The sequence below is a fragment of the Primorskyibacter flagellatus genome, from assembly GCF_048268605.1.
Classification (GTDB): domain Bacteria; phylum Pseudomonadota; class Alphaproteobacteria; order Rhodobacterales; family Rhodobacteraceae; genus Primorskyibacter; species Primorskyibacter flagellatus.
Genome location: NZ_JBLWVF010000022.1, coordinates 1 through 53,359, shown reverse-complemented (window position 1 = coordinate 53,359; position 53,359 = coordinate 1). Strand labels below are relative to the sequence as shown.

Below are 53,359 nucleotides of genomic sequence, written 5' to 3'. Positions count from 1 at the left end.
TCCTCGCCTCCGTCAAGCGGTTCTGCCAAAGAACACAGCAAACCCTATGTGGCGAACTTTAGATTCGGGTGACTAGGGTGGCACGTCATTTGGATTTGATGGTCGGATCCTTTTCGTCAGCTTCTCTTATCAATCGCGCATCTTCACGCATTTCCAGCCAGATCGCGTTCAGAACCGCGAACATCGCGGCCAGTGGAAGTCCCAAAAGCCAGGCGAAATACCACATTTAACTGTCCTTTTTCTAGTAGCTGTGATCAGAGACGTCGGCCTCGGTCACCTTGCCCCATAGTACTTTGTAGACCCAGGCCGTGTAGGCCATGATGATCGGCAAGAAGATCGCGCCCGCCACCAGCATCACGAAAAGCGTCAGATGGGATGACGACGCGTCCCAGACGGTCAGCGAACTGTCGGGGCGGACGGTCGAGGGCAAGATGAATGGAAACATCGTCAGCCCGACCGAAGAGATGATGCCGGTGATAGCCAGCTTCGACCACAGCAGGGTGGAGACTTCGCGCCCCGCCCGCAGGCCAAGCACAGCCAGCGCGATCCCGACAAAGCCCATCAGCGGCGCGATGGCGATCCACGGCCGGTCGGAATAGGCCGACAGCCAACTGCCGCCATGAATGACAGTGCTGTAAAGCGGGTTGGACGGGCCGTCGCGCACGACCTCTCCTTGAATGGCGAAACCGTCAATGCCGACAGCCAGCCACAGACCTGCCAGCGCATAGGTAGCGGCGGCGATCATGCCCGCATAGGTGCCGATGGCGCGTGCGCGTGCGCGTGCGGCCAGCGGACCTTCGGCCTTCAGCGACAGCCAGGCGGCACCATGCATCACCAGCATGGACAGCGACACCACGCCTGCCAGCAGCGCGAAGGGGCGTAGAAGCCCCAGAAACTTCATCGCGAAATTTCCCTCATACATCGGCATCAGGTCATCGGTCAGATAGAAGGGAACGCCCAGAAGCACATTGCCCACCGCCACGCCGAACAGCAGCGCGGGCACGGAACTGCCGACGAACAGCGCCCGGTCCCAACCGGCCCGCCATGCCGTGCTTTCGCGTTTGGAGCGGTATTTGAACGCCACGGGCCGCAGGATCAGTGCGGCCAGCAGCGCGAACATCGCCAGATAGAAGCCCGAGAAACTGGCCGCGTAAAGCGGAGGCCATGCCGCGAAGATCGCGCCGCCACCAAGGATGAACCAAACCTGGTTGCCCTCCCAGACCGGGCCGACCGTATTGATTACGATGCGGCGTTCGACATCCGTTTTGGCAACGAAGGGCAGCAACGTGCCCACACCCATGTCGAACCCGTCGGTCAGGGCAAAAGCGATCAGCAACACACCCATTAGGGCCCACCAAATCACGCGCAACGTCTCAAGCTCTATCAGATCGGAAAGGATCATATCCGTTACTCCGCAGGTGTTGCGCCGGGGTGGCGCGCGTTGCTTAAGGGGGCGGACCCGGGTTCAGCGGCATCCGATGCGAACGGGTCTTTGCCATCATGGGTGCGCAGCCGGTGTTCGTGACGGATGGTCCAGGCATCGGTTTCCTCGACATCCTCGAACGGACCCTTGCGGATGTATTTCAGCATCAGCGCCATCTCGATGACGAAAAGGACGGAGTAGAAAGCGGTAAACCCGGCCAGCGTGATCAGCAGATCCATCACGCTGAGATGCGAGGCCGACAGCGCCGTTGGCAGCACGCCGTCCACCGTCCACGGCTGCCGCCCGTATTCGGAGACGAACCAGCCCAGCTCTGCCGCGATCCAGGGGGCAGGGATGATGGCCACCGCCCCGCGAAGCGCCCAGCGGGGAAACTGCATGGCGCGAAAACTGGCGCGATAGAAGAAATACAGCATTACCGCGATGAAGGTGAAACCCAGCCCCACCATGATGCGGAACGCCCAGAAGACCGGTGCGACGCCCGGCACAGTGTCGTCGGAAGCCTGTGCGATCTGCTGCTCGGTGGCGTCCCGTGGATCGTCCACATACCGCTTCAGCAAGAGCGCGAAACCCAGATTGTCGGAATGCGCCTCGAACTTGGCGCGAATGTCAGCGGGGGTTTCATCACGTTCTGTCCGGATTGTCATCAGGGCGTCATAGGCGATCAGGCCGGACCGGATATTGACCTCTGCTTCTTCGACCAACTGATTGATGCCGGGGATTTCTTCGGTCAGCGACCGTGTCCCGATAAGTCCCATGACCCACGGGATTTCGACAGCGTAATGCGTCTCGCGCGCTTCGCGGTTCGGAAAGCCTATGGCTGTGAAAGGGGCGGGGGCGGGATGGGTGTCCCACATCGCCTCGATCGCGGCCAGCTTCATCTTTTGAGTATGGCTGGCAGAATAGCCGGACTCGTCGCCCAGCACGACCACCGACAGCGCAGAGGCCAGCCCGAAGGCAGAGGCCACGGCGATGGAGCGCCGCGCAAGCTCGATATGGCGGCCCTTCAGCAGATACCACGCCGACACGCCCAGCATGAAGACCGAAGCCGTGACATAGCCAGCGGATACGGTGTGGACGAATTTGGCTTGCGCCACGGTGTTGAAGATCACATCGAAAAAGTTTGTCATCTCCATGCGCATGGTTTCGGGGTTGAACTCTGCGCCCACCGGGTTTTGCATCCAGCCATTGGCGATCAGAATCCACAGCGCCGAGAAGTTGGACCCGATGGCGACCAGCCAGGCTACGGCAAGATGCGCAAGTTTGCTCAGCTTGTCCCAGCCAAAGAAGAACAGCCCGACAAAGGTTGCCTCCAGGAAGAAGGCCATCATCCCTTCCAGCGCCAGCGGCGCGCCGAAAATGTCACCGACATAATGGCTGTAATAGCTCCAGTTCATGCCGAACTGGAATTCCATCGTGATGCCCGTCGCGACGCCAAGCGCAAAGTTGATGCCGAAAAGCAGGCCCCAGAACTTTGTCATCTGCCGCCAGATCGGCCGGTTCGTCATCACATAGACGGTTTCCATGATCGCCACGAGGATCGACAGGCCCAGCGTCAGCGGCACGAAGAGGAAGTGATACATCGCCGTCAGCGCAAATTGCAGGCGTGACAGCTCGACGACATCAAGCTCCATGGTTCAGTGTTCCTTTCATAGCCGCCACGATGGTTATAGTGGGCGGAACGTTGCCGGGGTACAGGAAAACCTGCGCCGCAGACTCAGCTTTAGCACGAGACCTAACACCCGCGTGCCAAGAGGCAAATTGATGTGGATCAAAAATATTCATTTTTCGGCATGTGTTGGCTGTAAAGTAATCAGATAATCGGCCATTTCCTGTTCTGCCCGCCGGTGAGAGGCGATCAGGATGGCCGTGTCGGGCAGGGAGTGTTTCAGGTTGGCCAGAACCTGCCGTGCAAGCGGCCCCTCAAGCCCTTCGGTCGGCTCGTCCAGCAGCAAAACGGAGGGGCGGCGCAGAACCGCGCGGGCAAGGGCCAGCCGCCGCGCCTCGCCACCCGACAGGCCAGCTCCGCTTTCGCCAAGCGTGGCGTCCAGCCCGCCAATGCGTTGGACCACGCCGTGCAGTTCGACTGTGGTTAACGCCTCCCATGCGGCGCTGTCGTTCAGATCATCGCAGGCAATGGCAAGATTTTCGCGGATCGAGCCGCCGACGGGCCGCGCGCGTTGCGGCACCAGCGTCAGATGCTCGCGCAATTGCTTATCTGGCCAATCCGATATGGACGTGCCGAGCAGCGTGACCCTACCCGATAGCGGCGCACTCACTGCGGCGATGGCATCCAGTAGCGTACTTTTGCCCAGCCCGCTGTGTCCCGTCAGCGCGGCTGTTTCGCCAGGGCGCAGGGTCAGCGACAGCGCCGCCATAAGCGGGGTTCGGCGGCCGGGTGCGGCCACGGTGACACGATCAAGGACAAGCGCCGGCTGATGGTCTGGCGACACCTCGGGCAGGGGCAGGGCTGCGGGCTTTGGCGTTTCAGGTGGCAATATGCGACCGGCGGCATCGTGCATCCGCCCCAGTTCTGCCAGACCGCGACGCAGCGGCAGCAGGGTTTCGGCAAGGCCAAGTGCTGCGAAAAATCCGATAGCCGCTGCGGCGGGGCTTAGCGTGCTCAGCCCGACAGCAATATCTCCGATAAGAAGCGCTGCGGCGGCGGTCAGGGTGACAATGAGGTTCAGGGCCAACCCGGCGCGTTCGTCGATCACATTGAGGCGGCTCTCGGCATTTTGTTCCGCGCGCTCGGTGAGGTTCAGTTCATCCCGTCGCCGCGGTAGCAAGCCTTGCTGGATGGTCTCGCGCTGGCCCCGAAACAGACCGATCACTTGACGGCGCAGGGTCTGGCGGCTGCGTTCGGCGGTTTTGGAGGGCACAAGCGCGGCGCGCGCAGTCAGCCACAGGACAAGCCCGCCGCCCAAAAGGTAGCCGCCGGCAATCGACAGCGCCACGCTTGGCACGGTCAACCACCAGAGCATCGCAAAGGCCGCGATATGGGTCAGAAACCCGGCAAGAAGCGGCAAGATCAGGCGCAGCACCAGCCCGTCAAGCGCATCGACATCTGCCGTGATCCGCGTCAGCTCGGCCGCGCTGCGCAGGCGTCGCAGTTGGTCAATTGGCCAATGCCGCAACCGGTCGAGCAGTGCCAGACGCAGCTTTGCCAAGGCGTGAAGCGTGGTGTCATGGGTCAGCAACCGCTCGGCATAGCGTGCGCTGGCGCGCCCCAAAGCGAGAAACCGGACCCCGGCGCTGGGGCGGAAGACGTCAAAGGCAATGCCGATCCCCGCCAGCCCGGCAGCTCCCGTTGCCGTGATGAACCAGCCCGACAGGCCCAGCAAGGCCGCCCCCATGACCAGCACCGTCAGTGCCGCCGCAGCGCCGCGCCACATCGCCCAGGGGGACGCCTGCCAAAGCAGGCTTGCAACGCGCCAAAGCCGCCTCATGCTTGTACCTCCGGCAATCCTACGGTGCGGTCCATCGCATCAATCAGAAGCGGGTCATGCGATGCGACGATGACGGTCTTGCCGCTGTCCTGTGCGCGGCGCAGCGCGTCGATGATCAGACCAGCCGTGACCGCGTCAAGATCCGCCGTGGGCTCATCGGCCAGGATAACGTCCGCCCCGCTGAAGAAGGCGCGCGCCAGAAGCAACCGCCGCGCCTCGCCACCTGAAACGCCCGCGCCAAGTTCGCCCAACCGGGTATCAAGCCCGTGGGGCAGGGCGGCGACGATGTCGCTTGCATGGGCGATCCTCAATGCGGGGCCGAGGTCAGCTTTGGTGCCGTGCGGGTCGAGAAATTCGCTCAGGGTGGTGTCGGGAATATGGATGTGCTGCGGCATCAGCGTCAGTCGCGCGCGCCACGCATCGGCGTTTTCGGCATTCAGAAGCTGCCCCATCACGGTGATGCGTCCGCAAGACAGGGGCAGTAGTCCGGCCAGCGCCGTCAGCGACGTCGATTTCCCCGACCCGCTGGTACCTGTGAGGGCCACGCTTTCGCCCGGGCCAATACTGAAATCGGGCAGATTGATGCCAGCAAACGTCTCGGCTTGGTTAACGGATATCGATATTGGGCCGAAAAGGGGCGCGACTTTTGCACCTCTGCCGAGGATCGGCAGAACGGGCGCGACGTCCAGTCCGGCAAGCTCTTCAGCCACGGCCTCTGCCCCGGCCTTGTCATGCCAGGCGGGTGCCAGATCACGAAGGGGTTGGAAGAAGTCGGGCGCAAGAAGCAGAAGAAACACACCCTGAGAAATGCTCAAAGGTGCTCCCCATATGCCAAATGTGATTTCGCCCAGAAGCGAGAACCCCACATAAAGCGCAACCATCGCCACGCCGATGGCCGAAAACAGCTCCAGCACGGTCGAGGACAGAAAGGCGATGCGCAGAACCGCCATGGTCTTTTCACGCAATGCGTCGACGCGGGTGACAAACAATGCGCGCGATCTGTCGAACCCCCCAAGCAACAGGATGTCCGGCAAGGCGGCAATCCGATCCACGAGAAGGCGGTTCACGGCCCCAATCTCGACCATCTGGCGGGCGCTGGCATCGCGGGCGGCCAAGCCTATCAACGCCATGAAAACGGGAATAAGAGGACCTGTTACCAAAAGCACAATCGCGACCGCCCAGGATTGGGTCAGCGCAATCAGGACAAACGCCACGGGCACCACCCGCACTCGGATCATCGCCAACCGGAATCGTGTGAAATAGGGGGCCAGAAGCGGGATTTTGTCACAGACAAGCGCGGCGACTTCTGCCGAGGACAGGGCTGCGTCAATCCTTACCGTCTGCGTATCAAGCAACTTGCGTCGTGTGTGTTGCACCACCTGCTGTCCAAGATCGAAGACAAGTCGTCCCGCGCCATATGACAGCAAGGCGCGCAGAACACCGGTTGCGGCAAAGAGGATGACAAGGGCGATCCCATGGTCATCATCCTCCAGCCAGCCGGCGATCACTGCGGCAACCGCATAAGCCTGAACCACCCACAGCAAATCGGCACAGATGCGCAGGATCGCGGAGATCCGCAACCTGTCGGCTTGAGGTTTTGTCAGGGTCAGCACATCTCGCATCGGCTTGCCTTGCCATCGTATCTATCCGGCAAGCCTATAGCCCAAGCCAGAGGCAGATTTGTTGTGTCATATTGACCGAGAGCGGATGGTCAAAACGTCATCGCTACGACGATCACTGTGCCGGAGGAAGGCATCAACACCAGGTAGCGAGGCGCGAGACAACCGGCAAATGCCTGTCGTCCGAAGAAACTCCGCACGGTACAATGTCCAACAAGCGGTGTAGACGGCGGTGACAGTGTCTGTTTTCTGGGGCGTGGAAACAATGGAGTGCTGTAATGGATGATGAACAACGGATTGGGGTTGCGTTGATCGGCGCGGGCATGATCGCCAAGACCCATGTTGCCGCGCTTTCGGCAGCGGGCGACCGGGTTCGGTTGGTGGCCGTTGTCTCTACCCGACCGGAACGGGCCGAGCATCTGGCTGACCAGTACGACGGTGCGGCACCACTGTTCACCTCGGACCTGTCGAAAGTGACGGATGATCCGGCGATCCGGATTGTTATCGTCGCGACGCCGCCCAGCGTGCGGATCCAGTTGATTGAAACGCTCGCCAAGGCAGGCAAGCATATTCTGTTGGAGAAGCCGGTCGCGCGGACGCTGGACGAGGCTGTGCAGGTTGTCGAGATTTGCGAAAGCGCGGGTGTCACGCTGGGCGTCCTGTTCCAGCATCGCGTGCGCTCGCCATCCAAGGCGGCAGCGCAGCGCATTGCAAGCGGCGCGTTCGGCAAGCTTGGGCATGTCGAGATCGCCGCGCCGCTGTGGAGGGACCAGTCCTACTACGAAGAGCTTGGGCGTGGCACCTACGCGCGCGACGGCGGCGGAGTATTGTTGACGCAAGCGATCCACACGATCGACCTTGCGCTCAGCCTGACCGGACCTGTGGCGTCAGTGCAGGCGATGACCGCAACGACGCCTCTGCACCGGATGGAAGCCGAGGACTTCGCCGTGGCGGGCCTGCGCTTTGCGTCCGGGGCGATCGGCTCGCTTGTTGCGAGCACCGCCAGTTTTCCACAGCGAAAAGAGATGATTGCACTTCATTTCGAACATGCGTCGTTGCGTCTTGGCACGGATATGCTGGAGGTTCTCTGGCGTGATGGTCGTATTGACGACGAACCCGTTGCAATCGGCAGCGCGGGTGACACTGGTCCGATTGTGAACAACCACGAATGGCATCAGGGCATGATCGAGGATTTTGTCAACGCGGTACAGGAAAACCGGCCGCCCGTGGTCACCGGGCGCGCGGCGCTGGCGTGTCACCGGCTGATCGACGCCATCGAAAGGTCGTCGCGTGACGGGTGTCCGGTCGACATTCGGCAGTAATGGCCTCCGGCGATGGGCCGCGACAAATCCGGGCAACGCGGCGCGGATCCCGACGATAGCATCAAAGCCAGGCCGCAGGGTCGGTGGGGGAGGCTCTTTGGCCGGCAAATTGTTGCGGCCAATACGGTCGCCAACCGGTATATTACGCACCGGTACCATCCGCAGAATTCAACCCATCATCGCGCGAGAGGTTGATGGCTCAACTTTAAGAAAAACCCGTCGAATCGACGCAGTTCTTGATTTTTGATCGGGACTGCGCCAACAATCTCCTATTATTCTTTTGTTTTTATCTGGGGTGGGGAAAGTTGTTTCGTTCAATTGTCTTGGCGTCTCAAATCATCGTCCTGCTGAACGTCGCCCTGCCGGCTGTCGGTCAGGGAACGGAACCGGCCGCGACGGAAAATGTAAACCAGCTTTCTCAGAAAGCGTCAGCGTTCAGAAAGATCATCGCGACGCTTGAAAGCGAGTCCGCCGGGATCGAGGCCGCACTGGAGGAGAAAAAGGCCGTGCTCAGCGATCTGGAAAGCCAGATCGAAACATCGCGGGCGCAAGTTGGCGAGGTTCAGGAAACGCTCGTCGCCGCGCAGTCAGAAGTGGACGTCCTCACGACCAGCCTTGCCGAGAAACAGTCGGAATTGGTGGAGCTTGAGGCCGACGCGCAAGCTCGTGCAGGCGCAGCCGCCGAGCAGCTGCAAGCGATGCAGGCCGACATCGCCAAGGCTGAAGAGACCAAAGCCGCGCTTGAAGCCAGGAATGCTGAGCTGACCGCGCAGGCCGACGCGCTTGATGGCGAGATCGCGACCGCAACATCCAACCTGGAGACGGAAAAAGCCAATGCCCTGGCGGCACAAGAGCGCGCTGCGACGCTGCAGGAGCAACAGAAAACCGCCGAAGCCGAACTTGCCAAGGCAAGCGCACAGGCTGACAAACTTGCAGACAACATTCAGATGGCCGAAGCACAGCTGAGCGATCTTCAGGCCGAAATTGATGCCGCTGAAAGCACCAAGGCGACCGCGCTGCAAGAGTTGCAGGATGCGCAGACAGCGCGTGAGAACGCCCTTGTCGAGGTTGAAACCGTTCAGGCCGACGCTGAAACAGCACGGACCGAGACAGCAACGGCGATTGCCGAAAGGGACGAGCGCAGAAAAGAGCTGGAGGCCGTCAACGCGCAGCTTGCAGAGGTGCAAAACGACGTTGCCAAGGCCGAAGAGCGCGCAGGGCAGTTGGCGCAGGAAATCAAGACCGCCGAAGCCGCCAGTCAGCAGAGCAAGGACCAACTGGATGCCACCGCGCAAGAGCGCTACGCCCAGTTGGAGGCAGAGGCTGAAGACCGTGCGGCCCGGATTGAGGACGCCGCGCAAGAGCGGATGGCGCAGGTCGAAGCCGACGCGCAGGCCCGCGAAGCTGAAGTGCAGGCCAAAATCGCAGAGCTTGAGGAAGAAGCGCAAGCGAACAGGGTGCGGCTGGAGGCGGAAGCACAGGATCTGGCGGCTCAGGTGGACACCGCCGAGCAGCGTCTGGCACAGGTTCAGGAAGAAACGCAGGCGCGGACCGCGCAGATGGAAACCTCTGCACAGGAACGGATTGCCCAGATGGAAGCCGATGCGCAGGAGCGTGCGGCACAGTTGGAAGCGGAGGCGCAGACCCGTCTGGCCGAGATTGAACAGACCGTTTCGACACGGCAAGCGGAACTGGATGCCGAAGCGCGGCAAGCTGAAGATGCCCTGTCTTCCTTGAATGCAGAGGTTGCGTCGGGCGAGGAACGCCTGGCCGCTTTGCAATCGGAGTTGGTCGAAGCGCGCGACATGCTCGCCGCGCAGCGTGCGGCACTTGAAAGCGCAGAAGAAGCGCCCGCAAGCACGCCTGCTGCGGCGCAGCCCATGGCAGCATCTCGCGGCAATCCCCGGCCCTTCGGACTGGTGGCAAGCACTGTGTCGAACGCCCCCGGTCTGGAAGCGGCAACACAACAACAAACCCAGCAGTTGTCCACCTTGTTGAGCGAGGGCGCATGTGCCCATGAAGCACTTGCCAGCGTCTTCGGGACCGTGAACCGCCAGACGCTGCTGTTCCTGCTTCAGGATCTGGGACGTTGTTGATGATTAGCATGAAACGAGAAAAGGGGATGGCGATGGACATCTTGCACAGATGCCTGCTGCATGTTTTTGCGACGAGCCTTGTTCTGGTATTGGGGGTCTCTTCTGCGCAGGCTCAGGAATTCGAGAAGAATATTCTTACCGGATCGCCAACGGGGACATATATTCAGTTCGGAAACGATATTGCCAATCTGATGGCCGAGTGTGACCAGACGCTGCATGTCGTGGAAAGCGCCGGCTCGCTTGAAAATTTCCTTGGTGTGCGCAAACGGCGGGCGACGCAATTCGGGATCGTGCAAAGCGATGTGCTCGAATATCTCAAGACCTATTCGGCGAATGATCCGGCAATTGCCCGCGCGATTGCCGGGGTGCGGATTTCCTTTCCGCTCTACAATGAAGAAGTGCATTTGCTGGCGTCCAAGGGTATCGCAAGCCCGGCGGATCTGAACGGCAAGCGCGTGGCCGTCGGCGTTGAGGACAGCGGCACCTTCCTGACCGCTTCGTTGATACTGGATCTTCTGGGCATCACGCCAGCAGAGGTGCATACCATCGGCCCGGCCGAAGCCTTGGAACAGCTTCTGGCAGATGACCTTGACGGCTTTTTCTATGTCGCGGGCGCGCCGACCAAACTGTTTCAGGATACAAGGATCGACGCGGAACGTTTTCACCTCGTGCCGTTCGAAGACCCGCTTCTGCAGGCTGTTTATGTCCCGACACAGATCCCGGCATCGACCTACGCGTTTCAGACCGATCCTGTTCCGGTCGTGGCGGTAAAGGCTGTTCTGATGACCTATGAATACGAACCGCGCCGCAATTCGTATCATGCTGCAAGCTGCAAGGCCGTGTCCGATGTCTCCAATCTGATCTTCACCAGATTTGGCGATTTGCAGCAGAACGGGCATCCGAAATGGAAGCAAGTCGATCTGACGGATATTCCGCCGGGCTGGGACGTGTCCGAATGCGCGAATGCGGGGCTCGCGGCAAACTATCCGCTAAGCTGCTCCTCTGGTGGGATGGAGGCGGTTCCGGATAGCGAAGCGAATAGCGCCTACCGTCAGCGCATCTGTTCTGTCATCGGCTGCTAGTCAGACACATTCCGCAACCCATGTTCAGCCCCCCTGTCACGGGGGGCTTAGTCGTTCTGGAATGGGATGGCTTGCCAGTCAAAGGACGCACCTGATCCTGTCGTCACACGCCAGAACGCAGCCTGTTCCGGCAGCTTCACGCTAAGTGCGGTCAATGGCGAGGCTGCAAGGCCGATGAGTGTTTTATCTTGATCGGCCAATTCGACTGAAAACAGGTCGGCATTGCCCTCCCAGATAAATTCAGCAGTCCCGTCCGTCACGAAAACTGTCAGTGGCCGAACGCTTTGCTGCCCGGCCGCGATGCTGCCCGGCGCGATCTCTGTCTGGAACACCGTGTCGGCGTCATCGGCAACCGCGTACCAGCGTTGTGCAATCTCCGAGGCAAGCGCCACACCATCACCGGTATCAAACAACTGACCGAGATATTCGGCGGCGCGCGGATGTCCCCGCAACGCCGCACGCGTATAATTGATCGCGCTGTCCCTGGGGCTGGCGCTGTCCAGCCCGGCGCGGAAATAACGCAGCCGCTCTTCGTCATTCGTCGTCAGGCGCACAGGTTCAAGCCGCGCGGGTTTCGGTGGCTCTGTCTTTGACAGGCCATCCGGCCCGAGCGGCTGGATCGTGGACCTGGACACCGCTTGCGTGGCATCGACCCTGCCAATTGGTGGTCTTTTTGGTTCGAACACGGCGGCCAGATCGGATGCCGGATCGGGTGTATCTGCGCCTCCTGCGTCGGGTCTGCTTTGCAGTGCATCCTTCCCAGGAACCTTGTCCGGGGTCTGTGCTGTGCGGTTTGTGACGTCCTCACGCTGCACATCGTGGCTGACCGTTGCCGAAGGTGTTGCCTCAAGGTTTTGTAATTGCCGCGCAAGTTCAGCCTCTAACGCCTGCTGTTCTGCCTTGGCCGCAGCGATGGCTTGTTTCAGGATTTTCAGCTCCTGTGCCGCCGGCTGAGTACCCGTGTCGGGTGCAGGCGCAATAGCTGTTTGAGCGGGCGCTGAAATGGGCTCTTTGGTGGTGGTGGGCACCGGTAACCGCGTCGCATTGCCGGCCTGCTGGATCGATCCGGTCGGTGGCTCTTGTATCGGATCATTTATCAGGTTCAGAACAAGAACGAAGGGAACGGCGCAGGCCGCCGCAGCCAATCCACCCAGAACCAGCCGTGTCTTGCGGCGACGGGGCAGGGGCGATGGATCGGAGTTTTCAGACAGCTTTTCGGCTTCAGGGACGGGCGATATTTCTACCACCTGACCGTGCGGCGTCTTGGGGTCAGAGGGCGAAGTGCTTTCTGACGGCCGTTCGCTTGTTCCCGGTGCGGTTGCCGCAATCTTTTTCGGCAGCTTTGGTAGTGCGGCTGGCTGACGAGGCGCAACCTTCGAACCATCGCGCGCAATTGACGAGGGCGGTGACGACAGCGGTTTGATATCCCGTGACGGGTGCGAATGATCCGAGGTGATCCGGGCACCGCCAGGTGGGCTCCACTCCTCTTGCACTTCACGGATAAAGGCCGCGTCAATTGTTCTGCGGCCCTGCTTCGCCGCACAGAAAAGCGCCAGATCACACAGCTTGTTTATCAATCGTGGCGTGCCTCGCGAATATGCATATATCTCGTCTAGCGCATCGCCTTCGAACAGACGATTGCCTGCATAGCCAGCCAATGCAAGCCGCCCCTCGACATAGGCGGCAATTTCGTCCTCAGGCAGTTGTTGCACCTGAATCCGATCGTCGATCATGTCGGCAAGGGGCTTCATCGACGCCCGTGCGACAAGCTTCCGAAGTTCGGGTTGTCCGGCAAGAATGATCGAACAGCGCAAGTCTGCTCGTGGCTCGTCCCATGCAATATGAGCCAACAAGAGTGCTGCATCGTCAGCCAGGGTTTGGGCCTCGTCGATAATCAGCAGCGGCGGCATTTGTTCCGCAGCCGTTCTGGCCATCTCGGCTATCGCAAATGCCGCCAATTCTTCGGTCGAGCGGTCCGCGAATGGTTTTCCCAGGCTCAACAGGATTTGTTGAGGGACTTCTCTGGCTGAGTTCAGGCGGCTTGAAATCAGGATAACGCGACGCCCTTTCTCGATCTCGGTCGCCTTCATAAGTGCCTGAAGGATGGTGCTTTTTCCACAACCCACCTCACCGGTGAACAGGGTCATGTTCGCGCCGGTCAGGACGTTCCGCACTAGTTTTTGGTAGACAGTTTTATGCTGCGTTGTCCAAACCAGAAAATCCGGATCCGGCACAATCGCGAATGGGCGACTCTGAAGATTGAAAGAATCTATATACATAGCTGTTAATGTTAATCCCCCATAAATTATGAACTATCGCGGCGAATATTGCGAGTCTCATAACACTTGGGGTTGTGAGGGGGCTGGGTCGTCATGTTGCGTGGTCGCTTGTCTGCCCGAATAGGTGACGGTCGCTACCAATTTCGCGACCTAAGGTCTTTCGTCAGTTGCAACGCATCATCAGAGAATTTCGGTCCGTTGGTGGACCTCGCAACAAGTTGCCGGAGGACGTGCCGACGCTTGGCGTGTCATCCGCGATGTTGTCCGATAAGTACTTGAAAGATTGATTGATTAAACATGTTCACTGTCATAACAATATATTTGAGCACCTATTGATTTCCGGAGGGGTTTCGTGGCGGCCGATGAAACGACGGCATCAGGTGCAGGCACCGATTCAGACCGTGCTCCCCATCAGCGTCCGGCGTCCTGCCAGTGACGTCTGAAAAATCCGGAGAGGGAGCGTAATGGCTTTATCGAGTGACACTGACGAGGACATCTCGGTCCAGCCGTCTGACAGGTTGTTGCGTCAGTTCGTCGGCTACAACATAAAACGGGCCTATATGCAATTACAGGGCGACTTGACCCAAACATTGGCACCTTTTGGTCTGCGGATCGGCACGTTCTCGGCGCTTGCAGTGGTGCTGGGCAGCGAAGGCATTTCTCAGACACAGCTCTCGGAAGTGCTGAATATCAAGCGGTCAGGTGTCGTGGTGTTGGTCGACGAACTGGAGAACCTGGGCGCAATTGACCGCAAGCCCGTCGAAACCGATCGCCGCGCCTACGCGTTGCAGGTGACAGCACAGGGTTGGCATCTTTGGCAAAATGCGGAGCGTGCCGTGCAATCGCATGAGGATGCGCTGTTTGACAAGCTCGCAGTCGAGGACATCCGCACGCTTCGGGAATTGCTTGTGCGTGCGACGCGCAGCGCGACACGGAAACGGCAGGAAACGGACGAATGAAAGACCCGGTCACAGGTCTGAGGCTGGTGCCCCATTCTGTCGAAATGCGGCGCGAAAAGTCTCATCTTTTTCTAACCTCGAATGTGCCGCTGGACGCCGTTGTCGACCGTACATCCGATTGGCTTCATCACTGGGCAAGTGCTGCGCCCGACCGCGTGTTTCTGTCCGAGCGGGCAGGCGATGACTGGCGCGAGATCACCTATGCGCAGGCGCTGCGGCAGGTGCGGGCGGTTGCGGCGTCGCTGCTGGCGCGCGGGCTGACGCAGGACACGCCCATCGTCATCTTGTCAGGCAATTCCGTCGATCACGCGCTGCTGTCTTTCGGGGCGCAGCATGTCAATGTTCCGACCGTGCCACTGGCCGAGCAATATTCGTTGACCCCCGAGGCACATGGACGGCTGACCTATGTTCTGGACAAGGTCAAACCGTCGATGGCGTTCACAGACGATGCCGGGCGCTATGCCTCTGCCCTGAGGCTTCCGCAGTTCGACGGGGTAGAGGTTGTCGCCTCGAACCCCGCTGGCGCGCCTCGGGACGTGACAGCCTTTGCTGATCTGCTGAATGGCGATGCAACTGTCGATCTGGACGCCCGCCATGCCACGGTGGGGCCGGATACCGTGGCCAAGATCCTTTTCACCTCGGGGTCATCTTCGGATCCCAAAGGTGTGCTGACCACGCAGAAGATGATGTGTACCAACCAGGCGCAGATGGCCTCTGTCCTGCCGTTCCTCAAGGATCGTCCGCCGCGGATCTGCGACTGGCTGCCGTGGAATCACGTCTTTGGTGGATCGCATAACGTCAACATGATGCTCGCCCATGGCGGCACATTGGTGATCGACAGCGGCAAGCCGACCAAAAACCTTTTTGCCGATACCGTGCGCAACATCATCGAAAAACCCGGAACATTGTCCTTCAACGTGCCCGTGGGGTTTTCCTTGCTGGTGCAGGAAATGAAGACCAACGCCGCGCTTCGCGAGGCATATTTCCGCGATCTCGATCTGATCTTCTATGCCGGTGCTTCGCTTCCGCAAGAAGTCTGGACCGGGCTTGAGGACATGGCGCGCGAGGTGCGCGGCAAGCTGCCCCTGATGATTTCCAGCTGGGGCATGACTGAAACCGCGCCCGCCACGATCATGCTGCATGAACATATCGGACGGTCCGGGGTGATCGGCGTGCCGCTGCCGGGGACCGAGATCAAGCTGACTCCCGACGCTGAAATGCGCTGCGAGCTGCGCGTCAAGGGCCCCAACATCATGGCGGGATATTACGGCGATCCTGACAAGACGGCGCAGGCTTTTGATGACGAGGGATTCCTGATCACCGGTGATGCCGTCCGCTTTGTCGATGTCGACGATCCGGATCGCGGGCTGACCTTTGACGGGCGCGTGTCCGAAGATTTCAAATTGCTGACCGGGACATGGGTTCAGGCGGGCAAACTGCGGATCGACGCGCTGGAAGGGCTGCGCGGGTTGGCGCAGGATGTGGTGATCTGCGGCCATGACCGCGACGCAATTGGTATGTTCATCATCCCGTATCCCGATCAACTGCGCGGCGATAACACATCGCAGGGCGCGGTGATCGATCCCACGCTGCAAGCCAGGATCGAAGAGCGCCTGCGCGAGATGGCCCACGCCGCCACAGGCTCTGCCAGGCGCATCAGCCGTGCCATCGTACTGGCCGAACCGCCCTCGCTGAAAGACGGCGAGATCACCGACAAGGGCTCGCTCAACGTGCGCAAGGTCATCACGCGCCGCGCCGATCTGCTTGAGCGGCTTTACGACAACGAAGACCCGGCGCTGATCCGCGTCTGAAGGAGGCAACCATGGTCGATTTTTCCAAGGTCCGCGCGATTGATATCCACACCCATGCAGAAGAACCCTGCGGCTGCCATACCGATGACGGTTATGATGAATTGCAGCGCACCATGGCAGGGTATTTCGGTGCCCCGTGGGAACATCCCCCGACCATTCCCGAAACCGCCGCGCATTACCGCGAACAGAACATCGCGGCGGTGATCTTTCCCGTCGATTCCGAGCGTGAGACCGGCTACCGGCGCTATTCCAACGACGAGGTTCTGGAACTGGTCAAACAGAATGACGACATCCTGATCCCCTTTGCGTCCATCGACCCGTGGAAGGGCAAGATGGCGGTGCGCGAAGCACGGCGACTGGTGGAGGACCATGGCGTCAGGGGCTTCAAGTTTCATCCGACCTTGCAGGGGTTCTATCCCAATGATCGGATGGCCTATCCGTTTTATGAAGTGCTGGCAGAGCATAACTGCGTGGCACTGTTTCACACCGGGCAGACGGGCGTTGGGTCGGGGATGCGTGGCGGCAACGGGATGCGGCTGAAATACTCCAACCCGATCTATCTGGATGATGTGGCAGTGGACTTTCCCGATATGAACATCATCGCCGCCCATCCCAGCTTTCCCTGGCAGGAAGAGGCGCTGGCGGTCGCCCAGCACAAGCCCAATGTCTATATCGACCTGTCGGGCTGGTCGCCGAAATACTTCCCGCCGATCCTTGTGCGCTATGCCAACAGCCTGCTGAAAAAGAAGATGCTGTTCGGATCTGACTGGCCGATGATCTCGCCCGAGAAATGGCTGAACGCCTTCGACAAGGCGGATTTCAAGGACGAGGTGCGCCCGCTGATCCTGAAGGAAAACGCCATGCGGCTTCTGGGCGTTTCCGAGTGACCCCGTTGCCCCTTTTCGGGTGGCATTTGGTTTTCCATGCGCGATGTTGCCGTGGCCGGAAACGTGTCGCGCTGGATTGATGACATGCCGGTCGGTAATTTGACCGTGCGGGGCGACGCCGGTCGCCGCCCTACACGTTCACCCCGCGTCGCCCGTCAGGCGATTACATCGACGACCACCCGCCCCTTGACCTGACCTTTCAGGATGTCTTTGCCCAGACCCGGCAGGTCCGAAAGCGTGGCGGTTTGTACCATCGCCTCCAGCTTGTCCATCGGCAGATCCTTGGCGATCCGGCCCCACGCGCGGACGCGGTTCTGATATGGCTGCATCACGCTGTCGATGCCCAGCAGGTTGACGCCGCGCAGGATGAAGGGCGTGATCAGCGCGCCCTCGATCGCGGCCCCGCCGGCAAGGCCGATCGCGGCAACGGAAGCGCCATATTTCATCTGCTTCAGCACCCGGCCCAGCATGGCTCCGGCGACGGCATCCACACACCCGCCCCAAAGCTCTGCCTCCAGCGGTTTGCGCGTCTCCTCGGTCAGCTCTTCCCGCGCAACGATCTGGGTGGCACCAAGGCTCTTGAGGTAATCCTCCTGCTCGGGACGCCCGGTAACGGCGGCGACCTCGTGACCCAAATTGGCAAGGATCGCGGTCGCGACCGACCCCACACCGCCCGCGGCCCCGGTGACAAGCAGCGGACCATCCTTCAGCCCCTGATCCTCCAGAGCCATCACTGCCAGCATCGCGGTCAGACCTGCGGTGCCCACGGCCATCGCCTGACGGGTCGTCAGCCCCTCGGGCAGGGGCACCAGCATATCGGCGCTCACACGCGCCTTTTCGGCATAGCCGCCCCAGCGGTTTTCGCCGACGCGCCAGCCCGTCAGGACAACCTTGTCGCCGGGCTTGTAGCGGTCGTCCTCCGATGTCTCGACCGTCCCGGCAAAGTCGATGCCGGGCACATGGGGATAGGTACGCACCAGCCCGCCACCGGGACCAATGCACAGCCCGTCCTTGTAGTTGACGGTGGAATACTCGACCGCAACGGTGACATTGCCCTCGGGCAATTGATCTTCGCTGATGTCCTGAACCGAGGCAGAGGTCTTGCCCTCGTCATTCTTCTCAACAAGCAGAGCCTTGAACATGGTGTCCTTTCCTGAAAGCCAGTTATCTTGTGAATGGGTCCGGTGCGCAGGCCATCGGGCGCCCCGGCCGTTTATGTGGTCTTGCTGCGTGCGACTGCTGTCGCTGGTTCAGCGCGGCCCGTGCCAGTCGATCTGGCAGATCTCGGCCGAGCGTCCGTCGAAATCCCAGACCCGGCCATAGGCCCGCAGCTTGCCTTTTTGCGCAGAGGCCACGGTGATATCGGGGCCCATCCAGTATTGCGTATTGGTGATGACCAGATCCTTGTCCTCATCCTTGCCGCCGACCGGCGTCACCACGCCCTGAATTTTGCGACCGACGGTGATATGACGTGTCTTGCCCTCGGTCTCGTAGGTGACAGGCTGACGCTCATGGCCCAAAATCTCGCTGACCAGGATCTTGAACAAGCCGGTCGTGCCGCGCGAGGCACCGCTGAAGATCGAGACAAGCGCGTCATATTGCGCGTCTGTCGCACGGTCGTCGATGAACAACGCGACCTTCCAGTTGCCGCGCGACATCATGCCGGGGATCTCGATCATCAGACCGACATTCAGGCCCGCGAGGTCGGTTTCGCCGTGTTGACCCTGATCAATGCGGACGCCGCCCCAGGTCTGGCAATGCCCCTCTGTCGGGGGATGTTTGCCAAGGCTGACAACGCAAGGGCAGAACACCGTGCAGTTGCAGTTCAGGATCAGCTCTCCCTTGAGCGTCCAGTCGGGAATGGTGGTGGCGTCCAATGCCATTGCGGGGCTCCTCGGTTTCAGAAAAGTGGTATCGCAAGCCCGGCGGCGATCAGGGCGACGCCAAGCGGTTTGGTCAAATAGCGGCCAAGGTCGGGCAGTTTCTCCAGCGTCATCAGAACCATGGCCAGACCCATGAAGGCCAGATTCATGGTGCCGCCGACAAATCCAAGCAGCATCAGCGCCCAGCAGCAGCCGACGCAATCCAGCCCCAATCGCAATCCGTTGCGATACGGGCCTTCGTCCCAATATTGCATGAAGAATGTCAGCGGTGCGCGACAGCGCGACAGGCAGGCGTCTTTCATTGCGCTGAATTGATAGAGGCCCGCGCCGATCAGCAGAACCATCGTCAGCGGTACGGAAAGGCTTTGCCCGAACCCGCCGATCAACCCCAGATCGTAGAGGCTGACCTGTGCCATCGCGGCGATCACGGAAAACCCGATCCATGCTGTGAGATAACCGCTCAACAGCTTGCCCAGACCCGTCGGGGTGATGCGGCCCAGATCTTCATAGGTGGCAAAGGCGGGCAGGGCGGTGGGTGCCATCATCGCGGCGCTCATCAGCGCCCACATCGCGAATGCGGATGCAAAGCCGGACGCGCCGAACCCGCCGCTGCACAGCAATTCGACAAAGGACGCGCCGTAGGTCGCCTCAAGGCTTCGCAAATCTGACGGGATGGCCATGCGGAACAGCACCGCCCAGCACAGTATCGTAGCGCCAAAAAAGGCAAGCCAGTGCGCGCCGCGTAGTGATCTGATACGCAATGCGAGCATGGCCCCTCCTTCCTGTCCTGCATCTGACGATCAAGCTTGAAAACAAAATGCCTGACATTTAAATGTAAGACAAATGAAAAGAGACAAGCGAAATCAACCACCAGACCTGCCCGCGCAGATTGCCAAGGCAATTCGCGATTCCATTCTGGCCGGAGATTTGATGGCCGATGACCGTCTGCCGTCAGAGTCGGATCTGGCCGAGACATTCGCAGTGTCGCGCCCGACAGTGCGCGAGGCGTTGAAACGGCTTGCGGCGCAATCGCTTATTCGCACCGAACGCGGGGCATTTGGCGGGGCTTTCGTCCGACGCCTGTCCTACAAGGAAGCGCAAGCGTTGCACGCGACGGCCTCGACCCTGCTGTTGTCGATCAACGAGGTGGATTTCGACATCGCCTGCGAAGCGCGCTTCGCGATGGAAAAATCCTGCACGGCACTGGCTGCGCTTCGCCGGACAGGCGATGATCTGGCGGCGATGCGGGCAGAGATTCACCGCCAGAGCCAGCCCGACCTCAGCGACGAGGCGTTCTGTGCGTCGGATGTTGCCCTGCACCGCGCGCTGGTGGATGCGGCGGCCAATCCGATCCTGTCCTATCAGCTTGCCGGTGCGGTCGAGGCGATGCAGCCCTTGATGAACATGATCACCTTCAGCGCCCGGTCGCGGTCTCAGATCGTTCGGCTGCATACAAGGCTGACGGATGCGGTAGAGGCCCGCGACGCAATTGGCGCTGATACCGTGCTGTCAGAGCTTGAGAGCTACACGCTGGAGTTGGGCAAGCGGTTCATTGCGTCACGCGCGGCCTCGGGTTAGCACCGGGCGCGGCCAGAACGGTTTCCCGCCTAGTCAACTGACGGTTCTGCTGAAAATGCGAGTCGGAACGCTTCCAGTGCGGTGTCAGGGTCACCTGCGGCAAAGGCTTCCATCCCGACCGGGCCATGATACCCCAACCCGATCAGCGCTCGTGCAACCACGGCATAGTTGATCTCTCCGGTGCCCGGCTCACAACGGCCCGGATTGTCAGCGACCTGTATCTCGCCGATCCATGGCAGGCATTTTTCACACCAGCGGATCAGATTCCCTTCGCCGATCTGCGTGTGGTAGAGGTCAAGATTGATCCGCAATTGCGGTCGATCCACCGCAGAGACCAGCGCCAGTACGTCCGCCGTGCTGGCGAACGGGCAACCGGGGTGATCCAGCGCGTTGAGGTTTTCCAGTGTGAAAACGACGTCTTCTTTCTCTGCCAGATCGCATAGACGGTGCAGCGTATCCCTGGCCTTCAGCCACATCGCGCCACTGACAGTTTCCTGTTGCCGGATCGGGATGCCGCCATCGCCCAACCCCGTGCCATGCAGGTTCAGCCGGTCCACGCCCAGACGTTTGCCGACCTGCGCGGCCTCGCGCGCAGAGGCCAGCAGCATGGTGGTGCCTTCCTCATCGGCCAGCCGACCTTCAAGATAGCCGTTCATAATGGTGAAGTTTGCACCTGTCCTTTCCAGCGCGTCCAGATCCCAGGCGGGCCAGTTCCAAAGGCCGACGCCAAAGCCCATCTCGGTCAGGCGCGCCGCGCGCCAATCCATTGGCCTGTCCTGCCAGAGCATCTCGGCGCAGGCCGCAAGCTGGAACGGTTGGCGCATCCGTTGGTCTTTCATCACGCGTCGCGCTCCATGATCCATGCGACCGGTGGGGCCGGAACAAAGCGCCATTTGCGCAAGGGGCCTGCCATGACGTTGAGGTAGTACATCTCGAACCCGTAGGGTGCGCCGCAGGGGTGGTGGCCGCGCGGCACCAGCACCACATCGCCATCCGCCACGGCCATGGTTTCGTTCAATTGCAGGTCGTCGGTGTAGACCCGCTGGATGCCGAACCCGTCAGCGGGGTTCAGGCGGTGGTAATAGGTCTCTTCGAGATAGGTGATGCGCGGAAAATCGTCTTCGTCATGCCGGTGGCTGGGGTAGGAGGACCAGTGGCCTGCGGGGGTGAACACCTCTGTCACCAGCAGGCTGTCGCAGTAATCCTCGTTTTCCATGGCGATATTGTTGATGTGGCGCGTGTTCGTGCCCTTGCCGCGTTCGGTCAGGGTGATACCCTCCGGGCCGATGCGCCGCGCCGCGTGGCCGCCTTTGCCGGGGGCCGCGCAGACGGCGATCACGCAATCGGTTGTGGCCTCGGCCCGCCAGTCGGTTCCATTGGGCAGATAGAGGCAATGCGGCGGGGATTTCTCGAACACGTTCATGCGCTCGCCCAATTCGCCCCAATCCTGATCCGCGCCAGTGATCCTTGCCTTGCCCTCGACCATGACAAGGATCACCTCATTGTCGCCGGTCGCCTCTGCGGCGGTATCCCCCGGTTTCAGCCGGTACAGCGAGAAGCCGACATAGCGCCAGCCCGCGCTTTCGGGGGTGATCGCATGCACCTTGCCGCGCGTGCCGAAGGGTTTTCGTTGCAGGTCCGCCATGGGGGGCTCCTTCAGGTTCTGGTGTCGATGGTCAGGCCGGATTTGCCACAAATCTCGACGATATGGTCGTAGCCCAGCTTGGAATACTCGCAGGGATTGGCCTTGGCCGGATCCTGTTCGGCCTCCACCACGATCCAGCCCGCATAGTCCATCCTTGCCAGCGCGTCGGTGACGGCCTGAAAGTCGACGCAGCCTTGCGGATCGCCCGGTACGGTGAAGGCACCCGCAATCACACCGTCCAGAAAGCTGCGGTTTTCGGCGCGAATTCTGGCTGTCACGTCCGGGCGGACATCCTTGAAATGAACATGCCGCACGCGGTGCCCCCATTTGTCCAGCGTCGCCATCACATCGGCCCCGCCAAAGTGCAAATGTCCGGTGTCGAACAACAGCGTCACCTCGTCCGCGCTGCCTTCCATCAGCCAGTCGATGTCGTCCTGATCCTCGATCATCGAGCCCATATGGTGATGATAGGCCAGCACCAAGTCTTGGTCCGCCATCCACTTGGCAACGTCGGACAGCTTGGCGGCATAACCCGTGATCTCATCGCGCGACAGTTTGGGCCTGTCATTGACAGGCGTGTTTATCTGGCCCTGCACGGTGTTGGAACATTCCGCATAGACAAGGCAGGGCGCGTCGAGGGCCACGAATTGCGAAACCTGCTGGCACACCGCCTCTGTTTCCTCGGCCACGGTGGAGACCATCAGATTGCCCGAACACCAGCCCCCGCAAAGCGCGATGTCACTGGCGGCGAGGTAATGGCGCAGCCCGTCGGTATCCTGCGGCATCCGGCGGCCCCGTTCCACACCGGTATAGCCGATCTGGCGCGCCTCTTGCAGCGCCTGTTCCATCGTGAAACCCGCCGTCAGATCCGGAAGGTCGTCGTTCTGCCACGCGATGGGAGAGATCCCGATCCGGACGCTCATTGGGTTTTTCTTTTCTCAAGGGCCGCCTCATAGGCCGCGCGTTTTTCATTGACCTCCGGGCGGGTGCTGACCTCTGGCACGGCAACCTCCCACCATGTGCCGCCATTGGGGGTGGACGGGTAGGGGTCCGTGTCGATGACAATGACATAAGGCCCGCTGATGTCGCCGCGTTTGGCCAGCGCATCTTCCAGTTCGGCAATCGAGGCGACCTTGACCGAGGTCGCGCCCATCGCGCGGGAATGCGCCGCAAAGTCGATGGCCGAAGGCGTCTCGTGGATCGTGTGATCCAGCAGGTTGTTGAACTCTGCCCCGCCGGTGCCCATCTGCAGCCGGTTGATGCAGCCATACCCGCGATTGTCCGTCACCACGACGGTAAACCTGATCCCCATCATCGCGGCGGTGGCCATTTCGGAATTGGCCATCATGTACGTGCCGTCACCGGTAAAGCAGATCACGTCACGGTCGGGCTGGGCCATCTTGATGCCCATCGCACCCGCGATCTCGTACCCCATGCAGCTAAAGCCGTATTCCATGTGATAGGCACCGGGGCGGGGGGCTTTCCACAGCTTGTGCAATTCGCCGGGCATCGTGCCGGCCGCGCACATGGCAACGGTGTTGTCATTGGCGGCGCGTTGCACCGCACCGATGACCTGCATATCCGTGGGCAGCGCGTTGCCGTCGGTCGGCGCATCGGTCAGGGCATCGACGGCTGCAAACCAATCCGCCTTCAGGTCGGGGGCAAGCGCGTCGGCCTTATAGGCACCAAGCGCGGATGTCAGTTCTTCCAACCCGACCAAAGCGTCGGATTGCACCGGCATGGCACCGTGCTTTTCAGCGTCATAGGCGGCGGTATTCAGGCTGATCAGCACGCGGGCGGGGTTGGCGAACAGCCCCCAAGATCCAGTGGTGAAGTCCTGAAACCGCGTGCCCACGCCCAGTACCAGATCGGCACTCTCGCAGATCTTGTTGGCCGGGTCGCCACCTGTCACCCCGATGGGTCCAAGGTTCAGCGGATGGTCCCAGGCCAGTGCGGATTTCCCGGCCTGCGTTTCGGCCACGGGGATGTCATGCGCCTCGGCAAAGGCTTGCAGCGCTTCGGTTGCACCAGAGTAATGTACGCCTCCGCCTGCAACGATTACCGGGTTTTTCGCGGCCTTGATGGCGGCCACCGCGCGGTCCAACTCGCCCATGTCGGGGCGAATGCGGCGCTGATACCAGATCTTTGGCTCGAAGAAGCTGATCGGGTAGTCATAAGCCTCTGCCTGTACGTCCTGACAAAAGGCCAGCGTCACCGGGCCGCAATCTGCCGGATCGGTCATGGTGCGGAAGGCGCGGGGCAGGGCGGTTAGCAGATGTTCGGGCCGCGAGATCCGGTCGAAATAGCGGCTGACGGGTTTGAACGTGTCAGTGGCCGTGACCGTGCCATCGCCGAAGCTTTCGATCTGTTGCAGCACCGGATCGGGGCCGCGATGCGCAAACACGTCACCGGGGATCAACAGGACAGGAATGCGGTTCACATGCGCCAGTGCGGCAGCCGTAACCATGTTGGTGCCGCCCGGCCCGATAGAGGTGGTCACGGCCATCGCCCGCCTGCGGCCCGACTGCTTGGCATAGGCGATCGCCGCATGCGCCATGGTCTGTTCGTTATGGCCGCGCCAGGTAGGGATCTGGTCGCGCGCGCCGTGCAGTGCCTCGCCGATGCCCGCGACGTTGCCATGACCGAAGATCGCCCAGATACCGGCGATGAACGGCTCGCCCGTCTCGGTCATCTGTGCGGTCAGATAGCGCACCATCGCCTGCGCAGCGGTCAGTCTGATTGTCTTGCTCATCGTCGTTATCCTTTTGCTGCGATGCGCGCCGCATCCCAGATCTCGCAAAGCCGGGCGTAGCGCCGGGCCATTTCCTCTACCGCGTCGCTGTCCGGCATTTCGCCCGCCATCCAACTGCGCGCGACTGAGCCAAAGATCGTCCGGCCCACCGCGAAGCCTTTGACCAGATCATACCGCGCGGCCAGTTTGAAGCTTGCCGCCAACTCCTCTTCGGGCGCGTCAAGGCCCAGCACGACAATCCCGCGCGTGTGTGGGTCGTTGCGGGTGATGGCCTCGACCGTCTTTGTCCAGGCGGCTTCGGTCTTGAGCGGCTCCAGCTTCCACCAGTCGGGATAGACGCCAAGGTCGTAGAAGCGCTGGATCAGCGTCGCGGTCGTGTCATCGTCAATCGGTGCCACTTTCGAAGGGATCACTTCGAGCAGGAATTCCAGATGATTGCGGCGGCAGGCATGGAACAGGCGCAGGATTGTCGCCTCTTGATCGGCCCAGATTGCCGCATCATCATCGGGGTGGCAGAAGCACAGCACCTTGACCACCTGATCGCGCGGCCATTCGCCAAGCCCGCCCAGATCGGGGCCAAGCTCTGCCTCCAGCGTCAGGGGGCGCGAGCCGGGCCATTCGGTGGGCCGTCCGACCCAAAGCCCGGAGCCGCTGGCCGCGTGCAACGCATCGCGGCCGATCCGGTCGTCACACAGGATGCCGTATCCCGGCTTGCCATTCTGGACTTTGCGCGCCACCTCAAGGCACAGCGACTTGAATGCGCCGCCCTTGTCCTTCGTGTAGCCGTCGATCTCCTCAAGCTGCATTCGGTGGTCGAAAGCAAAGACCCGCATCGTCGACCAGTCCCCCCGACGGTTGGTGGACCAGTGGACCTGTTCCAGTTCCGCATCGTTGCGCAGGTCCGGGCGCAGGACGCCGCGTTTCAGGAAAAACTGCATCTCGTCCCAGGACGGATAGGCGGGGGTGCACCCATGGCGGCTGACCGCAAAGGCACCGCAAACATTGGCGTATTTCAGCGCGGTGGGCCAATCCTCGCCGTCCAGCCAACCTTTGAGAAGGCCCGACATGAACCCGTCGCCCGCGCCCAGCACGTTGAACACCTCGATCGGGAAGCCCGGTCCGGCCTCGCCATCGTCAAGGCTGTCGGGGATCGCACCGGTAAAGGCCACGGCACCGGCAGCGCCGCGTTTGCAGACCAGCGTGGCGGCCGACACCTCGCGCACGGCACGCAGGGCCGCGACGGTATCGGTGGTGCCGCCTGCGATGTGGAACTCTTCTTCGGTGCCGACGATCAGATCGAACAGATGCAGCGTCGATTGCAACTTGGCCGTGACCTTTTCGCTGGCGACAAAGCGGCTTTCGCCGTCGCCATGCCCGGCCACGCCCCACAGATTGGGGCGGTAGTCGATGTCCAGCGCGGTCTGCATGTCGTTCGCGCGGGCAATTTCGAGCGCCTTCAGCGTCGCGGCCTCTACCTTCGGGTGGCTGAGATGGGTGCCGGTGGCCACGACGGCCCGCGCTGAGGTGATGAAATCCGGATCAATATCATCGACCGTCAGCCCCATATCGGCGCAATTCTCGCGGTAGAAGATCAGCGGAAAGCTGTCGGAATCGCGGATGCCGAGCAATACCAGCGCCGTCAGCCGGTCGGGATCGGTCTTGACGCCCGTTGTATCGACGCCTTCGCGCGCCAGTTCCTCTCGGATGAACCGGCCCATATGTTCGTCACCCACACCGGTGATGACGGCGGATTTCAACCCCAGCCGCGCCGTACCGCAGGCAATATTGGTGGGGCTGCCGCCGATATATTTGTCAAAGGACCGCATATCCTCCAACCGGCCACCCACCTGGCCACCGTAAAGGTCCACCGATGACCGGCCAATCGTGATCAGATCAAATGTTTTCACAGTCTTTGCCTTTCAAAACGGTCAAGCGCATTCAAACGCCCAAGCGCGGAAACTCAGATGCTCGACCCGGATGCAGACGCATCAGCCGAGCGGTGTCTTGAAACGGTGCGAACCGCTTCGCGAGGGGCTGTCAGGACGGCCACCTAGCGGGCCGTGCGCCAAGTTCCCCGCTGCGGGAGGGCGCATGGTTCATCCTTGCCAGTGGCGGGTCAGACCGTACCGCCAAGCGACCCTTCAAGCGCCGCCATCTCTTGTCCACCGGCCATCAGATCCTGAAGCTCTTCGGGGGAGATATCGCCGCGTTTCGCGGTGCCTAGCGTCTGGCCCCGGTTGAGCACGGTAAACCGATCCCCCACCGCCAGCGCATGGCGCACGTTGTGACTGATGAAGACCACGCCGATGCCCTGGTTGCGCACCTTGTCGATGGTCGCCAGCACGTTGGAAGTTTGCCGCACCCCCAGCGCCGAGGTCGGCTCGTCCAGGATCAGAACCTTGGCACCGAAATGCACCGCTCGGGCGATGGCGACGGTCTGACGCTCGCCGCCGGACAGGGTTCCCACAGCCTGATCGGGACCGCGCAGGTTGATGCCCATCTTGCGCATCTCGGTCATCGTGACCTCGTTGGCATAGTCGATATCGAACCTTTTCAGCAGGCCTTTTCCCTTTGTGGGTTCGCGTCCCATGAAAAAGTTCCGGGTCACGCTCATCAGCGGGATCATGGCAAGGTCCTGAAACACCGTGGCGATCCCGGCCTCCATCGCATCGCGCGGGGTGGAAAAGCTCATCGGTTTGCCTTCGAACAGGATCTCGCCTTTCGTGGGCTTGTGAACGCCCGACATCGTCTTGATGAAGGTCGATTTGCCAGCACCGTTATCGCCAAGAAGGCAGTGGCATTCACCGGGGCGGACATCAAAGCTGACCCCGGCGAGCGCGATGATATTGCCGAAATGCTTTTCGATATTCTTCATTTCGACAATGGGCGCTGCACTCGTGGCGTCGCCGTGGTGGAATGTGCTGTCATCAGTCATATCAACGCTCCCCCGTGACGCGCTTGCGGATCGCGTTGTTGAACAGGACTGCAATCAGCAACATGCCACCAAGGAAAACCTGGAACCAATCCTGATCGAAATCCGTGTAGGTCAGGCCAATCACCACCATGCCGAAGATGATCGCCCCGAAAAAGGCCCCGATGGCAGACCCGTAGCCGCCGGTCAGCAGGCAGCCCCCGATCACGGCGGCGATGATGGCTTCAAACTCTTTCTGAAACCCACGGCGGGCATCGGTCGAACCTGCGTCGATCACGGTAATAATGGCCACCAGCGCCGCGCAACAGGCCGTGAGCATGAAGAGAGACACCTTGACCCGCGTGACAGGGACGCCGGAATTGGAGGCCGCAGTGGTGTCACCGCCGGCCGCGAAGATCCAGTTGCCCGCAGGCGTGCGCAGCAGAACATAAGTGGCCAGTAGGGTGATCACCACGAACCACAGGATTTCCACCGGGATGCCGGGCACTTTCGGGGTGCCGTTCTTGAAGGTTTCGACCCACCCGTTTTCGGCCAGCCAAGCGAAAAGGCCGGGAAAGGCATCGCCCGAGAAGAATGGCGTCAGCCAGTCTGTCTCGGTTGCGTCACGCACGCCGCGTAGCTGGGTGGACCCGCCGGTTGCGGCCTTCAGGCCAACCAGCGACAGGCCGCGCAGGATGAAAAGAAACGCCAGTGTCACGATAAAGGATGGCAGCCCGGACCTGATCACGATGGTTCCGTTGATCGCGCCGACACAGCCTGCAAAGACAAATGTCAGCGGGATTGCGACCGCCAGCGGCAGGCCCCAGTTGATCACGCAGACGGCAAAGAACAGGCCCGCAAAAGCGACCATGGACCCGATGGACAGGTCAAACTCGCCGCCAATCATCAACAGCGCGGCACCGATTGCCAGAATACCCAGTTGAGAGGCCGGAGACATGAAGTTCATAAAGCCCGACAGGCTGAACATGGACCCGTCCGCAGTGATCGAGAAAAAGATGACGACAAGAATGACACCGGCAATCGCGCCCAGCTCTGGCCGCTGCATCAGTTTTGCGAAGAAGGGTTGCGATTTCACCCTTTCATCGACGGGTGGGGTAGATGAATTTTCCATGTGATCCTCTTGGGTTCCACGGGGTCGGGACCGAAATGCCGAGCCCTTTGGTCTACTCCGTCAGACTTGGATCAGCGAATGCCCTGCGCCGACAATTCTACAACCTGTGCGGCCTTGTCGGACGTGACCAGGTTTGGACCCGATGGCACGTTGCCGCCCGGCATCAGGCCGTATTTCGCATTCAGCGCCATGAAATTGACCGAAAGGTAGCCTTGCAGAAATTGCTGCTGGTCGACCGCGAAGGCCGCATCGCCATCCACCACGGATTGCAGAAAGTTGGCTGAGAGATCGAACGAAGCCACGTTGACGTCGCGGCCCGATGCTTTGGCCGCGGCAACCGATGGCTCGCCCGCAGTGCCGGCACCCAGTGCCATCACGGTGTCGACGCTTTCATCCGACGCCAGCGCGGCGCTGACTTTCGACTCGATTTCAGTCGGGTCGTTGGAGGTGGGTAGAACGGTGACATTACCGCCAAAACCTTCGGCGAACCCGTCGCAGCGTTGGTCAAGCGAGACGTTGCCGACCTCGTGGTTCACGCAAATGCCATTTGTGCCGCCCATCTCGGCCAGCTTCTCGCCCGCGGCCTTGCCTGCGTCGAATTCATCCTGACCGACATGCAGCAGGGCACCAAGTCCTTTGGAGACGTCAGAACCCGAGTTGATCGAGATCACCGGAATACCTGCCGCAACCGCACGTTCGATTGACGGCCCCAGCGCATCCGCGTCGGGGATCGACACGATCAGCCCGTCAGGTTCCTGATTTACCGCCGCGTCGATCAGCTGGGACATGGCCACCATGTCAAAGGTTTCCGGTGCGCGGTAATCGACGTTGATGCCGGTATCCTTGCCGGCCTGCTCCACGCCGTTTTTGACGACATTCCAGAACGCGTCATTTGCCTGACCGTGTGACACCACAACGATGTCCTGAGCGAATGCCGGTGTTGTCAGTGCAATCGCGCTGGCTGCCAGTGCGCCTTTCAATAGAGTGTTCATTGTCTTCCTCCCAATGAGTTATGGTAATGCGGGCCATCCCGACCCCAAGCCGAAGCCCGCAAGCAGTCCCCGGCTTATCCGGATTTTGCCGGATTATGTTTGGCTTGAAACGCTGATCTACCTCCTTCTGATCCCGAACTTCGGCCACATTGCAACCGGTTTCAACAATATTCTGACAGCTTGACCGGCGCGCCCGTTCTGGCGGAACGCGTGGCGGCCTCTGCCATCGCCAGTGCGGTGACGCCGTCATCCAACGTGACAGGCATGGGGGATCGGGTCGTGACCGCCTCGACAAATGCCGACCATTCGGCAATGTAGGCGGGCATGTAGCGCTCCAGGAAAAAGTAGGTGGGCTTTGCTCCTGTAACGCCTGAACTTGTCGATTTAACCACCGTGTTTTCCAGCATATTCTGCGCCTGTAGCAAGCCTTCGGACCCCAGTAATTCCACCCGTTGATCGTAGCCGTAAACGGCGCGGCGCGAGTTCTTGATAACGGCGATCCGGCCATCGGCGTAGCTCAGCGTGACCACGGCTGTATCGACATCCCCAGCCGCGCCGATCGCCGCATCGACGACCGAACTGCCCACCGCGCTGATCGAAACCGGTGCGTCGCCCATGATGAAATTTGCCATGTCGAAATCGTGGATCATCATGTCCCGGAACAACCCGCCCGACACTTTGATATAGCTGACTGGCGGCGGTGCGGGATCGAATGAGGTGATCGACAAAAGCTCGGCCTTGCCGATCTCGCCCGCATCCAAGGCTGCCTTGAGCGCCCCGAAACTGGGATCGAACCGGCGGTTGAAGCCGATCATCACCGGCATGCCGGTCTTTGCAACGGCCCGTTGGCAGGCTTGCGCACGTTCCAGACTTAGATCAACGGGCTTTTCGCAAAGCACGGCCTTTCCGGCGGCGGTGGCTGCTTCCATCAGATCCGAATGGGTGTCCGTGGAGGTGGCAATCAGGACCGCGTCGATTGTGGGATCGGCAATGATTTCATCCGAGCTTTGCGTCTTTGCGCCGAATTCCGCTGCCAGCTTGTTCGCGTTTTCCGCAGTCACATCAGACACGGCCACCAAGCGGCTACCCGAATGTGCCGAAATGGCCCGTGCGTGTACGTTGCCGATGCGGCCCGCGCCCAGAAGCCCAATATTCAGCATGTTTCCCCCGAATCCTGTTGTTGCGGGCCATGGTGGCAATTTTTGCACACGCGTGCAACAAAAAACTGCACGCGGGTGCAAATGTTCTGGAGGCTGGGTGGTTAATCAGCTAGCCTGACAATAAGGAGGCGCGGAACATGCCATCAAATGTCGCACAAGACAGCATCACTGCCGACGATGTCGCGGAACTGGCAGGCGTGTCCCGTTGGACTGTAAGCAGGGCGTTCAAGAAAGACGCCTCGATCTCTGCCAAGTCCCGAAAGAAGGTTCTCGAAGCCGCGACAGAGCTTGGCTATGCGCCGGATCTGTTGGCGGCGAGCCTCGCGTCGGACAAAAGCAACCTTGTTGCACTTCTGGTCGATGATTTCGCCAACCCGCACAAGCTGGTGATGATGGAGCGGCTGACTCGCATCCTGCGCAAGAATGGTTGGGATACGTTGCTGGTGAACACTCTGGACGAAAACGATGCCTCTGCGGCTTTGATGAATGCCAGCCAGCGCAGAGTGGACGCGGCCGTGCTGATCGGTGTGAACTTCAACGATCAGGAACTGGCTGCGGCGCTTGGCGCGCGCCGTGTCAAAAAGCTGATCGTGTTTGCGCGCAGCTCTGAAAACCCCAACACGATTTCGATCTGCTGTGATGACCGGTCAGCGATGACAGAGATCACTGGCCACGTCATCCGCAAGGGTTATCGGCGGCCATTGTTTCTGGCCGGTCCGCAGACTCAATCCGCCCACCTGATGCGGAAGGAAACATTTGTCAGACTGTGGCATGAGGCCAATGGGGACAGGCCGGATTTCATTTCCGTCGGCAGTTACGATCCGGCGCTGGCCTACCAATCTGTCGCGGATCGCATGCGAAACAGCACGACAGACGCCAGGCCTGACGTCGTCGTTTGCGAAAACGATGCGCTGGCGATGGGGGCCGTCGACGCGATCCGCTATGAGTTGGGCCTGAAAGTACCCCAGGACATTGCCGTGACCGGCTTTGACGACGTACCCCAAGCGGCCAGCCCGCATTATTTGCTGACCACCTATCGGCAACCGATTTCCGCGATGGCCGAAGGGTTGGTGCAGGTTTTGAAGGGCGAGTCCGACACAACGGATCTTTGCCGGTTTTCGGGACAATTGATCATTCGTGACAGTGCCTGACATGTGCAAATTCCCGACCCGTTTCTCGACTGCGACGAATGTTGGCGACAGGAAAACGCCAGTTTTTCAATCCGTGACGAAAAGACCCTTGTAGGCCTCGCGCAGCAGGTTTTTCTGGACCTTGCCCATCGTGTTGCGGGGCAGGGCATCCACGGTGATGATCTTGCGTGGGTGTTTGAAGCGGGCCAATTGCTCGACGCAGGCCGATAGAAGCTGCTCGGTGGCTGGTGTCTGGTCTTTCTCGGGCACGATTACCGCAACTGCGGTCTCGCCGAAATCCTTGTGCGGAACGCCGATCACTGCGCTTTCAAGAACGCCGGGCTGACCGTCCAACACAAGCTCAATTTCTTTGGGGTAGATGTTGTAGCCGCCGGAAATGATCAGGTCCTTGTTTCGGCCGACAATGGTGACGTAGCCATCTTCATCCTGCACGCCCAGATCGCCGGTGATGAAAAAACCGTCCGCGCGCAATTCAGCGGCGGTCTTTTCGGGCATCTGCCAATAGCCCTTGAAGACGTTGGGACCGCACACCTCGATCTGCCCGACCTCACCGCGCGGCAGTTCCTCTCCCGTGTCGGGATCGGTGACCTTCAATTCGACGCCGGGCAGGGGCAAGCCGACAGTGCCGGCCCGGCGCTCGCCCTCATAAGGGTTGGAGGTGTTCATATTGGTTTCCGTCATCCCGTAGCGTTCCAGGATGCGGTGCGCGGTGCGGTCCTCGAACCGGATATGCGTTTCGGCCAGTAGCGGCGCAGAGCCGGATATGAACAGCCGCATATGCCGGGCAAGATCGCGGTCAAAGCGCGCATCCTCCAGCAGCCGGGTGTAGAAGGTTGGCACCCCCATCATCGTCGTCGCTTCGGGCAGGCGTGCAATAATGGTGTCGGGATCGAATTTCGGCAGAAAGATCATCGCCCCGCCTGCCAGCAGCGTCACATTGGTCGCCACGAACAGCCCGTGCGTGTGGAAGATCGGCAGCGCGTGTATCAGGACGTCCTGTGCCGTGAAGCGCCAATACTCCACCAGCGTTTCCGCGTTGGACAGGAGGTTGGCCTGAGTCAGCATCGCCCCTTTTGATCGCCCGGTGGTGCCGGACGTGTACAGTAAAGCGGCCAGATCATTCTCTGTGCGGTCTGCGGTCTGGAAGGTCACAGGCTGCGTTTGCGCGGCGTCCGGCAGGCTGCCCGTTCCATCGCCATTCAACGTCATCAACTGCGCGCCCAAGCTTTCGGCCATCGGGCGCAGATCTTCTTCGGTGGCACCGTCGCATACCATCAGCTTTGCGCCGGAGTTTTCGACGAAATATTCCAGTTCGTCGTGGGTGTAGGCGGTGTTCAGAGGCAAAAAGACAACGCCTGCCTGCACACAGGCCGCATAAAGCGCCAGTCCTTGTGGCGATTTTTCGACTTGCGCGGCCAGCCTGTCACCGGGCTGCAAACCTGCGCGTGTCAAAACATGCGCGAATTGCGCCGCCATTTTCAGGAAATCGCCGTGGTGCAGGACCTTGCCGGAGGGCAGCAGCAAGAACGGCGTGGACTTGCCTTCGTGAGCCCCGAAAAGACGATCATAAAGCGGGTTCATGGTGCGGTTTCCTTCAATCTCGCCTCACCGGCCTGAGCCAGACTTCGCAGATCCGGCGAGGTGGCAATGACGCCGTCAGACGCAAATTTCTCGTGGTTTTGCGACACGCGGGCCAGATCGTAAAGGTAGTTGACCATGACGCCCTCAGATTGGGCGCGCCCTTTGGGCGAGGTGTCGGCCCCCGCATGCAGGGCATGTACCACCGCGCCGTTGCCCAAATGAAACCGCGCCACCGGATCCAGCGGCTTGCCGTTGTCGCGTTTGGCGCGGGTCAGATAGTAGGCCGCCAATTGGCGCAGGGTTGTGTCGTCCCGGGTGCTGTCAGGCAGATCCTGATCGCCCAGCCAGCGGACAAAACCGGGGATTGGTGACAGCGTGACAAAGGTTTTCAGTCCCGGCAGTTGCGCGGACAGATCCGCAGCCACCTGTTTGATCAGTGAATTGCCGAAACTGATTCCGGCCAGCCCGGACTGGCAGTTGGAGATCGAATAGAACACCGCCGTGTCGGCCTGTTCAGGCGCAAGCGCGCTGCGGCCTTCGGCCAAAAGCGTCTGGATAGAGCCGGGCACGCCCTTGGTCAGCGCGACCTCGACAAATATCAGCGGATCATCCGGCATGGACGGGTGAAAGAAGGCAAAGCATCGTCTGTCGGCAGGTTGCAGACGGCGGCGCAGTTCATTCCAACTGTCGATGGCATGCACGGCCTCATAGGCGATGATCTTTTCCAGAATATGCGCAGGGCTCTCCCAGCTGATCGGCCGCAACACCAGAAAGCCGCGATTGAACCACGAGGCAAAAAGGTGACGAAGGTCGAGATCCAGTGCCATCAGCGCGTTGTCCTCCCGTCCCAGCCGCAGAAGATCGGACCGCATCGACACCAAAAGATGTGTGGCTCCGGGGACTTGATTCAGGCGGCGGACAAGTTCTTGCCGGGGCGGCTCGGCAGCGGCCATGAAGACGCGATAGCTGGTCTTGCCCGGCGATGCCTCATAGGCATCCAGTGCCACGCGCACCGCTTGGGGGTCCAGATCCATCCCAAGCGCCATATGGCGGAAGAAATCCAGCTTTTCGGCGTCGTCCCACCGGGCATAGCGGTCAAGGATCTGGCGCGCGACGGCCTGCCCGGTCACATCGCCCGAGGCGCTGACAAGATCGTCCGTCAGCTCTGACAAGGTGCGGTCGTCCTCCCGCGCGAGGCCAAAGCGGTAGCGACGGTCGAAAATGTTGCTTAACAGATCGGCAAAGATGCTCACAATGTGACTCCCATCACGACTTCAGGCCACAGGATTGCCCGTTCCGCAAACAGGCACAACAGGGCAATCGCCGCAAGGTGGCTTGCGAGTTGGGAAAGCTGTCACGACCCAAAGCGGATGAGCGCTTTGGGCCGAGGTATTTGCTTTCAGGCGTTGGCCTTCGCATCTGCCCGACGTTCTTTCGGAAAGAAGCTGTAATAGAAGACCGGTGCCGCGATCAGGGTCAGGACAGAGGCGAATCCCAGCCCGCCCATGATGGTCACCGCCATAGAGGCAAAGAACGCGTCGGACAGAAGCGGGATCATCCCCAGGATCGTCGTTGCCGCCGCCAGAACGACGGGGCGCAGACGCGAGGTTGACGCGTCCAGGATCGCCTTGCGGAAGCCGACGCCTTCGGCACGGACCAGATCGATCTCTTCGACCAGAACGATGCCGTTCTTGATCAGCATCCCCGAGAGGCTGAGCAGACCCAGCAACGCGGTGAACGAGAAGGGCAGACCGGTGCCCAACAGACCCAGCGCCACGCCGTTCACGCTCATCGGGACAAGCAGCCAGATGATAACCGGCTGACGGATCTTCCCGAACAGCAGGACAGAGATCAGCACCATGGTGATCAACGACAGCGGCAATTGCTTGCCCAGCGATGCCTGCGCTTCGGTCGAATTTTCATACTCGCCACCCCATTCCATCTTGTAGCCTTCGGGCAATTCAATCCCTTCGACCGCACTGCGGATCTGGGTGAAGACCGTCGCGGCATTCACGCCCGCCGGAACGCCGGCCTGAACGGTGATCGTCTCCACCCGGTCACGACGCATCAGAAGTGTATTCTGCGCCTCCCATGCGAAGCCGTTGGTGATCTGTGATACCGGGATGTAGGATTTGGCTGCCGCCGAATAGACCGGCAGATCCGACAAATGCGCGCTGCCTTCAGACGCGGCGCTGTCAGTGCGCAGAACGATCGGGATCAACCGGTCACGTTCGCGGTAGACGCCGACACGAATGCCTTCGGACCCCAGTTGCAGCGATTGCGCGACATCCTCACGGCTGACGCCGGCGGCTTTTGCCCGTTCGTCAGCGAATCGCGGTACGATCACCAATTCACGTTCCCGCCAATCGGTGCGCAGATCCTGCAACTGATCGGAGGTTTCGGTCAGCACGGCGGTTGCCTCTTGTGCCAGACGGCGCAGCACGACCGGATCGGGGCCGGAGAATCGTGCCGCGATGGGCGAGCCGCCGCCCGGCCCGAAGGCCAGCCGCTCGGTCCGGAATTCCCCGGAGGTCAAGGTGCTGCGACCGAAGGCTTCGAGATCTTTGCGCAAGTCCGGGATCTGTTCCAGCGTATTGGTGCGAATGATCAGGTGGCCATAGGTCGGAAGGGCTTCCTCTGGTGCGTAGGTCAGCATGAAGCGGGTAGCCCCGCCGCCGATGAAGGTCGAGACAGAGACAACCTCGTCGCGGTCCGCCAGCCAATCCTCAAGCTGCGCCATATCGTCGGACACACGGTGAATGCTGGCACCCTGCAGCAGTTTGTAATGCACATAGAAGAGCGGCGTGTTGCTGTCTGGAAAGAACTGCTGCTTGACCTGCCCGAAGCCGATATAGCAGACCACCGTGATGCCGATCAGCGCAAGAATGACCAGATAGCGCAAGCGCAGTGCCGCGGACAACACCGCGCGGTAGGTCCGGAACAGCGGCCCGCCATATTGGTCGCCAGCGTCGCCGGTGCCGGTCTTGAAGAAATAATGCGCCAGAAGCGGCGTTGCGGTGATTGCCAGAATCCATGACAGCAGAAGCGAAATCCCGATCACCGCAAAGAGCGAGAACAGGAATTCGCCCGTCGCGTCCGGTGACAGGCCGATCCCTGCAAAGGCCATGATGCCGATCACCGTGGCACCCAGAAGCGGGGTTTGCGTCTTGGCGGCGACATCCTCCGCGGCATCGCGCGCGGTCTTGCCTTGCGCCATGTCGCCTTGCATGCCTTCGGCCACAACAATGGCGTTGTCCACCAGCATGCCCATCGCGATGATCAGCGCACCAAGCGAGATCCGTTCCATCTCGATGCCGAAAATCGCCATCAGAAAGATCGTGCCGACAACGGTCAGAAGCAGTGTTGCGCCCACAACCACAGCCGCGCGCCACCCCATGAACAGCGCCAGCACCAGCACGACGATGCCCACCGACATCGCCAGATTTAGCAAAAAGGCGTTCGACGCTTCATCCACCACCACATGTTGCTGGTAGACCGGGTGCAGTTCGACCCCTGCCGGCACGTCGCGCATGATTTCGGCCAGACGCACATCCACCCGTTTGCCAACATCGACGATGTTCAAGGCGGCCTTGCCCGCGACACCCAGGGTAAAGGCCTCCTGGCCCTGAAACCTGATGATCTCGGTGGGCTCTGTCACCCGGCTGCGCGAAACCGTCGCAAGATCCAGCATGTCGATGACCTCGCCGCCGACACCGATGGTCAGGTTGGCGATTTCCTCGACGGTTTCCGTGCCCTCGGGGGCCTGAATGCGGATCTGCTGCCCGCCTTGGGTGACGCTGCCCGCTTCGGTGCGGGTGTCCGTGTTCGACAGCGCACCCGCGATGGCGTTGGGTGCGATCCCCAGATTGGTGATGATCGAGGTGCTGGCATCGACATAGACTGCTTCTTCCGGCAGGCCCGCCACCGCGACATCCGCCACGCCGTCCACCGCCAAAAGCTCGCGCCGCAGGTAGTCCGCGATTTCGTGACGCTCTGCATCGGAAAATCCGGGAGCTGTCACCGCATAGAACACACCGTATACGTCGCCGAAATTGTCATTGACGATGGGTGTGCCAGCCTCAGGCGGCAGGCTGCGTTGCGAGTCCGCCACGCGGTTGCGCAGTTTGGTCCAGATCGCCGGCAGTTCGGTGCCATCATAGGTCGATTCGATATTGACCGAGATGCGGCTGACGCCGGGTTTGTTGGACGAGGTGATAAAGTCGATCTCACCCATCTTTTGGATCTCGGATTCGATGGGTTCCGTGACCTCGCGCGCCACCTGTTCAGCGGTCGCACCGGGGTATTGCGTGAAGATGATGGCGTTCTTGATCGTAAAGGCCGGATCTTCGAGGCGGCCGATGGTGGCGAAGCCCCAGATCCCGCCCAGCAAACATGCCAGCATCAGAATCCAGGTGATCAGCGCCTTGTCGATGGACGCGCGCGCGATGGACATGGGCTTATTCTCCGACGCGGGTGAAGGGGCGAACGGATTGACCATCCGTGAGCTGTGAAGCGCCGGTCAGCACGATCTGCGTGCCGTCTTCGGGGCCGTCGATCATGTGCAACTGGCCGTCTTCCTGCAACTCCACCTCAACCGGGACGCTGCGGACCTTGCCATCCTCGAAGACCATGACCGACGGAGCACCCGCCGGGTCATAGATCAGCGCTGTTTCTGGCAGGATGATGCCGTCGGGTTGGGTGCCTTCGGCCGAGGCATAGACCGTCACCGACGCGCCGGGAAGAACGTAGTTTCCGGGGTTTTCGGTGAAGGCGAGGGTGATCGTGTAGGTCTGGCCGACCGAGGACGTCTCTGCTTCGAATTCGCGCATGGCGAGCGCAAAGCGTGTGGAGTCGCCCGGCAGTTCTGCCGCAAATGTGACACCGCCACCAGCACCGGCCTGCCGGAACAGGACCTCCGGCACTTCGATGTCGACGCGGATTTCCGAAACGTCATGCAGGCGCACAACCGGCGTACCGGCTGCCACAGTGGTGTAATTTGCGACCAGCCGCCGCGCCACCAAGGCATCGAAGGGGGCGTGCAGCGTGGCATGTTCCAGGTTGTCCTGCGCGCCCGCAAGTGCAATATCGGCCAGCTGAAGCTGGGTTTCAGCGTCGCGGACCTGCACTTCTGATACGGCCTGACCACGCAGCGATTTCAGGCGATCCGCATCTCGCTGGGCTTTGTCGTAATTCGCTTGGGCCTGCGCAAGGGCACGTTCGTACCCGTCCAGATCAAGCCGGGCAATCAGGGCGCCGCTGGCCTTTTTGCTGCCTTCATCGGCGTTCAAGTCCACGATCTGTCCACCCACCTGAAACGCTAGGTCGACGGTCTGGCGTGCCTGCACCTGCCCGAAGAACTGACGTTGCAGAACGACGGGGCCAGAACGTAGCTCTATCAGTTTTACGGGTTTCACCACCTCTTGTGCGGTAAGCGAAGAGGCGGCCAGAGCGAGGACTCCGAGAAATGGAAGAAAAAAGCGCACGGCGTGTCCCTTTTGTGTGGTTCCGCGATTCGCTGCACAAATATGCCAAAGTCGGACAAATGCAAACTGATCGGTTCAGTTATTTTGCCACAGTTGCGCACTGACGTTGTGTCGAGCCGCCCTTGATAGCGGATATTGTCGGACTCTCGCTGCGCAATCGCAAGGGGAAGCGTCTTGAACGGAACTGTCCACGCATGATCTTGTAGTCTGGCAGCGTGCCTCGGGAGGAGCGTCACCTCCGGCGATTCAACCAGTCTTCAATTTCGCGAAGGCGCGTCCGCGCAACCGGGACCACAGTCTTGTCCTCCAGCACCAAGACATGCCGACTGCCTTCGCGATCCAGGCGTGGTTTGGCGTTCCGCGACACCCACCAGGAGCGATGCGGCTGAATACCATCCTCTTGAGCGGTCTGGGCAATCAGATCACTCAGACGGGCACGGTGCCGGATATGGGTGTCTTGCAGTTGGATGTGGATAAAATGTTCCTGTGCGCAAACGTGATAGAGGCGATCTATCGGAAGGCGATGGTGCCCAACCGCAATGTGGCGCGGCTGGGCCTCCAGCGCACGGGTCTTCACCGAACGCGTTTTTCTTATGATCTCAGGCAGGACATAGCGGGAGAACACTGTCTCCAGCACTTGAACGGTCAGAAATAGTGGCAGGAATCTCTTCGGAGCGAAGATGCGAAGATCTGTCCCGGAGAATGAATCGGCAAGCGCCGTTGTCAGAGAAAGTGCCGGTATCAGCACCAGAATGCTGAGCAGCGGCAGCGGCACAAGAAGACGCGGAAATCTGGTTTGCAGCAGAGCAACAACCAATAGTGCCGGAGTATAGAGCGCAAGATAGACAACGAAACCCGCGACCCAATACCCGGCAGTGACCGGAAAAGCATAATGGACGCTGATGTTGGACGGGTCGGCTGCCAGCAACACGACGATGCTCAGCGCGTAAAACAGCAAGGTTTTACGATGCAATAAATAATCAGGTACATCTTCCAGCCGAACGTCGAGAGATCTGCCAAGAATGTCGACGAGACGTATATCCGGTTCGAAATTGCCTATTTTTCTTGTCACGGGTCAAATCCAAGCCATCGAGGCGATACGAATTGAGTCTATCGTCTCTGTCGGTTGTGCGCGAACGGTTCCCATGCTTGACGGCCTGTGTTTTCGGGGGACTGTCGCTATTTAGCGTCACTTTGATTTACCCAAGCCTGCGCCTTGGCTTTATTCGCGCAAGCGTCGGATTAAGACATCGGCAAGGCGCATTTCCGCGAAGTGGAAAAAATGCGCTGTGCAGCCTGCGGAAACTGCTTGACGGTCGGCAGACAGCGCCATAGAAGACCGCTCACGCCCAAGGTTCGGGTGTGCAGCGGGCGGTTGTAGCTCAGATGGTTAGAGTACCGGCCTGTCACGCCGGGGGTCGCGGGTTCGAGCCCCGTCAACCGCGCCACCGCTGCCAATTTCGAACCAGGGTCAGGATCACAGCCGAACGTTCTGTTCGGGATCCGATACAGATGCGCGGTTGTAGCTCAGATGGTTAGAGTACCGGCCTGTCACGCCGGGGGTCGCGGGTTCGAGCCCCGTCAACCGCGCCACTACTGAATAACATGTCAAAATTCAAAATATTCCGGGAACTTGATCGCTCGTCGTGGGTTGGATTTCCATGATGGGTACAGGCAGGATATTTCGAGAAATTGGCTGCAAGCCGATGTTTTCTCCCGCTGCGGGAGGTCTCGACGAAAAAAGGCACCCTGAAGGGTGCCTAGCAGAACAGGAGGGGACGCTCGGTCCTTCTGATCGTTTGGGTCGCTTAACGTCCCCAGCTGCGCACAGGACCACAGTCCATGTGCACGAAATCGGATTTCGAATAACGCCCCACGCCGCCTGCATGACAGGCCGCCGCAGCCCGCGCCACTTGGCTGACCGAACGCGATCCAAGTCGCAGATCCGCAGCCTGTCCCTTGAGGTGCAGCGAGTTTTTCGCGACACCCGACGAGCGCGCGCGCAGCATCGCATTGGTTTTAGGGCTGCGATAACCGGACAACAGCATGTAAGGTTCGCTGACATCCATAAGATTATGCGCAGCCGCCATGATGTCGATGGTGCGCAAGTCGATTTGCTTGACGTCGTTCGTGCGCCAGTCGCGCATGAAGTGGTGAACTTCTTTCACGGCATCGGCAATATAGTCACCTTCGATCCAATAGATCATATCAAGCCGTTCGCCAGTTCGCCCGGAATACATGCGTATCCGGCGAATGTCGCCGGCACCGCGCAAAAAGCCGGCTGCGTTGCTGAAGGTTGGTGTCGCCGTGACCATGGTTGCAGCGAATGCACCAAGAAGGTGCCGCCGCGATACTCCGCGAGTGCGTATGTCAGTCATGTTATTAGCGCCTGTCCCGTCGCTCGGTTTCGTGATGCCCGTGTCGTTGCACGGCCGTGATGTGACATCCCCGCCTGACTTATTGCATATTCCGATTCGACGACCAAGGCCGTTTTCGGTGTCCGGCAGAGGATCAAGAGATTTGAGCAATTTTTCGCTGAAATTGGTAAAGATGTGGCTAATGTGTCCGCAAACAGGTGCGGGGCTGCACCACGAAGATCTGTTTGGAAGAAGTTTACCGTTTGTGAATAGACTTGTGGGCAGTTTTGGACGAGATGCGTTTAGATGGGGATATCAGTTGTTGTAAGGGGGGTTCGTATGAGCCAACGTTTGTCGGTCAATCTCAAACTGCACCTGCGGGTCATCTCGGTCGCCACCATACTTGCATTGACATGGCCTTTTGCCGCGACGGCGCAGGTAACGGCGTTCAAACAGGCAGTGGCCGAAGCTGCTGCGCAGGACACTGATATCGCTGCTTTTTATCGGGCCAACGATTTCGATCCGATCTGGACCGGAAGCTCCTCTGACGACAAGGCGCGGCGACAGGCATTGCTGGATGCTGTCGGGACGGCGAACGCCCACGGGCTACCTGCGGGCCGCTATGATGCGACGATGCTGAAGACCAAGATGCAGGGGGCGACCGATCCGCGTGCCCGCGGTCACGTCGAGGTCGAACTCAGTAAGGTCTTTTTGCAATTCGCTCGCGATATACAGACCGGGATTCTAACCCCCTCGCGCATTGACAGCGAGATCAAGCGCACTGTTCCACTGCGCAATGGAACTTCTTATCTTGCCGCCCTTACGACAAGCAGCCCCGCAGCGTTCTTCAAAGCCTTGCCGCCGCAATCGCCCGAATATGCGCGCCTGATGAAAGAAAAACGTGTGCTTGAAATGCGGCTCGCGCAGGGCGGCTGGGGGCCAAAAGTGAACGCCGACAGTTTGAAGCCCGGTCAAACGGGCAATGCGGTGGTTGCATTGCGCAATAGGTTGATACTGATGGGATATCTTGGCCGGACGGCTCAGGCCGGTTTTGATGCGCAGATGCAGGCGGCCGTGCAATCATTTCAGCAGGATAACGGGTTGTCGGCCGATGGTGTGGCCGGGGCCGTCACAATGGCGGAGATAAATCGCGATGTCGAGGACCGGCTGGCCTCTGTCATTGTGGCGATGGAACGTGAGCGCTGGATAAACCTACCCGAAGGCCTGGGTGAACGGCATATCAAGGTGAACCTCACCGATTTTTCCGCCAAGATCTACGATGACGACAAACTGACCTTTGAAACGCGTTCGGTGATTGGTGCCGATCAGGGCGACCGGCGCAGCCCCGAATTTTCCGACGTGATGGAGTTCATGGTCATCAATCCAAGCTGGTACGTCCCGCGCTCGATCGTGACCAAGGAATATTTGCCAAAGCTGAAATCCAACCGCAATGCGGTCAGCCATCTGATTATCACCGATCGGAATGGCCGACAGATCAACCGTGGTTCGGTGAATTTCTCGGCCTACAACGCCCGGAATTTTCCGTTCTCGATGCGCCAGCCGCCGAGTTCCACCAACGCATTGGGTCTGGTGAAGTTCATGTTCCCGAACAAATACAACATCTATTTGCACGACACCCCTTCAAAAAGCCTGTTTGATCGCGAATCGCGTGCGTTCAGCCATGGGTGTATACGCCTGCAACAGCCCTTTGAATTTGCCTATGCGTTGCTGGCCAAGCAGACTTCGGATCCGCAGGGGCTTTTCCATTCCCGACTGAATGGCGGCAAGGAACAGCGCGTGACACTGGACGAACCGGTGCCGGTCCATTTGATCTACCGGACGGCGATCACCAAGGCGAAGGGCGGGTTGGAGTATCGTCGTGACGTCTATGGCCGTGATGCGCGGATTTGGGGGGCGCTGCGCAATGCAGGGGTGGCCCTGCGGGCGGTTCAGGGATAAACCACTCCGCGCAATGGTCCGGAGGATGCGATGAGCCACACCATCGGTGAGATAGCAGGTGCGCTTGGTCTGAAGGTTGCAGGTGATGCGAGCATCCGGATAACGGCTGTTGCAGAACCTGCCGACGCGCGCCCCGAAGATCTGGCGCTTGCGATGAAACCGGATTTTGCAGCGGATATTGGCAAAGGGCAAGCGCGTGCCGCGATGCTGTGGGAAGATGCGGACTGGCAAGCAATGGGGCTTCAGGGGGCCGTTCTTGCGGCGCGCCCGCGACACGCGCTTTCGGGCCTGTCCAGCATGTTGGACCCCGGACCGGGCTTCGCGCCGGGAATCCATCCCACAGCATGCATAGACGAAACTGCTGTTCTGGGTGCCGATGTGTCCGTGGGGCCGTTCACGGTGATCGGGCGGAATGTGAAAATCGGCGCGGGATCTGTCATCGGACCACAGTGCCATATTGGCGACAGCTCTGTTCTGGGGGAACGGGCGGAGCTGCGCGACGGGGTCCGCATCGGGGCGCGTGTCATCATCGGGGCGCGGTTCATCTGCCAATCAGGCGCGATAATTGGCGGCGACGGGTTTTCATTCGTCACGCCCGAACAATCCGCTGTTGAGCGCGCGCGTGGCACCCTGGGCGATCAGGGCGAGATCGCTGCGCAACCCTGGGCGCGGATCCATTCGCTGGGTGCGGTCAACATCGGTGACGATTGCGAAGTCGGCGCCAATTCCTGCATTGATCGTGGCACCGTGCGCGACACCCGTGTGGGCAACGGCACCAAGCTCGATAATCTTGTGCAGGTTGGCCATAACGTTGTGATTGGCGACCATTGTTTGCTGTGCGCGCAGGTTGGCGTGGCCGGATCCACTCGGTTGGGCAATCACGTGGTTTTGGGCGGGCAAACCGGCGTCGGGGATAACCTTTTCATCGGTGATAATGTGATCACCGGCGGCGGTACCAAGGTGCTGGCCAATGTGCCGACCGGACGTGTGATGCTGGGTTATCCGGCGGTACAGATGCAGAAACATATCGAAATTTACAAGGCCATGCGCCGCTTGCCTCGCCTGTTCCGTGACGTCGCTGCTTTGCAGAAATTGGTTTCAAAGCACGACCAGAACGGCTAAAGCCTCGCGCAGAACGTGACAACAGGAGCGGTGCCATGGAGATCAGGGACAAGGTGATCGAAATAGTGGCCGAGCAGGCTGTTCTTGAACCTTCAGACGTGACGATGGACAGCACGCTTGAGGAGTTGGGAATCGACAGTCTTGGGCTGGTTGAAAGCATCTTCGCGATCGAAGAGGCGTTTGACATTTCCGTACCATTCAACGCCAACAACCCGACCGAGAGCGAATTCGACATCTCGACCGTGCGGACCATCGTTGCGGGCATCGAAAAGCTGGTTCGAGACCAAAAGCCGTGAAACGTGTCGTCATCACCGGTGCGGGAACGATCAATGCTTTGGGCGGCGATGTTCCAACCACGCTGGAGGCGATGCGCGAGGGACGCTGCGGCATCGGCGAGCTGGACATCCGCGACGTTGACAGGCTGGCGGTTCGCATCGGTGGCCAGGTCCGGGACTTCGAGGCTGAGAAGGTCTTTAACCGCCAGCAACTGACGCTTTATGACCGGTTCACGCAGTTCACGCTGGTCGCCGCAGCCGAGGCCATTTCGCAATGCGGGCTGGAATTCACCGGCGAGTTGGCGGCGAAAGCGGGCGTCGTGCTGGGGACGGCTGGGGGCGGCGTGTCCACCTGGGATGACAATTACCGCTCTGTCTATGAGGACGGGAAGAACCGCGTGCATCCGTTTGTGGTGCCAAAGTTGATGAACAACGCAGCTGCCAGCCATGTCTCCATGCAGTATAATCTGAAGGGGCCGAGCTATACGGTTTCCACGGCCTGTGCGTCGTCGAACCATGCAATGGCGCAGGCGTTTCAGATGGTGCGGTCGGGCATGTCGAAAGCAATGGTAACGGGCGGGTCGGAGTCCATGCTGTGCTTCGGCGGAGTGAAGGCCTGGGAAGGTCTACGTGTGATGAGCCGCGATGCCTGCCGTCCCTTCAGCGCCAACCGAAATGGGATGGTGCAGGGCGAGGGTGCCGGGGTTTTTGTCTTCGAGGAATATGAGCATGCCCGCGCGCGCGGCGCCGAGATCCTGGCCGAAGTGATTGGCTATGCGATGAGTTCGGACGCCGCAGACATTGTGATGCCGTCAAAGCAGGGCGCGGCGCGAGCCATTGCAGGGGCGCTGGAAGATGCGCAGGTGTCGCGAAGCGACGTGGGCTATATCAACGCGCATGGCACTGGAACCACTGCGAACGACAAGACTGAATGTGCGGCTGTCGCGGACGTCTTCGGGCCATATGCCGATACGCTGATGATGTCTTCTACGAAATCGATGCATGGCCATCTGATTGGGGGAACCGGCGCGGTGGAGCTTTTGGCCTGCATCATGGCGCTGCGCGATGGGGTGATCGCGCCCACCATCGGTTATCAGGAACCTGATCCGGAATGCGCGCTGGACGTGGTGCCGAACGAGGCGCGCGACGCCGATGTCAAAGTGGCGCTTTCCAATGCTTTTGCGTTTGGCGGGTTCAATGCGGTTCTGGCGCTGCGCCGGGTCTGATCGCATGGCCGGGCTTGACCTGGCGGTGCGCCTTTCGGCGCGCTTTATGTCTCGTCAAAGGCCTTGCGGCCTTTTCCTCGCTCTGCGGCCAAAGGTGAGGTGACGCATTACGAGAGTGCAGCGCCAGGGTCATGGCAGCAGGTGAAGCCAGCCCCAGATTGTCACGATGGACAGCGCGGTTGAGATCAGCACCGCGGACGCGGCGACGCGTTTGGCCCGTCCGTACATATTGGCAAAGAGGTAGGTATTGACGCCGGGGGCCATGCTGGCGGTCAGCACGGCTGAGCGCATTTCCGCAGAAGTAAGACCAGTGCTGCGGCCCATCATGTAGGTGATCGCGGGATGCAGGATCAGCGACAGCGCGCAGACGAAGGCGATAACGCGCAGGTCGCCTTCGGGGCGATAGCGGTAGAGGATGCCGCCCAGACCGAAAAGCGCGCAGGGCAGGGCGGTTCGGACCATCATGTCGATCGCCTCTGCCGCAGGACCGGGCAGGCCGATGCCACCCAGGTTGAACGCGAACCCCAGCGCGATGCCGAGGATCAGCGCGTTGCTGAACATGGCACGACCGACGGTCATTGGCAGACGCGCCAGCCCCTCGCCGCGCGCATGCGCGCGGGCGACCTCCATCGCGGTGATGCCGACGGCGTAGCAGAACGGGGCGTGCACCGCGACGATCGCATAGTTGGCTTCCAGCGCCGAGGCCCCAAAGGCGCGTTCGGTGATGGCCAGCCCCAGCATCAGCGAATTGGAAAACAGACCGCAGAACCCGATGGCAATCGAATCCTCGACATCCCGGCCGAACAGGTAGCGCGCGCCGAGATAGCCAGCGCAGAAACCGGCCAGCGCGCCAGCGTAGAAGCTGCCCAAGAGGGCGATATCGAAGCTTTGGCCAAGATCGAGCTGCCAGATCGCTCGGAACAGCAGGCAGGGAAGGGCGAAGTTCTGGGTGAACTTCATCAAGCCGTCTACCGCGTCATTGCTGAACCAGCCGCGCCAGACCGCCGCATAGCCTGCTCCGATCACCAGAAAGACCGGCAGGATGACGTCGATCAGCGCCTGCATGGATGTGGCCTGATTTCGAAACCCAAAGGGGAGATTGGTGACAAACAGGGGCGGGCCGAAAAATGCGGCACCATCTTTCCGATCACAGCTTGTAGCGGATCACCATACCGTCGAATGCGGGGGTGATGTGGTCGGGGGTTTCAGCTTCAATGGTCGCATAGTCGAGGTCGTTATGCATATTCGTCAGGACGGCGCGGCGCGGCGCTGCCTGGGCAATCCAGTCCAGCGATTGCGCAAGATGCGAATGGGTCGGGTGCGGCTTGCGGCGCAGCGCGTCAAGCACCCAGCAGTCGAGGTTTTCGACCTGCGACCAGGCCTCATCGGTCATTTCTGCGACATCGGGCAGGTAGGCGAGGTTTTCAATGCGAAAGCCCAAAGCGTCGATTGAGCCGTGATTGACCTGAAACGGAGTCAGGTTAATCGGGCCACCTGCACCGTCGACAGTAAAGGGACCGTTGATCGTATGCATGTCAAGGATCGGCGGGTAGGGGCTGTCTTTCGGCTGCACAAACGCATAGCCAAACCGCGAATAGAGGCCGTTTTGCGTGTCGCCATCGGCCCAGACCGACAAGCGATTGCGAATGTTGAAAACGATCATTCGCAGATCGTCGATGCCGTGGACATGGTCGGCATGGCCATGCGTGTAGGCCACTGCGTCAAGTTCGCCGACACCTGCGTCCAGCAACTGCTGGCGAAGGTCCGGCGAGGTGTCGATCAGCACGCGGGTGGTGCCGTCGGGGGTTTCGCGCTCGACCAGCATAGAGCAGCGGCGACGGGTGTTCTTGGGGTTCTCGGGGTCGCAATCGCCCCAATGTCCGCCAAGGCGCGGCACGCCGCCCGAAGACCCGCAGCCGAGAATGGTGAAGCGAAGCTCTCGGGTCATGGCGCGGCCCGGTAGCTGGCGGCCTTGGCAAAGAGCCGGTCGAAATTTGCTTCTGTCTGTTGGGCGAACGCGGCATAATCGAGGCCGAAGACCTCTGCACCGACGCGCGCGGTATGCGCGGTATAGCCCGGCTCGTTTCGGCGCCCGCGATGCGGCGGCGGCGCAAGATAGGGGCTGTCGGTTTCCACCAGAATGCGCTCGACCGGGGCGGCAGCGAAAATGCCGCGCAACTCCTGGCTTTTGGGGAAGGCGGCAATGCCGGACATCGAAAGATAGAAGCCCAGATCAAGCGCGGCCTTGGCCAGTTCGGCGCTGGAGGAAAAGCAATGCATCACGCAGGAATAGGCCTGACTTCGGTGGGTTTCGGTCAGGATGCGGGCCATGTCGTCATCAGCCGCGCGCGCGTGGATGATAAGGGGCAGGCCGGTTTGCTGCGCCGCCTCGATATGGACGCGCAGGGACTTTTTCTGAATATCGGCGCTTTCCGACGTGTAGTGATAGTCAAGTCCGGTTTCGCCAATGCCGACGAATTTGGGATGCTGCGACAGGGCGACAAGGTCGTCCACCGATACTAGCGGCTCTTCTGCGGCGCTCATCGGATGTGTGCCTGCCGCGTAGAAAACCGGCGCGTGCGCCTCGGCGATGGCGCGCACCTGCGGTTCGTTCCGCAGTCGCGTGCAGATTGTCACCATGCGGTGAACGCCTGCCTCCAGCGCACGGTCGATGACGGCGTCGCGTTCCTCGTCGAAATCGGGAAAGTCGAGATGGCAATGGCTGTCGGTGATGTGTGGGATCTGGGTCATGGTCATCCGTGCTGCCGCGCGAGATCGGCGGCGGTACTGCGTAGTTTAAGCAGGGTATCAAGGATCAGCGCGGCCGGGTCAAGGTTGACCGCCCGGCCATGGCGCAGCCGCGCGCCGACGGTCTGGGCGGTCTCGGCCCAGGCGCGGGCGGCATGGGGCGAGGGGGCCAGCCGTGTCAGGATGCCCGCTTCATTCGGTGCGGCCTCGATCACCGGCGGCTGGCCCGTGGCACCGGTCCGCGCGACACGGGCAAGCGCCAGATCCAACAGGCCCAGCAGTAGCGCATAGCGATCCTCGGCGGTGCGACCTGCGGCGCTTTCGCCAAGGCGAATGGCGCGCGCGCGGTCAAGGTCGGGCAGGCCGCCCAGAAGCGAGATGATCTCGTCATACAGCTCCAGCCCGTTGAGGTTGACCAGCCGGATCGCCTCGCCCACGGATCCGGCGGACAGTTCGGCAAGGGCCGCGGTGTTGGCTGTCTCGGTCTCGATCCCGGCAAGCGCAAGGGCTTCGGCCATGCCATGCCTGTCCAGACTGTTCAGTCGCAATTCGCGACACCGCGAGCGGATGGTCGGCAGCAAGTGCGACGGTTGATGGCTGATCAGCAGCAGCGTGGTGTCGGCAGGCGGTTCTTCAAGCAGTTTCAAAACCGCGTTGGCGGCAGAGACGTTCATCTCGTCGGCCGCGTCGATGATTACCACGCGGCGTCCGCCATCGACCGCCGAGAGCGAGAAGAACTCCTTGAGCCGTCGCACCTCGTCGACGGTGATCTGGGTCTTGAGGCGTTTCGACTTTTCGTCATAGGGGCGGCGCAGAAGAAAGAGGCCGGGTTCGGACATGGCCAGAATACGCCGCGAGACCAGATGATCGGGATCGATGTCGAGCGTTTGCGGCGTGGCGTCAGGCAGCGCATCGCCGAACAGGCCCGCGCCACCTTCAGGTCGCGGCATCGGCGTGGCCAACAGAAAGCGCGCGATGGTCCATGCAAGCGTCGCCTTGCCAACCCCGTGTGGCCCGGTGATCAGCCAGGCGTGGTGCAGCCGTCCGCTGTTGAAAGCTTCGAGAAAAGCCGCTTTGGCGGCATCCTGTCCGATCACCTCGGGCGTTTCGCGCGGGTGGGGCGCGCCGGGGGCGCGGTCGGATTCGGGTAGGGCGTCATCACTCATGGCAGACAGGTTTCCACCGCATCCAGAACGTCCCGTGCCACCGCTTCTTCAGGGCGATTGCCGTCGATGACGCGGATGCGATCCGGAAATTCCTGCGCCAGCGCCAGAAAGCCCGTGCGCATGTCTTCCTGAAGCGCCACGCCGAAATCCTCGAACCGTTCTTCGACGGTCTGACGGGATTTCGCACGGGCCAGACCAGCGGCGGGGTCCATGTCGATCAGGATGGTCACATCCGGTTCCTGCCCGATCATCAGCTCGTGCAACTGATCCACCGCAGCGCGCAGATCACCACGGCTGAGACCCTGATACATGCGGGTGGAATCGGCAAACCGGTCGCAGATGACGATGCGATGGGCGGCCAGCGCCGGACGGATCGTGCGTTCCAGATGGTCGCGGCGGGCAGCGGTGAACAGCAACAACTCCGTCTCTGCCGACCAACGGTCAGGGTCGCCTTGCAAGACAAGCGCACGGATTTCCTCGGCCCCCGGACTGCCACCGGGCTCGCGGGTCAGCACCGCTTCATGCCCGCGCGCGGTCAGCGTATCAGCGAGGCGTCTTGCCTGTGTCGATTTGCCGGATCCGTCGATGCCTTCGAAGCTGACGAACAGTCCTTTAGGGGTCACAGCGCCCCCTCGGGACCTTCGTTCAGTCGTTTGATCAACACTTGGCTGACCGTCATCATGCGGTTGACGAAGCCGCCGCGCGCCACGTCACGGTCCGCCACAAGCGGCAATCGGTGTTCCGGCAGACCTTCGGGCTTGATGATCAGTTCGGCGAGTTCTTGTCCTTTTTGGACGGGCGCGGTGATCGGGCCGGTATAGACAACCTCGCCCTTGACCTCGTCGCCGCCCAGTACCGGCAAAAGCAGATCAAGATCCTCGGCCACGGTCAGGCCTACCTTGGCTGCATCGCCCATCCAGACGTCGGCCTCGGCGATCACGGTCCCGGCGCGCGCAACCGACTTGCTGGCGAATTGCCGAAAGGCCCAGTTGATGATCGCCTCGGCCTCTTCGGCGCGGCTCCGTTCAGTATCCAGTCCCGAGATCACCACGACCACCCGTCGATCACCCTGTGCCGCCGACCCGACCAGACCGTATCCGGCCTCGGTCGTGTGGCCGGTCTTCAGCCCGTCCGCACCGATCCCCAAAGACAGAAGCGGGTTGCGGTTGCGCACATTCTGCGGCGCGCGGCCATCGAACTCATACCGTTCTTCCGCGAACATCGGGTAGAATTTCGGAAAATCGGCGATCAGCCGCGTGGCCAGCAGGCCAAGATCACGCATCGACATCTTGTGTTCCGGTGCGGGCCAGCCGTTGGAGTTGGCGAAAACCGAGTTGGTCATGCCCATTTGCCGCGCGCGCTGGGTCATGTAGCGCGCAAAACCGCGTTCCGTGCCATCCGGGCTCAGCGCTTCGGCGATCACCGCGCAGGCATCATTTCCCGACAGGACGATGATGCCGCGCAAAAGATCCTCGACCCGGACACGGTCCGTGGTGTCCAGAAACATGGTGGAGCCGCCATAGGACATGGCGTGGCTGGAAACCGGCAGCCTTTCGTCAAGGCTGAGCCTGCCGTCGCGGATCGCCTCGAATGCCATGTAAAGCGTCATCAGCTTGGACATCGATGCGGGCGGCAGGGGCTGGTCGGCGTTCTTGGCCAACAGCACAGTCCCCGTGGTCTGGTCGAGCACGTAGGCTGCGCGCGCGCGTGTGTCGAATGCGTCTGCGGGCAGTGCGAACAGCATTGCGGCGACGAGGGCAGGGATCAATCGGCAGAGTCTTGGCAGCATCGCGGCGCGTTCTCCAGTCAGTTGCGAGTGCAGTTGATTGCCATATCGGCATCGGTCACGCCAGAGGCCGGCTGCACCAGAATTTTTCATGCGTCACCCTTTGCCTGCTCGGACCTTGAGACTGCGCCGGTTGTGCCGGTCCTCATGCTCAACAGGCGCGGGAAAGCGCCAACGGCCAAAGCCTACAGCGTCATCCCGCGCATGGAAAGTCCACCCGGCGCTGTCGGCGGAAAAACCCGCCTGCAAAGTTTGCTTTCAGAATCACCCGGACCGGTCTAGACGACAACCCACCGCGCGCCGGAGGAGTGGCAGAGTGGTCGAATGCACCGGTCTTGAAAACCGGCGTGCGTGAAAGCGTACCGTGGGTTCGAATCCCACCTCCTCCGCCAACCATCTACATTTCCTCTAAATTATTGATTTTAAAAGATTATAGGCCGGTGAGTTTTGATCTTACCACACATGTTTACCACACATGTTGGCTGGCGATTACCACACATGTTGGCCGGTTATTGCGCTAGGGCCATCGAACGTAGCCCCAGCGAGTGATGAAGAGATGCTAGATTCTGTTTTGGACAATCCGATGCACAGACCTCTCCGAGATGCCCAACTTACGAGCGACACCTCTCTTGCTCTGTCCCTCAGCTAAGAGGGCTACCACCTCGTCGCTTTTTAGCCGTGCTGTGGGTTTCCGGCCTTTGTACTTGCCCTCAGCCTTCGCCTTAGCGATGCCTTCCTTCTGCCGCTCCAGCATCATCTCTCGTTCGAACTGAGCGACTGAGCCAAGGACGTTGAGCATCAGCTTGCCCGTGGCGGTGGTGGTGTCCAGACCAAGGCTAAGGACCCTCAGCCCGATTCCCTGAGCCTCCAACGCTTCTATGATCTCGCCAAGGTGCCGAACAGATCTAGCCAGCCTGTCCAGCTTGGTAACGACGAACACGTCACCTTCTCGACAGAATGACATTGCCTCAGCCAGCTTGTCACGCTTGGACACGGAACTGGTTTGTTCGCTCCAGACTTTTTCGCATCCTGTTGCTTCAAGTTCTTTCTGTTGTGCCTCCAGCCCTGCCAGCTGCTCTAGGGTTGAGGTTCTTGCGTAACCGATCAGCATGTGTCGGCCTCCTTCTCTGCCAATGATGTCTAAGGGTTTGCGGCAGGGTGTCTGCCAAAAGCCGAAAACGACTTCACTGTCCCTCTAACCCGCTACATTCGAGGGCCGACACAAGGGCAAGGTCTATTGGCAGAGGGGTAAGGGGTTGGTTGGGTTGAACTTTTGGGATAAAGGAAGGGGGTGGGGGTGTTTTCAAAGCGACTTCAAAAAAGAGGGGGCTTTACTGTTCTTATTATTCGCTATTTTTTCCGGGCTTTGAACAAAGGAGAGACCCATGAATACACCAGCCAGAACCGATCTACCTGAAGCCTTGGCTCAATTGTCAATGAGCGTTCAAAACTGACCCGGTTTCAGCGATTAAATTTGACCCACCCTATGTGGCGCAAAGCCCCCAGG

At 60.5% G+C, this 53,359-nt stretch carries 43 protein-coding genes and 3 tRNA genes; 15 read left to right on the top strand and 31 right to left on the bottom strand.

Annotated features, from left to right (window positions below):
- Positions 1-85 precede the first annotated feature (85 nt).
- From cydX to ACN0WV_RS17130, 5 genes are all read right to left on the bottom strand, one after another.
- Positions 86-226 carry a cytochrome bd-I oxidase subunit CydX gene (cydX, locus tag ACN0WV_RS17150; protein ID WP_116599898.1) on the bottom strand — a complete coding sequence of 47 codons (141 nt, stop codon included), beginning with the start codon at positions 224-226 and terminating at the stop codon, positions 86-88.
- A 15-nt stretch (positions 227-241) separates the two neighbouring features.
- Entirely contained in the window at positions 242-1,402 is a 1,161-nt protein-coding gene (cydB, locus tag ACN0WV_RS17145; RefSeq protein WP_417607400.1) for a cytochrome d ubiquinol oxidase subunit II, read from the bottom strand.
- Positions 1,403-1,407: 5 nt separating this feature from the next.
- Positions 1,408-3,075 carry a cytochrome ubiquinol oxidase subunit I gene (locus tag ACN0WV_RS17140; protein WP_417607398.1) on the bottom strand — a complete coding sequence of 556 codons (1,668 nt, stop codon included), beginning with the start codon at positions 3,073-3,075 and terminating at the stop codon, positions 1,408-1,410.
- A 147-nt stretch (positions 3,076-3,222) separates the two neighbouring features.
- Positions 3,223-4,890, bottom strand: coding sequence for an amino acid ABC transporter ATP-binding/permease protein (locus ACN0WV_RS17135; RefSeq protein WP_417607396.1), 1,668 nt, complete (start codon positions 4,888-4,890; stop codon positions 3,223-3,225).
- Entirely contained in the window at positions 4,887-6,512 is a 1,626-nt protein-coding gene (locus tag ACN0WV_RS17130) for an ABC transporter ATP-binding protein/permease (protein WP_417607395.1), read from the bottom strand. Before ACN0WV_RS17130 ends, ACN0WV_RS17135 begins: the two co-directional genes overlap by 4 nt.
- A 275-nt stretch (positions 6,513-6,787) precedes the next feature.
- Here ACN0WV_RS17130 and ACN0WV_RS17125 point away from each other — a divergent pair, with 275 nt between their 5' ends.
- The 3 genes from ACN0WV_RS17125 to ACN0WV_RS17115 all read left to right on the top strand — a co-directional run bounded on the left by ACN0WV_RS17125 (position 6,788) and on the right by ACN0WV_RS17115 (position 11,009).
- Positions 6,788-7,831: a Gfo/Idh/MocA family protein gene (locus tag ACN0WV_RS17125; RefSeq protein WP_417607393.1), complete on the top strand. Its 1,044-nt coding sequence runs from the start codon at positions 6,788-6,790 to the stop codon at positions 7,829-7,831.
- A gap of 323 nt (positions 7,832-8,154) precedes the next feature.
- Entirely contained in the window at positions 8,155-9,927 is a 1,773-nt protein-coding gene (locus tag ACN0WV_RS17120) for a coiled-coil domain-containing protein (protein ID WP_417607392.1), read from the top strand.
- Between the two features lie 8 nt (positions 9,928-9,935).
- Positions 9,936-11,009 carry a TAXI family TRAP transporter solute-binding subunit gene (locus tag ACN0WV_RS17115; protein ID WP_417607390.1) on the top strand — a complete coding sequence of 358 codons (1,074 nt, stop codon included), beginning with the start codon at positions 9,936-9,938 and terminating at the stop codon, positions 11,007-11,009.
- 47 nt (positions 11,010-11,056) lie between these two features.
- On the opposite strand, the gene ACN0WV_RS17110 is transcribed toward ACN0WV_RS17115, so the two are convergent.
- Entirely contained in the window at positions 11,057-13,288 is a 2,232-nt protein-coding gene (locus ACN0WV_RS17110; protein WP_417607388.1) for an ExeA family protein, read from the bottom strand.
- A gap of 464 nt (positions 13,289-13,752) precedes the next feature.
- On the opposite strand from ACN0WV_RS17110, the gene ACN0WV_RS17105 reads away from it, so the two are divergent.
- Genes ACN0WV_RS17105 through ACN0WV_RS17095 form a run of 3 tightly spaced genes read left to right on the top strand, consistent with a single transcriptional unit; the run spans position 13,753 to position 16,945 of the window.
- Positions 13,753-14,247 carry a MarR family winged helix-turn-helix transcriptional regulator gene (locus ACN0WV_RS17105; RefSeq protein ID WP_417607386.1) on the top strand — a complete coding sequence of 165 codons (495 nt, stop codon included), beginning with the start codon at positions 13,753-13,755 and terminating at the stop codon, positions 14,245-14,247.
- The gene (locus ACN0WV_RS17100; RefSeq protein WP_417607384.1) at positions 14,244-16,058 is read left to right on the top strand and encodes a feruloyl-CoA synthase; all 1,815 of its coding nucleotides are present in this window, start codon (positions 14,244-14,246) and stop codon (positions 16,056-16,058) included. Before ACN0WV_RS17105 ends, ACN0WV_RS17100 begins: the two co-directional genes overlap by 4 nt.
- Before the next feature lie 11 nt (positions 16,059-16,069).
- Positions 16,070-16,945 (top strand): amidohydrolase family protein, encoded by an 876-nt coding sequence (locus ACN0WV_RS17095; protein ID WP_417607382.1) that lies wholly within the window; start codon positions 16,070-16,072, stop codon positions 16,943-16,945.
- 155 nt (positions 16,946-17,100) lie between these two features.
- On the opposite strand, the gene ACN0WV_RS17090 is transcribed toward ACN0WV_RS17095, so the two are convergent.
- The 3 genes from ACN0WV_RS17090 to ACN0WV_RS17080 all read right to left on the bottom strand — a co-directional run bounded on the left by ACN0WV_RS17090 (position 17,101) and on the right by ACN0WV_RS17080 (position 19,598).
- Complete coding sequence (locus tag ACN0WV_RS17090; RefSeq protein ID WP_417607381.1) at positions 17,101-18,087, bottom strand: MDR family oxidoreductase; 987 nt, start codon at positions 18,085-18,087, stop codon at positions 17,101-17,103.
- Positions 18,088-18,195: 108 nt separating this feature from the next.
- Positions 18,196-18,828, bottom strand: coding sequence for a DUF1326 domain-containing protein (locus tag ACN0WV_RS17085; RefSeq protein WP_084354438.1), 633 nt, complete (start codon positions 18,826-18,828; stop codon positions 18,196-18,198).
- Positions 18,829-18,845: 17 nt separating this feature from the next.
- Complete coding sequence (locus ACN0WV_RS17080) at positions 18,846-19,598, bottom strand: DUF2182 domain-containing protein (RefSeq protein ID WP_417607379.1); 753 nt, start codon at positions 19,596-19,598, stop codon at positions 18,846-18,848.
- Positions 19,599-19,671: 73 nt separating this feature from the next.
- Between ACN0WV_RS17080 and ACN0WV_RS17075 the strand changes: the two genes are divergently transcribed.
- Positions 19,672-20,406: a FadR/GntR family transcriptional regulator gene (locus tag ACN0WV_RS17075; RefSeq protein ID WP_417607377.1), complete on the top strand. Its 735-nt coding sequence runs from the start codon at positions 19,672-19,674 to the stop codon at positions 20,404-20,406.
- Positions 20,407-20,435: 29 nt separating this feature from the next.
- On the opposite strand, the gene ACN0WV_RS17070 is transcribed toward ACN0WV_RS17075, so the two are convergent.
- From ACN0WV_RS17070 to iolG, 9 genes are all read right to left on the bottom strand, one after another.
- On the bottom strand, positions 20,436-21,245 hold the full coding sequence (locus ACN0WV_RS17070) for a TIM barrel protein (protein WP_417607375.1): 810 nt from the start codon (positions 21,243-21,245) through the stop codon (positions 20,436-20,438).
- Positions 21,245-22,051, bottom strand: a complete 807-nt coding sequence (iolB, locus tag ACN0WV_RS17065; protein WP_417607374.1) for a 5-deoxy-glucuronate isomerase — start codon at positions 22,049-22,051, stop codon at positions 21,245-21,247. The genes ACN0WV_RS17070 and iolB overlap by 1 nt, the downstream gene beginning before the upstream one ends.
- An 11-nt stretch (positions 22,052-22,062) precedes the next feature.
- On the bottom strand, positions 22,063-22,974 hold the full coding sequence (gene iolE, locus ACN0WV_RS17060) for a myo-inosose-2 dehydratase (RefSeq protein ID WP_417607373.1): 912 nt from the start codon (positions 22,972-22,974) through the stop codon (positions 22,063-22,065).
- Positions 22,971-24,803, bottom strand: a complete 1,833-nt coding sequence (iolD, locus tag ACN0WV_RS17055) for a 3D-(3,5/4)-trihydroxycyclohexane-1,2-dione acylhydrolase (decyclizing) (RefSeq protein WP_417607371.1) — start codon at positions 24,801-24,803, stop codon at positions 22,971-22,973. The genes iolE and iolD overlap by 4 nt, the downstream gene beginning before the upstream one ends.
- A 5-nt stretch (positions 24,804-24,808) precedes the next feature.
- Complete coding sequence (locus ACN0WV_RS17050) at positions 24,809-26,710, bottom strand: bifunctional 5-dehydro-2-deoxygluconokinase/5-dehydro-2-deoxyphosphogluconate aldolase (protein WP_417607369.1); 1,902 nt, start codon at positions 26,708-26,710, stop codon at positions 24,809-24,811.
- 209 nt (positions 26,711-26,919) lie between these two features.
- A complete protein-coding gene (locus ACN0WV_RS17045; RefSeq protein WP_084354425.1) occupies positions 26,920-27,738 on the bottom strand; it encodes an ATP-binding cassette domain-containing protein in 819 nt (272 codons plus the stop codon).
- A 1-nt stretch (position 27,739) separates the two neighbouring features.
- Positions 27,740-28,846, bottom strand: a complete 1,107-nt coding sequence (locus tag ACN0WV_RS17040; protein WP_417607367.1) for an ABC transporter permease — start codon at positions 28,844-28,846, stop codon at positions 27,740-27,742.
- Positions 28,847-28,917: 71 nt separating this feature from the next.
- Positions 28,918-29,838 (bottom strand): sugar ABC transporter substrate-binding protein, encoded by a 921-nt coding sequence (locus ACN0WV_RS17035; RefSeq protein WP_084354421.1) that lies wholly within the window; start codon positions 29,836-29,838, stop codon positions 28,918-28,920.
- A 161-nt stretch (positions 29,839-29,999) separates the two neighbouring features.
- Positions 30,000-30,998, bottom strand: a complete 999-nt coding sequence (gene iolG / locus ACN0WV_RS17030) for an inositol 2-dehydrogenase (RefSeq protein ID WP_417607365.1) — start codon at positions 30,996-30,998, stop codon at positions 30,000-30,002.
- A gap of 137 nt (positions 30,999-31,135) precedes the next feature.
- Here iolG and ACN0WV_RS17025 point away from each other — a divergent pair, with 137 nt between their 5' ends.
- Positions 31,136-32,149, top strand: a complete 1,014-nt coding sequence (locus tag ACN0WV_RS17025) for a LacI family DNA-binding transcriptional regulator (RefSeq protein WP_084354417.1) — start codon at positions 31,136-31,138, stop codon at positions 32,147-32,149.
- Positions 32,150-32,215: 66 nt separating this feature from the next.
- Here ACN0WV_RS17025 and ACN0WV_RS17020 read toward each other — a convergent pair whose 3' ends face one another.
- From ACN0WV_RS17020 to ACN0WV_RS17000, 5 genes are all read right to left on the bottom strand, one after another.
- On the bottom strand, positions 32,216-33,730 hold the full coding sequence (locus ACN0WV_RS17020; RefSeq protein WP_417607363.1) for a malonate--CoA ligase: 1,515 nt from the start codon (positions 33,728-33,730) through the stop codon (positions 32,216-32,218).
- Positions 33,727-34,983: a malonyl-CoA decarboxylase gene (locus tag ACN0WV_RS17015; RefSeq protein ID WP_417607362.1), complete on the bottom strand. Its 1,257-nt coding sequence runs from the start codon at positions 34,981-34,983 to the stop codon at positions 33,727-33,729. Before ACN0WV_RS17015 ends, ACN0WV_RS17020 begins: the two co-directional genes overlap by 4 nt.
- A 146-nt stretch (positions 34,984-35,129) precedes the next feature.
- The gene (locus ACN0WV_RS17010; RefSeq protein WP_417607360.1) at positions 35,130-38,183 is read right to left on the bottom strand and encodes an efflux RND transporter permease subunit; all 3,054 of its coding nucleotides are present in this window, start codon (positions 38,181-38,183) and stop codon (positions 35,130-35,132) included.
- A gap of 4 nt (positions 38,184-38,187) precedes the next feature.
- Positions 38,188-39,213 carry an efflux RND transporter periplasmic adaptor subunit gene (locus tag ACN0WV_RS17005; protein ID WP_417607358.1) on the bottom strand — a complete coding sequence of 342 codons (1,026 nt, stop codon included), beginning with the start codon at positions 39,211-39,213 and terminating at the stop codon, positions 38,188-38,190.
- A 232-nt stretch (positions 39,214-39,445) separates the two neighbouring features.
- Positions 39,446-40,285 (bottom strand): LytTR family DNA-binding domain-containing protein, encoded by an 840-nt coding sequence (locus ACN0WV_RS17000; RefSeq protein WP_417607356.1) that lies wholly within the window; start codon positions 40,283-40,285, stop codon positions 39,446-39,448.
- Positions 40,286-40,584: 299 nt separating this feature from the next.
- On the opposite strand from ACN0WV_RS17000, the gene ACN0WV_RS16995 reads away from it, so the two are divergent.
- Both ACN0WV_RS16995 and ACN0WV_RS16990 read left to right on the top strand, forming a co-directional pair.
- Positions 40,585-40,661, top strand: a tRNA-Asp gene (locus ACN0WV_RS16995).
- Positions 40,662-40,729: 68 nt separating this feature from the next.
- Positions 40,730-40,806: transfer RNA gene (locus ACN0WV_RS16990), tRNA-Asp, on the top strand.
- Positions 40,807-41,021: 215 nt separating this feature from the next.
- On the opposite strand, the gene mepK is transcribed toward ACN0WV_RS16990, so the two are convergent.
- Positions 41,022-41,591 (bottom strand): peptidoglycan L,D-endopeptidase MepK, encoded by a 570-nt coding sequence (gene mepK, locus ACN0WV_RS16985; protein WP_084354405.1) that lies wholly within the window; start codon positions 41,589-41,591, stop codon positions 41,022-41,024.
- A gap of 318 nt (positions 41,592-41,909) precedes the next feature.
- Between mepK and ACN0WV_RS16980 the strand changes: the two genes are divergently transcribed.
- Genes ACN0WV_RS16980 through ACN0WV_RS16965 form a run of 4 tightly spaced genes read left to right on the top strand, consistent with a single transcriptional unit; the run spans position 41,910 to position 46,152 of the window.
- Entirely contained in the window at positions 41,910-43,529 is a 1,620-nt protein-coding gene (locus ACN0WV_RS16980) for a L,D-transpeptidase family protein (protein WP_417607354.1), read from the top strand.
- Between the two features lie 30 nt (positions 43,530-43,559).
- On the top strand, positions 43,560-44,651 hold the full coding sequence (locus ACN0WV_RS16975) for a UDP-3-O-(3-hydroxymyristoyl)glucosamine N-acyltransferase (RefSeq protein ID WP_417607353.1): 1,092 nt from the start codon (positions 43,560-43,562) through the stop codon (positions 44,649-44,651).
- Positions 44,652-44,686: 35 nt separating this feature from the next.
- A complete protein-coding gene (locus ACN0WV_RS16970; RefSeq protein WP_417607351.1) occupies positions 44,687-44,947 on the top strand; it encodes an acyl carrier protein in 261 nt (86 codons plus the stop codon).
- Positions 44,944-46,152 carry a beta-ketoacyl-[acyl-carrier-protein] synthase family protein gene (locus ACN0WV_RS16965; RefSeq protein ID WP_417607349.1) on the top strand — a complete coding sequence of 403 codons (1,209 nt, stop codon included), beginning with the start codon at positions 44,944-44,946 and terminating at the stop codon, positions 46,150-46,152. Before ACN0WV_RS16970 ends, ACN0WV_RS16965 begins: the two co-directional genes overlap by 4 nt.
- 129 nt (positions 46,153-46,281) lie before the next feature.
- Here the strand turns inward: ACN0WV_RS16965 and ACN0WV_RS16960 are convergent, their stop codons facing one another.
- The 6 genes from ACN0WV_RS16960 to ACN0WV_RS16935 all read right to left on the bottom strand — a co-directional run bounded on the left by ACN0WV_RS16960 (position 46,282) and on the right by ACN0WV_RS16935 (position 51,855).
- Positions 46,282-47,217: an AEC family transporter gene (locus ACN0WV_RS16960; RefSeq protein ID WP_417607347.1), complete on the bottom strand. Its 936-nt coding sequence runs from the start codon at positions 47,215-47,217 to the stop codon at positions 46,282-46,284.
- An 82-nt stretch (positions 47,218-47,299) separates the two neighbouring features.
- The gene (locus ACN0WV_RS16955) at positions 47,300-48,100 is read right to left on the bottom strand and encodes an MBL fold metallo-hydrolase (protein ID WP_417607345.1); all 801 of its coding nucleotides are present in this window, start codon (positions 48,098-48,100) and stop codon (positions 47,300-47,302) included.
- Positions 48,097-48,903 (bottom strand): TatD family hydrolase, encoded by an 807-nt coding sequence (locus ACN0WV_RS16950; protein ID WP_417607343.1) that lies wholly within the window; start codon positions 48,901-48,903, stop codon positions 48,097-48,099. The genes ACN0WV_RS16955 and ACN0WV_RS16950 overlap by 4 nt, the downstream gene beginning before the upstream one ends.
- A gap of 2 nt (positions 48,904-48,905) precedes the next feature.
- Positions 48,906-50,066: a DNA polymerase III subunit delta' gene (locus ACN0WV_RS16945; protein ID WP_417607341.1), complete on the bottom strand. Its 1,161-nt coding sequence runs from the start codon at positions 50,064-50,066 to the stop codon at positions 48,906-48,908.
- Complete coding sequence (gene tmk / locus ACN0WV_RS16940) at positions 50,063-50,689, bottom strand: dTMP kinase (RefSeq protein WP_417607339.1); 627 nt, start codon at positions 50,687-50,689, stop codon at positions 50,063-50,065. Before tmk ends, ACN0WV_RS16945 begins: the two co-directional genes overlap by 4 nt.
- On the bottom strand, positions 50,686-51,855 hold the full coding sequence (locus ACN0WV_RS16935; RefSeq protein WP_417607337.1) for a D-alanyl-D-alanine carboxypeptidase family protein: 1,170 nt from the start codon (positions 51,853-51,855) through the stop codon (positions 50,686-50,688). The genes tmk and ACN0WV_RS16935 overlap by 4 nt, the downstream gene beginning before the upstream one ends.
- Positions 51,856-52,154: 299 nt before the next feature.
- On the opposite strand from ACN0WV_RS16935, the gene ACN0WV_RS16930 reads away from it, so the two are divergent.
- Positions 52,155-52,244: transfer RNA gene (locus tag ACN0WV_RS16930), tRNA-Ser, on the top strand.
- A gap of 167 nt (positions 52,245-52,411) precedes the next feature.
- On the opposite strand, the gene ACN0WV_RS16925 is transcribed toward ACN0WV_RS16930, so the two are convergent.
- A complete protein-coding gene (locus ACN0WV_RS16925; RefSeq protein WP_417607335.1) occupies positions 52,412-52,963 on the bottom strand; it encodes a recombinase family protein in 552 nt (183 codons plus the stop codon).
- Positions 52,964-53,359 lie beyond the last annotated feature (396 nt).

What these genes read in the sequence shown, in the direction of transcription:
- cydX (WP_116599898.1), bottom strand. Translation starts at nt 226, where the DNA reads ATGTGGTATTTCGCCTGGCTTTTGGGACTTCCACTGGCCGCGATGTTC.
- cydB (WP_417607400.1), bottom strand. Translation starts at nt 1,402, where the DNA reads ATGATCCTTTCCGATCTGATAGAGCTTGAGACGTTGCGCGTGATTTGG.
- ACN0WV_RS17140 (WP_417607398.1), bottom strand. Translation starts at nt 3,075, where the DNA reads ATGGAGCTTGATGTCGTCGAGCTGTCACGCCTGCAATTTGCGCTGACG.
- ACN0WV_RS17135 (WP_417607396.1), bottom strand. Translation starts at nt 4,890, where the DNA reads ATGAGGCGGCTTTGGCGCGTTGCAAGCCTGCTTTGGCAGGCGTCCCCC.
- ACN0WV_RS17130 (WP_417607395.1), bottom strand. Translation starts at nt 6,512, where the DNA reads ATGCGAGATGTGCTGACCCTGACAAAACCTCAAGCCGACAGGTTGCGG.
- ACN0WV_RS17125 (WP_417607393.1), top strand. Translation starts at nt 6,788, where the DNA reads ATGGATGATGAACAACGGATTGGGGTTGCGTTGATCGGCGCGGGCATG.
- ACN0WV_RS17115 (WP_417607390.1), top strand. Translation starts at nt 9,936, where the DNA reads ATGAAACGAGAAAAGGGGATGGCGATGGACATCTTGCACAGATGCCTG.
- ACN0WV_RS17110 (WP_417607388.1), bottom strand. Translation starts at nt 13,288, where the DNA reads ATGTATATAGATTCTTTCAATCTTCAGAGTCGCCCATTCGCGATTGTG.
- ACN0WV_RS17105 (WP_417607386.1), top strand. Translation starts at nt 13,753, where the DNA reads ATGGCTTTATCGAGTGACACTGACGAGGACATCTCGGTCCAGCCGTCT.
- ACN0WV_RS17100 (WP_417607384.1), top strand. Translation starts at nt 14,244, where the DNA reads ATGAAAGACCCGGTCACAGGTCTGAGGCTGGTGCCCCATTCTGTCGAA.
- ACN0WV_RS17095 (WP_417607382.1), top strand. Translation starts at nt 16,070, where the DNA reads ATGGTCGATTTTTCCAAGGTCCGCGCGATTGATATCCACACCCATGCA.
- ACN0WV_RS17090 (WP_417607381.1), bottom strand. Translation starts at nt 18,087, where the DNA reads ATGTTCAAGGCTCTGCTTGTTGAGAAGAATGACGAGGGCAAGACCTCT.
- ACN0WV_RS17085 (WP_084354438.1), bottom strand. Translation starts at nt 18,828, where the DNA reads ATGGCATTGGACGCCACCACCATTCCCGACTGGACGCTCAAGGGAGAG.
- ACN0WV_RS17080 (WP_417607379.1), bottom strand. Translation starts at nt 19,598, where the DNA reads ATGCTCGCATTGCGTATCAGATCACTACGCGGCGCGCACTGGCTTGCC.
- ACN0WV_RS17075 (WP_417607377.1), top strand. Translation starts at nt 19,672, where the DNA reads ATGAAAAGAGACAAGCGAAATCAACCACCAGACCTGCCCGCGCAGATT.
- ACN0WV_RS17070 (WP_417607375.1), bottom strand. Translation starts at nt 21,245, where the DNA reads ATGAAAGACCAACGGATGCGCCAACCGTTCCAGCTTGCGGCCTGCGCC.
- iolB (WP_417607374.1), bottom strand. Translation starts at nt 22,051, where the DNA reads ATGGCGGACCTGCAACGAAAACCCTTCGGCACGCGCGGCAAGGTGCAT.
- iolE (WP_417607373.1), bottom strand. Translation starts at nt 22,974, where the DNA reads ATGAGCGTCCGGATCGGGATCTCTCCCATCGCGTGGCAGAACGACGAC.
- iolD (WP_417607371.1), bottom strand. Translation starts at nt 24,803, where the DNA reads ATGAGCAAGACAATCAGACTGACCGCTGCGCAGGCGATGGTGCGCTAT.
- ACN0WV_RS17045 (WP_084354425.1), bottom strand. Translation starts at nt 27,738, where the DNA reads ATGACTGATGACAGCACATTCCACCACGGCGACGCCACGAGTGCAGCG.
- ACN0WV_RS17040 (WP_417607367.1), bottom strand. Translation starts at nt 28,846, where the DNA reads ATGGAAAATTCATCTACCCCACCCGTCGATGAAAGGGTGAAATCGCAA.
- ACN0WV_RS17035 (WP_084354421.1), bottom strand. Translation starts at nt 29,838, where the DNA reads ATGAACACTCTATTGAAAGGCGCACTGGCAGCCAGCGCGATTGCACTG.
- iolG (WP_417607365.1), bottom strand. Translation starts at nt 30,998, where the DNA reads ATGCTGAATATTGGGCTTCTGGGCGCGGGCCGCATCGGCAACGTACAC.
- ACN0WV_RS17025 (WP_084354417.1), top strand. Translation starts at nt 31,136, where the DNA reads ATGCCATCAAATGTCGCACAAGACAGCATCACTGCCGACGATGTCGCG.
- ACN0WV_RS17020 (WP_417607363.1), bottom strand. Translation starts at nt 33,730, where the DNA reads ATGAACCCGCTTTATGATCGTCTTTTCGGGGCTCACGAAGGCAAGTCC.
- ACN0WV_RS17010 (WP_417607360.1), bottom strand. Translation starts at nt 38,183, where the DNA reads ATGTCCATCGCGCGCGCGTCCATCGACAAGGCGCTGATCACCTGGATT.
- mepK (WP_084354405.1), bottom strand. Translation starts at nt 41,591, where the DNA reads ATGACTGACATACGCACTCGCGGAGTATCGCGGCGGCACCTTCTTGGT.
- ACN0WV_RS16980 (WP_417607354.1), top strand. Translation starts at nt 41,910, where the DNA reads ATGAGCCAACGTTTGTCGGTCAATCTCAAACTGCACCTGCGGGTCATC.
- ACN0WV_RS16975 (WP_417607353.1), top strand. Translation starts at nt 43,560, where the DNA reads ATGAGCCACACCATCGGTGAGATAGCAGGTGCGCTTGGTCTGAAGGTT.
- ACN0WV_RS16970 (WP_417607351.1), top strand. Translation starts at nt 44,687, where the DNA reads ATGGAGATCAGGGACAAGGTGATCGAAATAGTGGCCGAGCAGGCTGTT.
- ACN0WV_RS16960 (WP_417607347.1), bottom strand. Translation starts at nt 47,217, where the DNA reads ATGCAGGCGCTGATCGACGTCATCCTGCCGGTCTTTCTGGTGATCGGA.
- ACN0WV_RS16955 (WP_417607345.1), bottom strand. Translation starts at nt 48,100, where the DNA reads ATGACCCGAGAGCTTCGCTTCACCATTCTCGGCTGCGGGTCTTCGGGC.
- ACN0WV_RS16950 (WP_417607343.1), bottom strand. Translation starts at nt 48,903, where the DNA reads ATGACCCAGATCCCACACATCACCGACAGCCATTGCCATCTCGACTTT.
- ACN0WV_RS16945 (WP_417607341.1), bottom strand. Translation starts at nt 50,066, where the DNA reads ATGAGTGATGACGCCCTACCCGAATCCGACCGCGCCCCCGGCGCGCCC.
- ACN0WV_RS16935 (WP_417607337.1), bottom strand. Translation starts at nt 51,855, where the DNA reads ATGCTGCCAAGACTCTGCCGATTGATCCCTGCCCTCGTCGCCGCAATG.
- ACN0WV_RS16925 (WP_417607335.1), bottom strand. Translation starts at nt 52,963, where the DNA reads ATGCTGATCGGTTACGCAAGAACCTCAACCCTAGAGCAGCTGGCAGGG.